Raw genomic sequence first — 55,169 nt, 5'->3', positions numbered from 1 at the left:
CGCCGGGGGGGGGTGGACGTCGGCGGGCGCGCCCACCCCCCCCCCCCCGCCCCCCCCCCCCCCCCCCCCCGGCCGGGCGCCCCCCCCCCCCCCGCGGGGGGCCCCCCCCCACGGCCGGGGCGGGCGGGTGCGCCGACGCGCCGGCCGTCCGTGCCCCCTCCCGCCGTCCCCCGTCGCGCTGCGCGCGGGCCCGCCCCCCGGACAGGGGCCGCCCCGTTCGCGCCCCGCTTCCTCCGCGCCGTTCGACCGGCGCCGCCGTGGCCGGAACCGGCCACGGCGCCCCGCCGCCCCCGTTCCGACGAACCCGCGGCCACCGCGGCGGATCGTAGAGGGCCCGGCAGAACCGGAACGCGGCCACCCGGCGCGTTCCCGACGACCCGGGGCCCCTCCGACGGGCACGGGCACCCCACCCGACGACACACCGGGGAGCAGTACGACACCCTCCGCGCCGCAGGGCGCGGGGCCCGCCCGGCGGACACCGGGGCCCGGCCCGTCCGCGGGCCCTTCCAGGCCCCGCGGGGCCCCCGCCCGCCGTCACGACGAGACCGCCGACCGGACCGGCACCCCCCGGCCGGCGGCGGAGCGGTCCACCTCATCGACTCCCACGACACCCCCAAGGAACTCCGATGACCCCCAGCCGCACCACCACCGCCGCCCTCGCGACCGCCGCTCTCGCGCTCGGACTGACCGCCTGCTCCGTCAGCGTGGACCCCGACGAGATGGGGCTGGAGTACAACGCCGGCCTCTTCTCCTCCACCGGCTTCGACCAGTGCGTCGAATCCGGGAACCGGGAGTACTACGGCCCGGGCGACCAGGTGTACGTGTACCCCGGCGGCCAGCGCACGTTCACCTTCTCCGGCGGCGACGAGGCGGAGATGTCCTCGGAGACGGTCGTCACCGCCGACAACCTGGAGATGACCTCCACCGGTGTCGTCACGTTCCAGCTCAACCCCGACTGCGAGGTGTTCCAGCAGATGCACGAGCTGGTCGGGACCAAGTACGAGGCCCACGAGGACGAGGGCTGGAACGAGATGATCCGCGACTACGTGGGGCAGCCGCTGCGCCGTGCCCTGGACGACGCCAGCGCGGAATTCGAGTGGCAGGCCCTGTACTCCGACGACGACGCGAAGCGGGAGTGGGAGGCCCGCGTCGGGGAGCTGCTGGTCGAGTACGTGACCGAGATGGGCGGCGGGGCGTTCTTCATCAGCCCCACCTACACCACGGAGGACGGCGACGACCTGGGCGCCCCGCAGCTCACGCTCCAGCGGCCCGTGCCGCCGGAGACCGTCCGGGAGGCCATGACCGAGGCACACCAGGTCGCGGAGCAGATCCGGACCGCGGAGGCCCGGGAGGAGCTGGCGGACGCCGAGGCCGAGGCGATGCAGGCACTCGTGGACCTGCTCGGCCCGGAGGGCGCGGTCCTGTACGAGGCCATCAAGAACGGTGACGTGGACGTGGTGGCGCTGTCCCCGGGCGCGGGGGTGTCGGTGACCGGGAGCGGGGACTGACGCGTGGGCGCGGGCCGGGGGAGCACCCCGCCCCGCGCCGTGTCGTCCCGTCGCCCCGTGCCGTTCCGTGCGCGTGCGCCCCGTCCGCGTCGGTCCGGTCGGCCGCGGGCGCCGACCACCGTCCGCGTGCGCGCCGGGATCCCGTCGAGGGCCTCCGGATCACCGGCGGACCCTGCCCCGCCCGTGCGCGCCGAGTTCGACGGCCTCGTCCGCCCGCGCCTGCAGACGCCGTGCCCCGCCCGTGTGCGCGCCGGGGCGGCCCGCCGGCCGCAGGCGCCCTGGCGGTCCGATTCATCCGACGTCTACGCTGGCGCCATGAACGCCACCACGGGCGAAGGCGCCCCCACCATCACCGTCCCCGCCGCCTTCAACGGGCCGGACGGGTCGGGCAACGGCGGCTACACCGCGGGCCTGCTCGCCGCACGGCTCACCGGCGTCGGCGGGTCCGCCGTCCAGGTCACCCTGCGCACCCCGCCGCCCCTGGACCACCCCCTGGCGGTGGAGGGCGACCCCGCCGCCGGCCTCCGCCTCACCGACCCGGCGGTCGGCGAGGGGCAGCCGGGCCACCTGGTCGCCGAGGCCGCGGTCGCCGACCTCCCCGGCGGGCCCGGAACCCCCGCTGTGCCGGGAGGCCCGGTCGGCATCGCCGAGGCCGCGGAGGCCGAGAGCCGCTACGCCGGGCTCGCCGGGCACCCCTTCCCGCGCTGCTACAGCTGCGGCCCGGAGCGCGCCGAGGGCGACGGCCTGCGCCTGTTCGCCGGTTCCGTGCGCCCCGGCACCGGCCCCGGCGGCGCCGGGAACACCGTCGCCTGCACCTGGACCCCGCACCCCGGGCTGGACGACGGGTCCGGCGCCGCTGACCCGGTCCAGGTGTGGGCCGCGCTGGACTGTCCCGGCGGCTGGTCCAGCGACGTGGTCGGCCGTCCCGCCGTGCTCGGCCGGTTCACCGTGCGGATCGACGAGGCCCCGCGGATCGGGAGCACCTACGTGGTGACGGGCCACCTGGCATCGGTCGACGGGCGCAAGATCCACACCACCAGCGCGCTCCTCGACGGGACCGGAAGGACGCTGGCCCGCGCCGCCGCCACCTGGATCGCGCTCCGGGCCTGACCCGGGGATCGGCCGATTCGCCCTCCCACCTCGCAGAACCGCTACCGTGAACCCTTGTGGCCCTCGAACACCCGCGCCCGACCGCGCCGACCGACAGCACCGACGCCCCCGGAGCCCCCGCTCCCGGAATCCCCCCGGCACGCGGGGGGCGCGGGGGCCGGGGACGCGACCCCGAGCGGCGGCGGGCGATCCTGGACGCCGCCGACCGGGTGATCCAGCGCGACGGGCCGGACGCGTCGATGCTGGCCATCGCCGCCGAGGCCGGGATCAGCAAGCCGATCCTCTACCGCCACTTCGGTGACAAGGGCGGGCTGTACCGCGCCCTCGCCCGGCGCCACGTGGACCCGCTCATCGAGCGCATCCGCGAGGAGCTGCACCAGCACACCCGGTTCGAGGTGAGGGCGCGGGCCACCGTCGGCGCGTACCTGTCGATGATCTCCCAGAACCTCAACCTCTACCGGTTCCTCATGGACCGGGCCACGTCCGAGGACTCCCGCATGCGCGGTGACCTGGGCATGATGGTGCGCCGGCTCGGCGAGGAGCTCGCCGAGCAGCTCCTCGCGGAAGCGCGGGTCGGCAGCCGCCTGCGGTCCCAGATCGTGGCGCACGCCGTGGTCGGCATGGTGCAGGCCGCGGGGGAGTGGTGGCTGGAGCACCCCGAGGTCAGCGAGCGGGAGATCATCGACGACCTCACGGACGCGGTCGTCGGTGCGATCCGGGGCGGCCGCGGCTGAGCGCCCCGGCCCGGGGGAAGGCCCTCGTGCGAGGAACTTTCGGGCAATTCACCAGAACCCCTTGACCTGGAGCGCACTCCAGGTCCCATGCTTCTCGACATGAGGGACTACTACACGCCGGGCGAGGTCGCCGAGAGGTTCGCGCTGACCCTGGACACGCTGCGCTACTACGAGAAGGCGGGACTGCTCCGCCGCGTGGAGCGCTCACCCAGCGGACACCGCCGCTACAGGACCGACGACGTGGAACTCCTCCACCTGGTCCGCTGCCTGCGCGACACCGACATGCCCATCGCCCGCCTGCGCGACTTCGCCGAGCTGGTCCGCGCCGGGGACCACACGGTCCCCGACCGCGTCGAGGTGCTCCAGGGCCACCAGCGCCGGCTGGACGAGCGCATCGCCGAGCTTCGCGACCGCCAGGCCGTCATCCAGCACAAGATCGACTACTACCTCGGCGTGCTCGCCGAGCGCACCCACGAGCCGGTCGAGGAGACCATCTGATGCGCCACACCACCATCGGGGACCGCAGTGTCAGCGCCCTCTGCCTGGGCGCGATGAAGTTCGGCAGCCAGACCGACGAGGCCACCTCCGCCGCCCTGCTCGACCGCTTCGTCGAGGCCGGGGGCACCTTCGTGGACACCGCCGACTGCTACCAGTTCTGGGTGGAGGGGTTCGAGGGGCACGAGAGCGAGACCTTCCTGGGCCGGTGGCGGCGGGAGCGGGGGATCACCGACGAGGTCGTGATCGCGACCAAGCTCGGCGCCCAGCCCACTGTGCCCGGCACGGGTGCGGAGACGAGGGAGGGGCTGTCGGCGGGGGCCGTCGCCAAGGCCGCCGAACGCAGTCGCGAGCGCCTGGGGGTGGACCGGCTCGACGTGCTCTACGCCCACCACGAGGACCGGTCGGTCCCGATGGAGGAGACCCTGGGCGCGTTCGCCGAGCTGGTCGCCGAGGGCGCGGTCGCCGAACTGGGCCTGTCCAACCACCGGACCTGGCGGCTGGAGCGCGCCCGCGCCGTCACCGAGGCCAACGGCTGGCCGCGCCCCCGTGTGCTCCAGTACCGGTACAGCTACCTCCAGCCCCGGTTCGACCGGCCCCTCGGCTCGACGGGGCACATGCACGCCACGCCCGAACTCCTCGACTTCGTGCGGGAGGAGGCCGCCGAGGGCCGGGAGCACACGCTGGTCGCCTACACCTCCTTGCTGTGGGGCGCCTACACGAGGCCGGAGAAGGCCGCCGGGCTCGACCCGGTCTACGACCACCCCGGGACCCCGGCGCGCCTGGCGGTCCTGGACGAGGTCGCGCGGGAGACCGGCGCCACCCGCAACCAGGTGGTCCTCGCGTGGCTGATGGACAGCGACCCCCGTGTCGTGCCGCTGGTGGGGGTGAGCGGCCTGGACCAGCTGAACGAGGCGATCGAGGCCACCGACCTGACGCTCAGCGCGGAGCAGTGGCGGCGCCTGGCGGACGCCGGGTAGCGGCCACGGGCGGCCCGGCCCGCCGACCCGGCGCAGGGCGGGGCGGGGCTCCGCACGGCGCGGCAGCGCCTCTCCCGTGCCGGCGCGCGGCGGCACGACGGGCGGGAGAGACGGTGTCCCGCGGGGCGGGCGTTCCGCGGGGGGCGGGGTGGCGTGGCCGAGGCCGGTCAGCAAGACCGGGGCAAAGTACGCATACACGCACATAAAACTGTGTGTACGGTTTTTCTCAAGCCATGACCGGATACCTTCCCTAGTGGCGGCGGGGCGGCCGCGCCGCCTCGGTCCGCGAACCCGTGGGAGGGGCGACTTGCCCGAGAGCATGTACCACCAGATCCACTTCGCCTGGGCCGAACCCACCCTCCTCGGCAGAGTCGGACCCGGTCCCGCCTCCTCCTCCCTGCCCGAGTCGGAGCAGCCCGTACTGCGCTCCTGGCGGGACCGGCTCGCCCCCGCGCTCACCGCCGACTACCGGTCCGCCCTGCCCGACACCGACCCCGCCGACTACCCCGAGACCCTGTGGGCGCACACCTACCCCGACGGGCAGGCGGCCCTGGTCTACCGGTGGCCCGGGGACGTCCGCTCCGCGCACGCCTGGGCCATCGTCGGCCCGGGGTACGGACTGACCCTGCCGCGCATCCTGGCGCTGCACGAGAACCCCAACACCCGCCCGGCACAGCGCCGCCCGCCCGCCCCCGGCTGGGCCGCCATGGACACGCTGCCCGCCCCCGAGCCCTGGGAGCGCACCGCCGCGCCCGGCGCCGTGCGCACCCGTGACCGGCACGCCGCCGAGACCGCCGTCGGCGGCGAACCCCTCCTGGTCGGCGCGGTCGCCGCCGCCCTGGCGCGGCCCGACCTGCCCGTCCACATCGCCCTGGCGCCGGAGCGCGCCGACCTGTGGCAGGCGGTGCAGCTGCGCTTCCTGTGGGGGATGCACCGGGCGCTGCACGACGTGCTCACGCCGCCCCGGGCGATCCCGGCGGCCGGGTGGAGCTGGTCGTTCTCCACCTACGACCCCGTGCTCGGCGCCGCCGACGGTCGGCACCTGGCCTTCGGCCCGCCCGCCGCCCCGGCGGCGACACCGTTCCTCAACCCGCCGCCCCCGGACCACCGCAGGACCGCCGAGGCACTGGTCGCCGTGCTCCGCGAGGAGGGCGGCGACGCGCTCGCGGCCCACCTGGCCGAACGGGGGATCCCCGAGGCCCCCACCTTCGCCGACCGCCGTGACCTGCTGTCCGACTGGCTCAACCCGGCCCCCCGGCCGTCCCGGGCCGTGCCCGGAGAGGCCCCGCCGGCCGCCCCCGCCCCCCTCCCGCCCTCCGACGAGGGGGCGGGCGGCTCCGTTGCCCCGGAACCCGCGGAGGGGTTCGAGGCGCACGGAGCCCCGGAACCCGCTCCGCCGCGCGGGTTCGGTGGGCGGGCCCCGGTCTTCCCCGCCGAGACCCACGCCCCCGGATACGGCGTTCCCGACGACGACCTCGGACTGGAGGACGTCCCCGAGGCCGAGGCGCTGCCGGACGGCGAACCGGAACCCGGGAGCGGGGACGGCCTCCCGAAGGCGCCGGACGCCGACGCGGACGGGGGGTCCGACGGCGACCGCGGTTCCGTCCGCGACCGGTACCTCGGCGGCGACCGCGCCCCGCACGGTGGAGGAGACTCCGCCGGTGACCGCGCCCCCGTCGGCGGCCGGCGTTTCGGCGGCGCGTCCGAGCAGGACGACACCCCCCTCCCGGACCTCCCCGAGGCCGAGGCCCCGGGGGAGGAGGAGACCGGGCCCCGCCCGCCCTCGGAGCCGTGGGCGCCCGCCGAGCGCACCGGAGCGGCACGCCCCGCCCCCGGCGCCAGGCTGGGACAGGGCTCGCTCCGGGCGTTCGCCGAGGAGATCGCCCGGGCCGCGGACACGGAGCGAGAGGCCGGACGCGCCCGGTCCGCCGCGGGTCCCGGACACGACACGGACGGGAACCCCCCGACGGGCCGGAGCAACGAAGCGCTCTGGCCCTCGTCCGACCCCGAGCCGGCGCCCCTGCCCGAGACACCGGAGCCCGGGCCCGACGGCGCGGCCGACGCTCCCCCCAGGACCCGCATGCCCCGCCTCGCCCCCGCGCACGGGGAACCGTCGGACGCCGCCGCCCTCCGGCAGGGGGAGGCGGACGGGGACGAACCGCAGGGAGGACACCGGCGGACGACGGGGATCTTCGACGCCCCGGAACCCTACGCGCAACCCGGACCGGCCCCCGCCCGCGACCCCCTGGCGCCGCCCGCCTACTACGAGGCCGGCGAGATCGTCACCGACGACCCGACCCCGGTCGCCGGGCGGCCGCGCATGTTCGGCCGCACCCTCCGCAGGGCCGTCGACCGGGACGCGAGGGCCGCCCAGCGCCGCGCCGCCGAACACAGGGAGGCCGAGGAGGCCGCCCCGGCCCCCGGGGCGGGGGAGGCTGCGGAGGCGCCCGAGGCCCCGGGGCCCCCGGAGTTCCGGGGGTCGCACGAGCGGACGGCCCCCGTCCCCCCGGCCGACCGCCGCGCCCTCCCCGCGGACGGTCCCCCCGAGGACTTCGCCCCTCCGGCCCCGCCCGAGCCCGTCGCCGCCCCCGAACTGAGGGCCCCCGCCGACGCCCCGCCCCTCGGCGTGGTCGCCGCGGCCGACGGGGAGAACGGGGACCGGGGCGGGGACGAACCCCTCGACTACGCGGCCGAGACCGAGCCCGGGTCCGACGACCCCTTCGACGAGGGGCCGGCCGACGACAACTGGCCCACCCAGTACGCGGACCTGCCCCTGGCCCGCCTGGAGCGCTGGCACTCCCGCCGCGGCCCGGAGGGGGCCCGTGTGGACGTGGTCGACGCCCGCGCCGCCGTCCGCGCCGAACGCGCCGAGCTCCAGCGGGTGCGCGAGGAGCGCGACCACTACCACGCGGAGGTCCAGGACCTGCGGCGCGACGTCGCCCGACTGGACCGCCCCTGGCTGGACCCCGAGGACGAGGAGGGGTACGACGCGCCCCCCGCCCCCCGCCCCCGCCGTCGGCTCCCGCGCGTCCTGGCGCCGATCCTCCTGGTGGCGTTCCTCGCCGTCGGCCTGGAGGCGGGCGCCCGCCTCGACCTGGGCGCCCTGGACCTGCTCGCCCTCCTCGGCGGCGGGATCGCCTCGCTGTTCGGGTGATCCCGCCCGACCCCGGTCCCGGAGGCGACGACACCCCGGCCCGGCCGCCCCTCCCCTGCGGGGGGACGGCCACTCCGGAGCCGGAACAGCGAACCCCACGGCCACTTCGGGCGTCGAACCCCGTCGTCAACGCGAGATCGTCGCGTCGAATGATGAGGAGCGGTTCGTGTTCGGAATCCTGCGCCCCTGTCGGCACACCCTGCCCGACGGGCTCGCCGAGGAGTGGATGTCCCACATGTGCGGGCTGTGCCTGGCCCTGCGCGATGACCACGGCCAGGCCTCCCGGGTCGCCACCAACTACGACGGGCTGGTCGTCTCGGCCCTGACGGCCGCGCAGTCCGAGAGGGAGGCCGACACCCGCGCCGCCGGCCGCTGTCCGCTGCGCGGCATGCGCGGCGCCCGGGCGGCCAACGGCTCGGGGGCGTACCTGGCGGCCGCGGTCTCCCTCATGCTGGCCTCCGCCAAGATCACCGACCACATCGAGGACGGCGACGGCCTCTACGGCCGGCGCGGCGTCCGCTCGCTCGCGGGCCGGGTGGCCGCGCGCTGGCGGCAGGGGGCCACGGAGGCGGGAGACAGGCTCGGATTCGACGGCGCCGGGCTCGTCGCGGTGATCGACCGGCAGCGGGAGGTCGAACTCGCCGCGGGGGAGGGGACCGACATCCTCACGGTCACCGCCCCCACCGAGGAGGCCACCGGTGAGGCGTTCGCGCACACCGCCCTCCTCGCCGACCGCCCCGCCAACGCCGCTCCGCTGCGTGAGGCGGGGCGCCTCTTCGGCCGTATCGCCCACCTGCTGGACGCGGTCGAGGACCGTGAGGAGGACCTGGCGCGCGGCGCCTGGAACCCGCTCACCGCGACGGGCACCGGCCCCGACCGGGCCCGGGAACTGTGCGACGGAGCCGTCCTGGGCGTGCGCCTGGCACTGGAGGAGGCCGAGTTCACCGACGACCGCCTGGTCCGCGCCCTGCTGGTCCGCGAACTCGGCCGCTCGGTCGACAGGGTCTTCTCCCAGGCGGGATACCCCGCGCCGGGGCCTCACGGGCCCCACCAACCCCACGGACCCCACCACCCTCAAGGCCCGCACCAGCATCAGGCCCCGGGGCCCCACCCTCCCCGCTACTCCCACGGTCCCCACGACGCCTACGGCGTGGAAACCCCGCACCAGGGAGGAGGCCACCACCACGGGGATCACGGTCCCGGCGAGGGCGGCCACGGCTCCGGGGGCGGCAAGTCCGGTGGCGGAGGGTGCTGCGGCGCCTGCTCGTGCGACACTCCCGCGGCCTCCCACCCGCCGAAGGCGCGCGGATTCTTCAGCGGGTGCGCGGTGGCGCTGTTCATGTGCGGCACGTGCCAGTTCTGCTGCCGGGACCCGCACCCCGGGCCCTGGAGCGGGAAACCCCGCAACTCCTGGTGCGACTACTGCGAGTGCTGCCAGTGCTGTAACTGCTGCCAGTGCTGCGCCTGTTGCGACGGAATCTGAGACGGGCGGCCCCGCACCCCCGACTTCCGGCGGCGTGCGCGACCGCGCCCGCCGGAGGCCGGGGCCCCACCCGGCGCCCGCGCCGCCACCGGGCCCCGGCGTCCCCGCCCCCGGGCAGGGGCCGTGACCGGAGTCGGCCAACCCGGCCGTCCGCCGCCGACGGAGAAGGAGAATCCCCGAGTACCCCCAGAGGAGAAGAGGACGATCCCCCATGCCCCGACACGGTTTCGGCGGGCTGCTCACCGACCTGGAGTGGGACCGCCTGACGTTATCGATCCCCCGAATGCCCTTCGTCCCGGGGCAGACCCTGCTGCGGCAGGGGGAGACTGGATCAGGAGTGCACCTCATACTCAGCGGGAGGGCACGCGTGGAGACGACGCGCACGGACGGCACTTCGGTCCCCCTGGCCTTCCGCTCCTACGGCGACGTGCTGGGCGAGTCGGTGCTGGCGGGGGAGGGCCGTGCCCGCAACGCCACGGTGACGGCCATGTGCGAGGGCAGCACCGTGTACCTGACCGCGCCCCGTTTCCAGAGCAGGCTCACCGAGCTCAACCTGGTCGCCGCCCTGTGGCGCAGCGTGTTCGAGCGCCAGGACGAGAGCGACCAGATCCGGGTCCAGCAGGCCGTCCTGCCCGCCGAACGCAGGCTGCCCGCCGCGCTGGTGCACCTGGCCTCGATGCTGGGGGAGCCGATCCCCGGCCTGCTCACAGACCGGCCCGGCGTGCAGAAGGAGGGCCGGCTGCTGCACATTCCCCTCCCGCAACAGGAGATCGCGGCCTTCGCGGGCCTCTCCCGCACCTCGGTGCACAACGCCTACACCCAGCTGAAGGAGCGGGGCCTCATCCGCACGGGAAGGCAGTACGTGGCCATCCTCGACCTGGTCGGGCTGGAGGCCCTGGCGCGCGGAGACGACCGCGGCTGACGTGGCCTGCGTCACTCACCCTCCGCTCTGTTCAGAAGTGAACAGAGCGGCACCCGTCCTCCCGGAATGCTGTCGGCAGGCAACAGAAGGCCCGCCGCGCATCCGACGAGGAGATCCCCATGGAACTGATCCCACCCCGCTACGGAACGGTCGCGCCCCTTCCCCCCTACCGCGCCGTCCTGGCCGTGGACATGGAGAAGTTCAGCGCCACCAGCTCCCTCAACCAGCAGACCATCGGCAATCTCATCCCCCACGTGCTGGAGCTGGCCCTCAACCGCTCCGGCCTGAGCCACGTGTGGGAGGAGCGCCGTTTCCCGCGGCACGGAGGAGACGGCTACGTGTTCGGCACCGATCCCGAGCACCTGCCCTTCCTCATCAGCCCCTTTCTGGAGAACTTGCAGCAGGTACTGCAGGAGGTCCAACCGGATCTGGCTGTCCGTGACCGGGCACTCCGGATGAGGCTTCGGGTGAGCATTGACGTCGGCCCCCTGCCCGACCACGGTGACGGCAACCCGATGAACGCCATGGGCGAGGCCATGATCAGTACCCACCGCCTCCTGGACTCCGAACCGGTGCGGGAGGAGCTGCGCCGGACCGACGCCGACACCACCCTGGTGGCCGTCATCGTGTCCCGGCGCGTCTACGAGGACGTCGTCCTGGGCGGTTTCACCCCCGTCAAGGCCCCCCGGTGGCAACCGGTGCAGGCGAACGTCGCCGACAAGGGCTTCCAGGCCGAGGGGTACCTGTTCGTCCCCACGCCGTCCCGGGCCCGGGAAGCCGAGGTCGCGCAGGCGGAGCCGGGACAGGAAGTCGAGGCGTCGGCGCCCGTGAACGGCGCTCCTGGGGTCGGTGAGACCCACATCGGCTACTCGGTCAACACCAACCACGGCCAGGTGGTTCAAGCCGAGACCCTGAACGGCGGGGCGGTTTTCGGGGGCGGTGCCTCACATGGCGGATGACGCACCGCCTCCCGAAGATGCGCGGGGAGACGGAGGAAGCGGTGAGACCGGACGCCCTCCGGACCCGCCGAAGCCGCAGACGGACCATGACAAGGACGTGCCTCGGCAGTCACGCTGGGGAAACCGGGTCGACGAGAACCGGGGCCAGGCAGTCAACGCCGGTCGGATAGACGGCGGGGTCCACTACCACGAGTACATCGGGGAGGGGACCACCCGACGGCTCCGCCAGGCGGCCAGGCTCTCCCCGGAGCGGGTGGGAGAGGTGCGCGCCACCTTCTGTCCACCCGACGAGGACAAGCATGCGGCGTTCCAGAGCGACCTGCGGTCCCATGGCGTGGGGGTCATCACCGGTAAGCCCGGAACTGGCCGAGCCTTCAGTGCGGTGCACGCATTGGACGGGGTCCGTCCCGGGACACCGATCGAGGAGCTCACCATCGACCCGGGGGAGAAGGACGCCGGGATCTCCCTGATCAGCGTGAACTCCAACCATTCCCGTTTCCTCGACCTCACCTCCCTCGCCAGGCCGACGACAGCTCAGTCGGTCTCTCTGCGAGGCCTGGTGGAGGATGCCCGTGACGCCCGGGCGCTGCTGGTCCTCATCGCGGGGCCGGGCCAGCGGCAGGAGTTCCTGACCGAGTACCAGGCCTGGCTGCACATCGACGCGCCCGCCGGCGCTGTCGACGTCTTCCGCCGGGCCATGGGGCAGCGCTGCGGGCCTGAAACCGCCGACCGGTGGTTGCGGCACTCCGAGGTCCTGGACGTTCTGGAGGGTGCCGAACCCTCGAGAGCGATCAGGCTCGCGCAGGAGGCGGACCGGAGCCGTCGCCACGGGCGGATGCCGGGGGAGGACGAGGCCGTCTGGATCAAAGAGGTCCTCGACAGCTTCGCCGACGCCACCGAGGAGATGGCGCGGTGGTTCAACCGCCATGACGCCGAGACGGAGTTCAGCCGAGTGCTGATGGCGACGGTCGCCCTGCTCGAGGGCGGACACCGCGAGGTGATCACGCGGCACGCTGATCGGTTGGCCAGGGAGTGGCACATCCCGCCGCTGTGGCGCACACCCATCTCCGGTGAAGGGCTGACCGCGCACCTCTGGGAACTCGGTGCACACGTGATCGAGGATCGGGTCCACTTCAAGCGTCGTGGAGGCGCGGACGATGCGCTCGACTACCTGTGGCGCGAGCATCCGGGCGCACGCGAACACATCCAGGAATGGGCGAGCGCAGCCGTGGCCGATCTGGACAGCCCGCAGCGGGCCGTGGCCGCGCAGCGGTGGCTGCGCCTTGCACGGCGCCATCGCGACGCCGCGCCCGTACGGGCGCTGATCGAGCGGTGGGGCCGTTCCGGAACCGGCATGTGGGAGGCGGTGCCAGCGATCGCGGAGGCCGCCGTTACGCCGGAGCTGGGGACACAGGTGCGTTCCGCGCTGTACCGAGTCGCCCAGGGGGCGGGGGTGACCCTGCGGGACCGGACGGTTCTCGAGGCATGCCGGGTCTACGGTCGGGTCCAACCGTCGACGGCTCTGACCCGGATACGCCATATCGCGGAGAAGGTACCGACCCACTGGGACCAGGCGGTGATCCGGGCTCTGGAGGACATCGCCGGGGAAACCCCCAACGACTCCGTAGTCCTGGAGGAACTGGTCTCCTGGACGGAACGGCCCGAAAGGGGCCGGCGGAGCTTCGTGGCGGGACTCGCGCTGTGCCGGATCCTGGACGCCCGGGAAGACGACACGACACCGCGGGTGATGGCCGAGGTGAATCGGCACGAGATCGACAGCGGCCTCGTGGCCGTCGCGTGGCGCGCGGCCTCACGCTCGGGCAGCAAGGTGGGAAAACCCCTGTGGTCCTGGCTCAGCGCTCTCGAAGCGGGTGGGGGAGGGCACCCCGGGGCCTTCGACGTCCTGCGCCGCGCGGGCAGCGGTCACGAAGTCCTCTCCCCCGCGCTGATCCGCTCCATCGGACGGTGGAAGCACGCCCACGCGCGCAGGACCCCCGTCCTTGACGACCTGGCCCACTGCCTGAACACACATGAGGAGAAGCGATGAGCGCATGGCGACGCAAGGGCGACGGCGGGGAGGTGCCCTCCTGGAGCATCGCCTTCAGGTCCCAGGACACGACGCACGCCTTCCAGGCCCGGGTACCGACCAACACCGAGGGCATGTGGTTCGAGGGGGCATTCGAGGTGACTGTTTCCTGGAACGGCGCGGGAGCGGCGGCGCGGGCACGTGCGCTGGCGAGGATCCAGCGCGAGGTCATCCACATGGCCTCGAAGGAGAGTGCCGAGTTCTCCCTGGGGGACCGCGGTTCGGCCGAGGCCGAGATCGCCTGTGGTCTGGCGGAGGCGCGGAACTTCCGTGAGGAGGCGGTACGCGAGGTCGCGGTGCTGGTGAGCCTGACCGCCGACCAAGAGGACCTGGCGTTGGACCGCGAACGTGAACGGGTCGGTCCTCGCAAGGAGATCCAGAGGGCGTTGCACCGGGCGAGCATGGAGAGGGTCAGCGAACTCCGCAAGGACGTGCTCAGCGATCCCCAAGTCGCACGCGTGTGGTGGTACGAGCAGAACCCGGACCTGCTGCACGACATCGAGAACGCGGGGGCGGCCCTCGACACCATGGCCACGTCCCGTGAGGAGGTGGCCGGGGCCGGGGAGGGCCGGGAGGCCCAGGGAGACCCTGTTCTGGACGCTTTTCTGAAGGGACTGGAGGAGTGGGAGGTCCCCGCGGTTCTGGAGCGCCTGACCACGTTGCTGGAGGGCTTCGAACGCCCCGACCTGGTGAACCTCCTACGTGAGAAGTGGCCGAGCGCATGATCTCGAACGACCGGTTCGCCCACGGATGAGGCGGGCCGGCACGGCGGGGCGGGCAAGAGAGCGGTTCGACCGGCCGGGGCTCGGGCAGGGGCCCGGGGGACGGGATCGAGGCCACGGGCGGACCGGTCACCGCACGTCCGGGCCGCTCCTAACCTGGGAGCATGACCGACAGTGCTTCCCTGCCCCCGTCCCCGCTCCCCCCGGAACTGGTGGGGGCCCTCTTCGAGATGGACCTGCCCCGGCGCCACCTGGACGACCTGGCGGCGGCCCCGGACGAGGCGGGGGAGATCCTCCTGAACGCCGCGCAGGAACTGGGCTCCACGAGCCCGCGTGCGGCACGGGACCTGTTGGAGGCACTGCGGGAGTTCGCCCCGAACCCCGACCACCGCCAGTACGCGACCCACATGCTGGCGGCGTTTCTCCGCGCCGAGGGCCGCGTGGAGGAGGCCGACCGCCTGATCGAGGGGCTCATGCGCCCCGGGGTGCTCGGCCGCGCCACGGCCGTCGTGCTCGCCGACGAGTTCGCCCGCGAGGGGGACCTCGACAAGGCGCTGTACTGCTACAACGTCGCCTGTCGCGCCATCCTCGCCCAGCCCGCGCAGATCATCTCCCAGCTGGACCCGTACGGGCTCCTGCCGCTGGTCGGCCGGGCCGTGGCCCGCGAGAGGCTCGGACTCGCCCCGGACGACCACGACCGTGCGGCCCTGGCGGCGGACGGGGCGCCGTCGTCGCTGGAGACCGCCCTGGAACGGACCGACGACGCCGCCCCAGGCCGGGGCCCGGTCGTCCATGCGGCCTTCGCCCGGGACTCCCTCCCCGAGGCCCGGGACCTCGGCCTCCTGCCCGACGGCGCGGACGCCCACCACCACGGCGTCGAGCGGTCCCTGCGAGCGGAGTCGGCGGAGCACCCCGGCGCCCTCCTGGCCACGGTCCTCACCACCCCGGGGGAACTGGGCGCCTTCGCCGGCGCCCGGGGACTCGACGCGGCGGACGGCGACGCCCTCCGGCTCTGGGCGGGGACGCTGTCCCCGGAGTCCGGCCGTCCGACCCCCTGGCCCCCCGAGCGCAACCACCCCTGCTGGTGCGGTTCGGGGCGCAAGTACAAGAAGTGCTGCGGATCCCCGTCCGTGCGCTGATCCCCGCGGCCCCGGGCACGCCGCCCCCTGGCGACGGCCGGGGGCGGCGGGAGATCCGCCGCCCCCGGCCGACCGGCCCCGGGACCTGCTCGGCGTCGCCGACGCGGTGACCGGGGCCGTTCTCACCCCTCCAGGCGTTTGAGGACCTCGGGCAGGTCGCAGGTGTGCGCGACCGTCAGCCGCCGGGTGGCGCGCGTGACCGCCACGTAGAGGTCGTTGGCGCCGCGCGGCTGCTCCAGCAGCGCGTCCGGCTCCACGACCACCACCGAGTCGAACTCCAGCCCCTTGGACTCGGTCGCGGTCAGCACCACCACCGACTCCTCCAGGGCGTCCCTGACCGGGCCGGGGCGGGCGGCGTCCGGAAGCGCCTCCGCGACCTCGGCGAGGTGGCGGTCGGACGTGATGACCGCGACACGGCCCGCGCCGGCCTCCGCCGCCTCCTCGGCCACGATCCCCGGCAGCCCCTCGGCCAGGGACACCAGCCGCACGGCGCGCGGCGGCTCACCGTCCTCGCGCACCGATTCGGGGACCTCCTCGCCGGGCGCCGCCTCGCGCAGCACGTCGGCGGCCACCGCCATGATCGGCGCCGGGGTCCGGTAGTTCACGAGCAGCCGCTCCACGTGCACCTTGCCGGGGGCGTAGGGCTCCAGGACATCCGTCCACGAGCGGGCGCCCGCCGCGCTGCCGGTCTGCGCCACGTCGCCGACCACGGTCAACGACCTGGTCGGCACCCGCCGCATCACCGTGCGCCACGCCATCGGCGACAGCTCCTGGGCCTCGTCCACGATCACGTGCCCGTACGCCCACTCCCGGTCCTCGCCCGCCCGCTCGGCGGTGGTGCGGCGCGGGCCGCTGTCGCGGTGCCGGTCGGCCAGGGCCTCCGCGTTCATCATCTCGTCCTCGGCCAGGCCGGTGAACTCCAGCACGCCCTGGGCGAACCGCACCTCCTCGGCGCGCTCCTCCTCGGCTCGGCGCTCCCGGATCCGCTCGTCGGTGTCGTCGCGCCCCAGCACGTCGGCCGCCTCGTCCAGCAGCGGCACGTCCTCGACCGTCCACGGCGACCCGGGGGAGCGCAGCAGCGCCGCCCGGGAGGCCCCGTCCAGGCCGACCCGCGCACCGACGCGCTCCAGCGCCGCCGCGTCGGTGAGCAGTTCGCGGACCAGGCGCTGCGGGGACAGGTCCGGCCACAGCGCGTCCAGTGCTTGCCGCACCGGCGCCTCGTGCCAGAGCCGCTCTCCCACGAACGGCAGGTCGTCGTCCTGGACGGGGCGGGACAGCAGCACGGACTCGGCCCGCGCCAGCTCGTTCAGCAGGGTCCGCACGACGTACTTGCGCGCCGTGTTGTGGGCCAGCGGAAGTCCGCGCGCGGTGTCCAGCACCCGCCGGCAGGTCTCCTCCGGGACGGTGAGCGCTCCCGCGTCGGCCTCCACCACCAGCTCTCCCGACCCGAACGCCTCGAGCGGGGTGCGCTGGCGGTCGAGCACGGCCGCCGCGACGAGGCCGGCCATGAGCGGGGAGCCCTTGACCGCGGCGGTCCCGTAGGCGTCGTGCGCGGTCGCCTCCACCCCCGGGAACAGCTCCCCGAGGGTGCGCATCACCACGTCGGTCTCGCCGAGGGAGGGCAGCACGTCGCTCACGTAGCGCAGGAACGCCGTGTTGGGTCCCACCACCAGCGCCCCGCGGCGCTCCAGCACGTTGCGGTGGGTGTAGAGCAGGTAGGCGGCGCGGTGCAGGGCGGCGACGGTCTTGCCGGTGCCGGGTCCGCCCTGGACGACGAGGATCCCGGCGAGCCGGGCGCGGATGACCCGGTCCTGCTCGGACTGGATGGTGGCGACGATGTCGGCCATCCGCCCGGTGCGCTCGCGGTGCAGCGACTCCAGCAGGGCGGCCTCCCCGACGAGCTGGCGCCGGTCGCCCTCGGAGAGTCCGGCTGAGTCGAACACCTCGTCGTCGAGCCCGGTCACCCTGCGCCGACGCACCCGCAGGTGGCGGCGGCGCGTGAGTCCCTGCGGGTCGCCGGGGGTGGCGGCGTAGAACGGCCGGGCGGCCGGGGCGCGCCAGTCCACGAGGATGGTCTCGTGCTCGGTGTCGCGCAGGCCGATCCGGCCCACGTAGCGGGCCTCGGGGCCGTCGTCGTGGGAGATGTCGATCCGGCCGAAGCACAGCCCCTCCTCGACCGCGCTGAGCTGGGCGCGGCGCCGGGCGTGCTCGTAGGCGCGCGTCTCGCGCTCCACGAGCGCTGCGTAGCCGGTCTGCGCGTCGAGCTGGACCTCGGCGAGCTGCTCGGCGGTGCGGGCGCGCAGGACGTCGAGCCGCTCGTACATCGTGCCGACCCGGGCCTGCTCCGCGGCCAGGGCGGACTGCTCCGGTGACGCCTCCCCGGCGTCGTCTTGACAGAACTGCATGTGCTTGATATCCTACCTGTTGCAGGTAACTATGTTTTTGCTCGGAAAAGGCACAGTGGGTTCCGAAGCCTAGCACAGTCCTCCGCTCCTCGACCGACCGGCTCGTCCAGCGTCCCGCCCTCCTCCTGCGGGACACGGGCGCCGACTTCCCCGTCGGACTCCCCGAGCCCCCTCGCACCCGCTACACTCGGGCCCATGCGAATCACCTCGCCCCGAGCCCAGTGGTGGCGCCGCCTCTAGGCGGTGCTCCGATCTCGCATACCCCAGCGACCGCCCCGGACCGGCGGTCGTTCGTGTTTTCACGGCCCCGGCCGGTGCGGCCAACCCGTCCGCACACTGCGCAAAAGGACCGGCCGTGAACGCCAGCGCCACACAGACCACCACGTACAGCACCCCGGGCGGCGTGACCGTCCACCGCAGCGCCACCCCCTGCGACCCGGAGGTCCTCACCGACCTCGTCCGGTCGGTCGAGTACCGGCGCGGGGGCGTCCTCTCCTCCGGGATGGAGTACCCGGGCCGTTATGACCGCTGGCACCTGGGCTACGTGGACCCGTGCCTGGAGATCACCACCCGCGGACGCCGCGTCACCGCCACCGCCCTCAACGACCGCGGACGCGTGCTCCTGCCGGTCCTGGCCCGGGCGCTGGACACCGTCGGCGCCACCGACGGGCGCGACCGCGACCAGGTCTGCGTCGTCGTCCCCGAACCCGACCCCGACGCTTTCTTCACCGAGGAGGAGCGCAGCCGGCGCCCCAGCGTCTTCACCGCCCTGCGGGCCGTCATCGCCTCCCTGCGCAGCCCCGAGGACGCCAACCTGGGCCTGTACGGGGCGTTCGGCTACGACCTCTCCTTCCAGTTCGAGCCGATCGAACAGCACATCGAGCGCGACCCGGACGACCGGGACCTGGTCCTGCACCTGCCCGACGCCGTCATCGTGCGCGACCGCAAGCGCGAGACCTGCGTGCGCTACACCTACGAGTTCACCGTCCCCGGCGAGGGGGACCGCCCCGGGGCCACCACCGAGGGCCTGCCGCGCGAGACCGAGCCGACGCCGCCCGTGGTCGCCTCGGAGGTTCCCGAGGGTCCCGAACCGGGTTCCTACGCCAGGGTCGTCGCCCGGGCCAAGGAGAAGTTCCGCCGGGGCGATCTGTTCGAGGTCGTCCCGGGCCACCGCACCTACGCCCGCTGCTCCTCGCCCGCGCGCTTCTACGAGCTGCTGCGCGAGCGCAACCCCGCGCCCTACGAGTTCTTCTTCAACCTGGGGGAGGGCGAGTACCTGGTCGGGGCCTCCCCGGAGATGTTCGTGCGGGTCACCGGTGAGCCGGGGGCCGGCCAGCGCGTGGAGACCTGCCCGATCTCCGGCACCATCCGGCGCGGGGAGGACGCCCTCGGGGACGCCGAGAACATCCAGGAGCTGCTGTCCTCCGTCAAGGAGAAGTCCGAGCTGACCATGTGCACCGACGTGGACCGCAACGACAAGTCGCGCGTGTGCGAGCCCGGCAGCGTCCGGGTGATCGGCCGCCGTCAGATCGAGATGTACTCCCGCCTCATCCACACCGTGGACCACATCGAGGGCACTCTCCGCCGCGACTTCGACGCACTGGACGCCTTCCTGACCCACATGTGGGCGGTCACCGTCACCGGCGCCCCCAAGACCTGGGCCATGCGGTTCATCGAGCAGAACGAGTCCAGCCCCCGCCGCTGGTACGGAGGCGCCGTCGGCGTCGTCAACTTCGACGGTTCCATGAACACCGGCCTCACCCTGCGCACCGCCCACATCCGTGACGGCGTGGCCGCCGTGCGGGTGGGCGCCACCCTCCTCTACGACTCCGACCCCGAGGCGGAGGAGCGCGAGACCTTCCTCAAGGCGCGCGCACTGCTGGAGACCCTCGCCCTGGGAGAGGAGGCCGCACGCCAGGAGGCCCTCGCCGCCGAGGGGGCGCCCGCGGACCCGGAGCCGGTCGCGGCCCCCGCGGCGGACCTGCCCGGCGAGGGGATGCGGGTCCTGCTCGTCGACCACGAGGACTCCTTCGTCAACACCCTCGCCGACTACGTGCGCAGGCACGGGGCCGAGGTCACGACCGTCCGCTACGGGTTCGACCCCTCGCTCCTGGACCGGCTCGCCCCCGACCTGGTGGTGATCTCGCCCGGCCCCGGCCTTCCGGAGGACTTCGGGATGTCCGCCCTGCTGGACGCCCTCGCCGCCCGGAACCTGCCGGTGTTCGGGGTGTGCCTGGGCCTCCAAGGCATGGTCGAGCACGCCGGCGGCGAGCTGCGCACCCTGGCCGACCCGGTGCACGGCAAGCCGGGCCGCGTCCGGGTGTCCGGCGGGCGGCTCCTCAGCGGGCTGAGCGAGGAGGAGGCCTTCCCCGCGGCCCGCTACCACTCCACCTACACCCTTCCCGACCTCGTGAAGGGCTTCGAGGTCACCGCCGTCCTGGACGGCGGCGCGGACGAGGAGGAGGTCGTGATGGCGATCGAGGACCCGGCGACGCGCCGGTACGCCGTCCAGTTCCACCCCGAGTCGATCCTGACCGCGAGCGTCGGGGAGGGGATCGTGGCGCGGGCACTGCGCCTGGCCCGGGACTGACGCCTCCGGAGAGGACGGCGGATCGGGGCCCGCACGTGGCCTGTGCCACGTGCGGGCCGCCTCACCTGCACCGATGCCACCAAAGCAAAACAAATCACCGCACACTGTTTGATGATTTCGTTATAGGACAGTGGTTGTGTATGGGTATTTTGCTAACGATCCTCGGAGTCATCCTCATCGTCGCCGGTGTTCTCGGAGTGCTGCGGGGGCAGCTCCTCTGGGGCATCATCTCCATCGTCGTCGGGCTGGTTCTGGCCCCCGGTACCTTCTACGGCCTCTAGCCGGTGAAGGCAGGCCCGCCGCCGAGCGGGGAACCTCCACCACGCCGACAACACCGATACCGGTCCGAGGGCCGGGTGTCCTCCCGGGCGCATCGCCAGGGAGGACACCCGGCCCTCTCCCGTCCCCGGACGTGTACCCTCGGGTGAGGCTAATCGGCCCCGCCCCCACACACGCCCCCGTGCCCCCGGAACCCCTGGTCACGGCGTTCAAGCGTGCCCGGAGGCGGGGCCCACCGAACGGGAGGCAGTGCTGTGAAGAGGGTCGAGCCGCAGGTTCGTCTGGTCGCGCGTCCGCAGGTCGACTACGACGCGATCACCGACTACCTCAAGGAGGTCGGCGGTGAGGCGTGGATCGAGCGGTTCGACCGCGGCGAGCTCGACGCGCACCTCAACGATCCGCAGAACCTCGCCGAGTTCGCCGGGCGCCTGTGCTACCGCTCCTGGGAGCCGGGCCTCAACCCGAACGTCACGCGCGTGCGCACCGACCAGGACCAGTACCTCGGCAACATCCTGGCCAGCCTGCACGGCTCGGTCCTGGAGCACGTCAGCTTCAGCTTCGTCCTGCACAACGTGTCCCGGGTGCTCACCCACGAGCTGATCCGGCACCGTCCCGGCGTCGCCGTCTCGCAGGAGTCGCTGCGCTTCGTGCGCCTGAGCGACCTGCCCTTCTGGTTCCCGGACTGGGCGGAGGAGGACCCGGAGCTGATGGAGCGGGCCACGGCCATGCTCCAGCAGATGGAGGAGTTCCAGCTCTGGATGGCCGACCACTTCGGCCTGGACGACGACGGCGTCAAGTTCGCGGAGAAGAAGCACAAGACGTCCTTCATGCGCCGCTTCGCCCCCGAGGGCGTCGCCACCGGCCTGGTGTGGACCGCGAACGTGCGCACCCTGCGCCACACGCTGGAGGCGCGCACCGCCCCGGGCGCCGAGGAGGAGATCCGCCTGCTCTTCCACCTGATCGGCGAGACCCTCAAGAAGGAGGCCCCCGCGCTCTTCGGCGACTACGAGGTCGAGGACGGCGCGTGGGTGCCGCGGTGGCGCAAGGTCTGACCCCTTTCCGCGCGCGACCGGTGGGTCCGGTCCCGCGTCGGCACACGGCCCGCCGGCCCCGGCCCGACCCGGGGCCGGCGGGCCATTCGCACGGGGGTGCGACACCGCGTCCCCGCGCCGCGCCGGGGGACCGCGTCCGCTAGGTTCGTGGGCACGGAGCACCCGAGTGGAAGGACCGTGGCATGGGCGGCGAGGAACCGCGTACCGACCGGGGGGCCAGAACGGTGCGGGCGTCCGCCGCCGCGGTCTACCGCGCCATGACCGATCCGGGCTCCCTCGAGGCGTGGCTGCCGCCGGAGGGGATGACCGGCCGGATGGAACGCTTCGAGCCGTGGGCCGGCGGAGGCTTCCGCATGGTGCTGACCTATCTCGACCCGGCCGCCGGACACGGCAAGTCCTCCGATGCCAGCGACGTCACCGAGGTCGGCTTCGCCGAGCTGGTCCCGGGGGAGCGGATCGTGCAGCGCGTCGCCTTCGAGTCCGAGGACCCCGCGTTCGCCGGGACGATGACGATGACCTGGCGGCTGGCCGAGACGGGGGAGGGCACCGAGGTGACGGTCGAGGCGGTCGATGTGCCCCGGGGCATCTCGCAGGCCGACCACGAGGACGGCCTGGCCTCGTCCCTGGCCAACCTCGCGGCCCACGTCGAGGCCTGACCGCCCGTCGGCGCGTACGCCTCAGCCGTCGGCGGCCAGTCGGCCCAGCTGCTCCTGCACCTTTTCGGCCCGGGGGTCGCCGTGGTCGCGCAGGTAGTCCAGGGCGGCCTCCAGCGCCTCCCGGGCGCCCTCCCCGTCACCGAGGGCGACGCGGGCCTGCGCCAGCCCGATCAGCGCCATCGCCCGGCTGTCCCGGTCGTCGCGTTCCTCGAAGACCTGGATCGACGACAAGTACTCCGCCACCGCGTCCCCGGCCCGCGCCGAACCGGTGAGGATCCGCCCCAGCGTGCAGCGTGCCCACGCCGTGCTCCACACGTCGCCGATGTCCTCGAACATCCGCATCGCGGCCCGGCAGTGTCCCAGTGCGGTGTCGAGCCCGCCGAGGTCCGCGCGGAAGTCGGCCAGGCTGAGCAGCCCCATGGCCTCTCCTCGCCGCTCCCCTGCCTCGCGAAAGACTTCGATGGCCCGTTCGACGGTCTCCACGGCCTGGCCGTCGCGCTCCCCGCGCTGCCAGGCCACCACACCGAGCTGACGCAGAGCGAACCCCTCCACCCACGGGTCGCCGGCCTCGCGGTTGGAGGCCAGGGCAGCCCGGTAGTGGCGCACGGCCGCGTCGAGGTCGCCGAGCAGCCATTGGGCGTCGCCCATCCCCAGGTGGTTGCGGGCCGTCCCGAAGGCGTCGCCCGCGTTCTCGGCCGCCCGCAGGCCGACGGTGTGGAGGTCACGCCACTCGTGCCAGTACCGGCGCAGTTCGAACAGCCCGTAAACGGTCGCGGGCAGTCGCCAGGCGGTGTCGTGGTGGCCGTGTTCCAGAGCGGTGCCCACAACGGCGACCAGGTTCGTTCGCTCGGTCTCGAACCACTCCAGGGCGTCGCGCACCGAGCCGAGTGCGGGAAGTTCGTGGCCCTGCCCCGCTCCCGGCACGGCGGGGAATTCGGGGTGCTCCGCGAGCTGTGCCCGGGCGGCGGCGTGCGTGTACCACTGCGCGATCCTCCCCACCGCCTCGCCCACGGCCCCGGCCTCCTCCTCGGCACGGACCCGCTCGATGGCGTAGAGCCGCACCAGGTCGTGCAGCCGGTATCGGTTCTCCCGCAGACGTTCGACCAGGTTCGCGCGGGTCAGATGGTCCAGGCGCCGGCGGGCCTCGGGCAGAGGGGCGTCGGCGAGTGCGGCAGCGGCCTCGCCGGAGAACTCCGTCCCCGGATGCAGCCCCAGCCGCCGGAAGAAGCGGGAGGTGTCGTCGTCCAAGGCCTGGTACGAGGCCGCCATCACTGCACGCAGATCACTCAACTCGTCCTCCTCCGCGAGGGCGTCCAGACGGGAATCCTCGGTGGCGAGTTCGCTCACGAGGGCGCTCAGCGTCGCGTCCGGCCGGGCGATGAGGCGCTCGGCGGCCACGCGGAGAGCCAGGGGGAGGCGTGCGCAGTGCTCGGCCAGTTCGTGTGCCGCACGCGGTTCCGAGTCCACCCGTACCCCGACCGTGTTGCGTAGCAGGTTCACCGAATCGGCTACGGGAAGGACGCCCAACGCGAGACGCCGGGCCCCTTCGCGCGCGACGAGCCCGGCCAGCGCGCTGCGGCTGGTCACCACGACCATGCAACCGGGTGACGCCGGAAGGAGGGGGCGTACCTGCGCCGGGTCGAGCACGTCGTCGATGACGACCAGAAGCCGCTTGCCGTCGAGTTCGGACCGATAGAGGGCCGCGCGTCCGTCCAGGTCCATGGGGATGCGGTCCGGTGGGACGCCGAGAGCACGCAGGATGGTGTCGAGGATCTGGCCGGCTTCGGCGCGTGGGCCGGGGCCGTGCCCGTGGACACCGGCGTAGAGATCGCCGTCGGGGAACCGCCCCCGCGCCCGGTGCGCCCAGTGGACGGCCAGAGCGGTCTTGCCCACACCCGGTGGGCCGACGAGCACCGCGACCGGGACCCCGGCTCCGGCCTCGGCCGCCAGCGTGTCCAGGTGTTGGAGATGGGCGGTACGGTCCACGAACGCTGTGGCGGCCAGTGGTAGTTGTCGCGGGACCCGAACGGGTCCGGCGGGCCCGGAGACGATATGGATGCCGCCGTGCACGAGACCCGCTTGCACCGCCACATCGGGACTGCCGTGCACGGTGTTCGCGGTCCGGTGGTCGTCGATGTCGGTCACAGGGGGCGCATGTCGGCGTCGAAGCGCCTCTGGTACTCGGTGAAGGGGATCGCCCGGTGCAGTGCCCGGTCACGCACCGCGTTGGCCCGGACGATCTCCTGCGGGTCGCAGACCAGTTCGGGGGTGAGCATGCTGCCGTCCGGGGCGTAGTTCATGCGCACCAGCCGTTCGGAGTCGAAGAGCCAGTAGTCCTGCCGGGGGATGCCCTCGGGCCAGGTGTCCTCGGTGACGGGGAGGATGTTGACCTCCTCGCCCGCTTGCACGCTGGAGCGGTAACCCCACACCGATTCGAACCGAAGGTAGTCGGTCAGCGGTTCGACGACCACGTGGACCCGGTTGAACCGTCGGCTTCCGCCGACGAGGCGCGCCCAGGCATCGTGCGACTCGGACGTGATCACCTCGCCATCCTCGAGAAAGCGCCGGAAAGCCTCCTTCTCGTAGCCCACGTCGTAGACCTGGAGGGTCTCCAGCCGGAACGCCGTGTACCGGCATTCGTCGAAGAAGCGGTCGAACTCGTCCCCGCCCACAGGCCGAGAGCGGACACCTGTCGAGGTCACGCGTCCCTCCGCCGGAAGCGCTCGACGGCGGCGAGGACGATCTCGGGGGAGATGCGGACCGCGGTCTCGCCCGGCAGGGGATCGACCAGCTTCGCGAAGTCGGCGTCGTCGAGGCCGGCGCCCTGGATGACGAAGTCACCCGTGTCGCTCAGGTAGACGGAAGGGCAGCCCTTGTTCACCGACTTGTCGTCCTTGGCGAGCAGTTCCAGTTCCATGGCTCTCCGTTCAGGCCCCGGCGGAACGTTCCCAGGCCTTCGAAGCTAACACGGAACCCTTGCGCCGTAGGGCTTTCGGCCACATCCGGTCTCAGCCCTCCACGTATCTTCGCCGTATCTGTTCTACTTCGTCCCCGTCGTTCTCACGCGACGCGCGGACGAGCCGCTTGACGTCGGCGGCGGCGAGCGCGTCGCGCAGGGCACGCGTCTGGGCCGTGTCACGCGGATCGGCGCGTCCCCCGGCGTCGTCCATCTCTTCCCTCCTGCATGTGTCCTACCCGAACGGGCCGAACGTACGGGGTGGGACGGCCGTCCCCGGCGCGTTCGCGTCCGACCGCGGTCGCCCGGCGCCCGGAGCGGCCGCGGGGGACGAGGCCCGTCCCGTGCCGTGGTCGGCGGGCCCTCCTCCAGTGAAGCGCATCCGCCTCCTCCTCAGGGGCCCATCCGGACGGCCCGTGCCACGGGGGAGTCCCGCACCCGGCCCCACCTGCGGGGCGGCGCTGTCGGAGGCGTAGCATTCGCCGCGCGTCCGGGACCCGCCGGTCCCCGGCGCATGCACCGGCACCCGTGTGGAGAGGCCCACCATGGACGAACAGCCCCGTACGACGGTCTTCCGCGACCTGCGCCCCCTGGGCGGCGACCCCGTCGACCTGGTCGTGGTCGACGGAACCGTGGCCGCGGAACCCGTGGGGGAGGCGGCCGTCGTCGACTGCGGAGGGCGGATCGCCCTGCCGACCCTGGTCGACGCCCACATCCACCCCGACAAGACGACCTGGGGCGAGCCATGGCACTCCCGGAGCCCGGCACGGGGCATCGCCGAGTTCGGGGCCCAGGACGCCGAGCTCTTCCGGGCCTCGCCCACGCCGGTCGGCGTCCGCGCGGAGCGGCTCATGGCCCACGCCGTCACCCGGGGCACGCGCGCCGTGCGCGCGCACGCCGACGTCGCGCCCGTCTACGGGCTGGAAGGGCTGGAAGGGGTCCGGCGGGCGGCGCGCAACCTGGGGCACGCCCTGGACGTCCAGACCGTCGCCTTCCCCCAGCACGGCGTCCGGCGCTCGCCCGGGACCGATGGCCTTCTGGAGGAGGCCGTCAGGACGGGGCTCGCCGACCTGGTCGGCGGCATCGACCCGGAGGGCTTCGACGGGGACCCCGACGGCCAGCTCGACCTGGTCTTCGGCATCGCGGACCGCCACGGCGTCGGCGTCGACATCCACCTGCACGACCACGGCGACCTGGGCGTGCGCACCATGGACGCCGTCATCGAGCGCACCCGCGCCCTCGACATGGGCGGCTCCGTCACCGTCAGCCACGCCTTCTGCGTGGCCCTGGCGGGTGAGGACTTCGACCGGCTGGCCGCACGGATCGGCGCCGCCGGGATCTCCCTGACCACGGTCGCCCCCGACACGGCCCGGGTCCTGCCCGTCGCGCGCCTGCGCGAGCACGGTGTCCTCGTGGGCGTCGGCTCGGACGGGGTCCGCGACTCCTGGAGTCCCTTCGGGGACGCGGACATGCTCCACCGCGCCCACATGACGGCCAGGGCGCTGCGCTCGCGTCTGGACGAGGAGCTGTCCGACGCCTACCTCACCGCCGCGCACTCCGGCGCGGAGGTGGTGGGGCTGCCCGCCGCCGATCTGGCCGTGGGCTCTCCCGCCGACTTCCTGCTGGTGGACGGTGAGTGCCTGCCGCAGGTCGTGGTGGACCTCCCCCCGCGCCGGACGGTCGTCCGTGCGGGGCGCGTGGTCGCCCGGGACGGGCGCCTGGTCTGACCCGGGCACGGCCGGGTCCGCCGGTCCCCGTCCGTCAGTAGAGGTCGTCCAGGGTCCGGAGGAGGGCGCGGAACTCACGCGCGCGTCGGGAGGTCATGCGGTGGGCCACGGCCGCCGGCTCGGAGCGGGCCTCCTACGGGTCGCCGCAGCACTCCCACACCCCGCAGCTGTCGTCGCGCTCCTCCCACAGCCGGTGGTGCGGCGTGTGCACGAACCGCCGCCAGATCTCCCACAGGGTGCGCGTCCGTCCCGGGGACATCTCCGGGCGCCGGTGTTCGAGCCGAGATATCTCGGCCGACGCCGGCCCCGGGAGACCGTCGATCGCCGTGTGCCGTCGCCGTCCCCGGGGCAGGGCCCCGGAGCGGACGTCTCCCGGCCGCCTACGCGGCACGGTCCTTCCGGTCGTCGTGCATGGGACGGATTGTGCCAGAAGCCCTGTCGCCGTGGCCATACCCGTGTTCCGAGCGTAGTTGCACGGCTACCCGGAATGCGCTTTCCGTGTTAGGTTCCGGATTCCTGGGAGCGCTCCCTGTCCCCGCTCACCCCTCCCGGGACGCCGCCGTCCCGGAGTTCGCACAGGAGAAGCACCGATGACACCCACCCCCACCGCCGGAGGGCGCGGCCGGACCCGCACCCCCGGACCGCGGCGACGCGCCCGCCGCCTCCTGCTCAACACGGCGCTCGCCGCCGGCCTGGCCCTGGGCACGGTCGCCGCGGCCGCCCAGGCGCCTGCCGCACCCGGGCCCCACGACGTCCGGAACGCGGGCGGCGACCGGAGCACCGCGGCCGCCGCGTGCGGCGACAGCGGCTTCGACGCCGAGGCCTACCTGCTCGGCTCCACCTGGGTCGCGCGCAACGGCGGCACCGTCCTCTACGAGGGCGGCGACATGCTCACCGCCATGCGCACGGCCGTCGCCAGCCTCACCCCCGGCCGCTCCTCCCAGGAGCGCGTGGTGGTGTGGCAGTCGGGCACCGTCCCGGGCAACGCCTCGCTCGACCTGCCGAGCCACACCTCCCTGGAGGTCTGCGGCACCCTCCACGTCTCCGGCGCGGTCGCCGCGGACCACGCCCCGGTACGGGTGCGCAACGCCCAGAACGTCTCCGTGCCCCACCTGTCGGTCACCGGCGCCCCCTACTTCGGGGTCTTCGTGCGGGGCTCCCAGCAGGTGCACCTCGGCCAGATCGACCTGCGCCTCTCCTCGGGCCTGGGCATACGCGTCGACAGCCGGGGCAGCGACGCCGCGCGCACCACCCGCGACATCACCATCGACGACGTCTACGTCTCCGGCACGAACAACCACGGCGTGGAGACCTACAGCGTCGACGGGCTCACCATCGGCACCGTCACCGCCCGCGACACCGGGTACTCCGGTCTGCTCCTCAACAACACGGTCAACGCCGACGTCGGCCTGGTGGACGCGGTGGACGCCGGAACGGGCACCGGCTACGCCGCCTTCCGCATGGCCAACCGCAACGGGCGGATCGGGAACGGGTACCCGGACAACATCCGGGTGGGCGAGGTGCGCGCCAGGGGAGGCGGTCGAGGCATCTTCTGCGTCTCCGAGAGCGGGGGCGCGGTGATCGAGCGCGTCGACATCGCGCAGACCGGGAGCAACGCGGTCCTGGTCGAGAACTGCCACAACGTCACCGTCGCCGAGGACGGCGGGACGATCGCCGGCCCCGGCGACATCCGGATCGCCGCCCGGACCGAGTTCGCCAACACCTCGGACATCACGTTCGAGAACCTGAGGCTGGTGAACACCGCGCTCAACGAGAACCCGTGCGCGACGGGCACGGTCGTCCGCAACGTCACCTGGGACAACAGTCGGGACAACACCTGCTGATCCCGGTGGGCGAGGACGCCGGGACCCGCCGGAGCGCTCCGGCGGGCCCCGGCCGCGCCAGGGGCCGTCTATCCTTCTACGCACTCGACGCCCGGCCCCCGTCGGGCGCGGAACGGAGGAAGCCGAGCCCGTGAAGACCATCGCGACCGTCACCCCCGACGACGTGCTCCGGCGCTTCCGCGCCACCCACCCCGTGAGCGACGAGGTCTCCCGGCGCACCAACGAGTACGCGGAGGGGATCCTCGACCTCGCCTCCCGCCAGCTGGGCGGCACGTGGCACAGGGTCGCCCTGGACCGCCAGGACGTCCTGGCGACGGTCCTGCCCTGGCACACGGGGGAGGGCGGCGAGTTGGTGCTGGTCGACCCCGAGGGGACGACCGTGGCCGACGCCGCGGCCACCCTCTCGTCGTGGGAGGGCCGCTACACCGAGAGCAACCCGGTCTGCTGGGGGAAGCTGGCCTGGCACGCCGCGGCCGATCCCAGCCCCGTCTTCCTGAGCTCCTCGGCCGTGGACCACCCCTACTACGCGAGGCTCGAACGCACGGACGCCCTGACCCACCTGGACGGCCTGCACCGCATGCTCGCCTGGGCGCTCTCGGGACGTCTGCCGGACGAACCCCGTCTGGAGGCCTACGTGGCCGGTCCCCTGTAGGTCCCCGGGCCCGGACCATGCGGCGTGGACGCGTCCCCGTACGCCCTCCCCGGCCCGTGCGTCCCTCCGGCCCGCGCCCCGCTCCCGGAGCCCCGGGGCGGGCCCGGCCGCCGCCCCCCTCCCCCGTCGCCCCGTGACGGGCACGGGTCAGGGGCAGACCGAGGCCAGGGAACGGGCCAGGGCCGCGGCGCCGACCCGGTCGAGCCCCCGCCCGTCCGCGACCTCCCGGGTGCTCCGGGCGAGGTCCGCCCCGCAGTCCGGGGAGCGCAGGGCGGGGCCGGCGTCGGCCAGCGCACGCACCAGCTCGGGGGTGAGCCGGTCCAGCTCGGCCCGGACCCGGGAGAGGTCGGGCTCCGACCCCGGCCCGCCGCCGGGGTCCGCGTGCCATCGGGCGTGCAGGCTCCGCTGCACCGTCTTGTTGGCCTCGATCTGGTCGCGGACCACCGCCGCGACGGCCTCCGGCTCCACCCCGAGCGCCAGCGCGTGGCGCCCGGCCGCGGCCAGGACCTCCCTCTCGCGTTCGGGGGAGTCGACCGGGTCGCCGCTGTGCCACTTGGCCGCCGCCACGGGCAGGGCCGTCGCGAGCCGGTCGGCGGACAGTTCCACGAGCTCGCCCGGTCCCGCGGCTCGGGCGGGGCCGGCGGCGGGGCAGAGGAGCGACAGGACGGCCAGCGGGACGGCCACGGCTGCGCGCACGGCGGATTCCCTCGGACGGTGCGGGCGGGGACCCCCGGAGTGTATCCTTTCGTGTTCGTTCATGCGCCGTGGGTGACGGTCCGCGCTCGAAAGTCCATGGGGGACAACGGCGCCCCTTGCGCGCGTCAAGGGCGGGAGGCCGGGAAAAACTTCTGCTCAATTCTCGGCCTCGGCCCGTTAGCGGCTCCCCTCCACGGCTCTTCCCGCAGGCCACGAGGGGTAGGGGTGAGGTCGTACGAGGCCGGGGCACCCGGTGTTCCGGCGGGGGACCGCAGAGAAGGGGAGGGACCATGGCACGCGACCGCGCACCCGGAGATCTCATCGGGCACCACGTCCTGGACGAGGAGGGCCACAACGTCGGCAAGATCAAGCAGGTCTACCTGGATGACGAGACGAACGAGCCGAGCTGGGTGTCGGTCGAGACCGGCCTGTTCGGCCGGAACGAGACGCTCGTGCCCCTCCAGGGCTCCCGGCCCAAGGAGGAGGACATCCAGGTGCCCTTCGACAAGTCCACGGTGAAGGACGCCCCGAACATCGACGCGGACAGGCACATCTCCCCGGAGGAGGAGCGGCTGGTCCGCGACTACTACGCACGCCACGGCAGTGTGGACGCCACCGCCGGCGAGCGCGCGGGCGGCGCCCCCTCGGACGCCATGGGGGACCGGGCCGGCGCCGCCGGGACCGCCGGAGTGGCCGGGACCGCCGGAGTGGCCGGCGACGCGGACGGGCCCGAGGCGGACGACATCTCCATGGTCCGCTCCGAGGAGCGTGTGGACATCGGTGTGGAGCGCCGCGAGGCCGGCCACGCCAGGCTCCACAAGTACGTGGAGACCGAGCAGTACGACGAGGCGGTCCCGCTGCACCACGACGAGCTCCAGATGGAGCGCCGTCCGGTGACCGACGAGACCAGGGCCGACGACGCCGGGGACATGCACGAGGAGGAGCAGACCTTCACGCTCTACGAGGAGCGGCCGGTCGTCTCCAAGGAGCGCGTGCCCGTCGAGGAGGTCCACGTCCGCAAGCGCGACGTCACCCGTGAGGAGCACGTCCAGGGCGAGCGCCGCAGGGAGAGGATCGAACTGGAGGACGAGGACGGGGAGCCCTCCGGCTCCTGACCGGGGCCGGGGCCGAGCGGTTCCGACCGAGGGCGGGGTGTCGTCCCCGGGCGCGGCCCGGGGACCGCCTACAGTCGCTCGTGTCGGTCACCGGCACGGAGGGGGAGTTCCATGACTGACCCGGGTGACGCGGGCGGGGAGAACACGCAGGGGGAGGACACCGGGGGGGAGGCCGTGCGCGAGCCGGCCGAACCGCGCGGGCGCGAGGCGGACCCCGGGCGCGGCCACACCATCGTGGTGGGCGCCGGCATGGCCGGACTCGCCGCCGCGGACCGTCTGGCGCGGGAGGGGGAGCGCGTCACCGTCCTGGAGGGCCGCGACCGCACCGGCGGGCGCATCCACTCCGTGCGCGGCTGGGGCGGTTCCACGACACTGGACGTGGGGGCCTCCTGGATGCGGGGCGAGGAGAACAACCCCCTCGCCGACCTGGTCAACGAGATCGGTCTGCGCACCGCCGTGTTCAACAGGTCCACCGAGACCGCCTACGACCCCAAGGGGCGGAGGCTGCTCTTCGACCGCCACCGCCGCAACATGGAGGACGTCCACCTCCTCCAGGAGCACATGTACTGGGGGACCGTGGGCGCCAACCCCCGGGAGTCGATGGAGGAGGGCATCAAGCAGGCCCTCTACGACGCCAACCTGGTACGCGCCCGCGCCCGCGACGCCGACGAGATCGTGCACCGCATCGCCGAGAGCGACCACGGCGCGGACGCGGAGGAGATCGCCTTCTCCGCGGTCGCCGCCCGTCACGAGTTCAGCGGTGACGACGTGGTCTTCCCCGACGGGATGGCGCAGATCACCGACCACCTGGCGCGCGGTCTGGACGTGCGCCTGGAGCACGCCGTGCTGTCGGTGGGCCACGGCGGCGACGGCGCGCGGGTGCGGGTCGACACCCCCGAGGGGGAGGAGACCCTGACGGCCGACCGTGTCCTGGTCACCGTGCCGCTGGGCGTCCTCAAGGCGGGGCAGGTCGAGTTCGACCCCCCGCTGTCCGAGGAGAAGCGGGACGCCGTCGAGCGCCTGGGCAACGGCAGCCTGGAGAAGCTGTTCCTGCGCTTCGACGAGGTGTTCTGGGGCGACGCGGAGGTCATCGTCCACCTGGGCGCGGAGGAGGGCACCTGGTTCCACTGGTACGCGGGCCAGCGGGTCCTCGGGGCGCCGGTCCTGGTCAGCCGCAACGGCGGCAACGCGGCCAGGTTCCTGGAGGGCAAGGAGGACGGCGAGGTGGTCGAGCACGCGATGGCCACCCTGCGCGGCATGTTCCGCAAGGCGCCGGACCCGGTGGACCACCTCGTGACCCACTGGGGGGACGACCCGTTCGCGCGGGGCGCCTTCTCCTACACGGCCGTCGGCTCGGGCGACGCGGACCGGGTGGCGCTCGGGAACCCGGTGGGGGACAGCCTGTTCTTCGCGGGGGAGGCGACCGAGATCGAGCACACCGCCACGGTGCACGGCGCCCTGCTGTCGGGCCGCCGCGCGGCCGACCGGGTCCTCACGCTCTAGCGGTTCCCGCGGTGTGCGGGGGAGCGGCCGCGCCGGACGACGCCCGGCGCGGCCGGGAACGCCGGGGGAGGCCCCTTCGTTGGAACCGGTGGAACGGAGCGCGCCGCGGCCGGGTACGCGTCCGTGCTTTCCGAAACAGACACTGCGCTGGTGAAAGGCCCAAAACGTACACGGTACGATTGGCGGGCGATCGTCCCTCGGGCCACGTCGGGGCCCTCGGCCCCCGTCATGGCGGGAAACGACCCACCCGCCCGTTATCGTGGGCGCCATGGGGCGATCCGCGGAAGATGGCAGACTCGAGGCGGGGGGCGATGTGGCCAGCCCGGCGGTCAGTGACCGCATCTGGACGGTTCCCAACCTGCTGAGCATGCTCCGGCTGTTGGGCGTGCCGCTGTTCCTCTGGCTCGTCCTGGTCCCCCAGGCCGACTGGTGGGCGCTGCTGGTGCTCGGCTTCGCCGGGCTCAGCGACTGGCTCGACGGCAAGATCGCCCGCGCCTGGAACCAGACCTCGCGACTGGGCACGGTCCTCGACCCGCTCGCCGACCGGCTCTACATCTTCGCCGCGCTGCTCGGCCTGGTGATCCGGGACATCGTCCCGTGGTGGCTGATGGCCATCCTCGTCCTGCGCGACGTCCTCATCCTCGGCGCGCTGCCGCTCCTGCGCCACTTCGGCTACGGGCCCCTCCCGGTGAACTTCGCCGGGAAGGCCGCCACGCTGTGCCTCCTCTACTCGTTCCCCCTGCTGTTCATCGCGGGCTACGAGTCCACCGTGGCGGATGTGGCGAGAATTATAGGTTGGGCCTTCGCGCTCTGGGGAACTGCTCTCTACTGGTGGGCCGGACTGCTCTACGCCGTACAGGGCCTGCGCCTGATGGCCCAGACCCGCCGCGACGAAAGCGCTGATCGCCACGGGGACCGACCGGTCGCCGGGGACAGTGACCACGTCCGCGGCCACGACACGGATCGACCCGATCCAGCCACATCGGCGACCGCTGACGGCGATCCTGGAGCGGTATCCGAAGGCTCGGACCGGCCGAGCCGCCCGGATCAGGGACGGACCGGACCCTGATCCACCGACGGACCGGCTCACCGCGAGTCCTGTCGGATCGAAAGGGAGTGTCGTCTCCGTCATGAGAACATGTCCCACCGCGCGCCACGGCGCGCGCTCCGAGAACCCGTCCCCCGCCGCGTCCTCCCACGGCACCGTCCTACGGAGGAACCGACGATGAGCACCCACGAGGAAACCCCGGAGAGCGCTTTTCAGGCGCCTCCGATGAAGGCCGTCGTCATGGCCGGCGGCGAGGGGACCCGCCTCCGGCCCATGACCGCCAACCAGCCCAAACCCCTGCTTCCGGTGGTCAACAAGCCCATCATGGAGCACGTGCTCCGCCTGCTGCGCAAGCACGGTTTCACCGAGACCGTGGTCACCGTCCAGTTCCTGGCCACCCTCATCCGCAACTACTTCGGGGACGGCGAGGAGCTCGGGATGAAGCTCCACTACGTCGCCGAGGAGGTCCCCCTCGGCACCGCGGGCAGCGTCAAGAACGCGGAGGAGCACCTGCGCGGGGAGCCGTTCATCGTCATCTCCGGCGACGCGCTCACCGACATCGACCTCACCGACATGGTGCGCTTCCACAAGGAGAGCGGCGCCAAGGTGACCATCGCGCTCAAGCGGGTCCCCAACCCGCTGGAGTTCGGCATCATCATCGTCGACGAGCAGGGCCGGATCCAGCGCTTCCTGGAGAAGCCCACCTGGGGCCAGGTCTTCTCCGACACCGTCAACACCGGCATCTACATCATGGAGCCGGACGTCCTGGACCGGGTCGCCGAGGGGGAGGTGGTCGACTGGTCGGGCGACGTCTTCCCCGAGCTCCTGGAGGAGGGAGAGCCCCTCTACGGCTACATCGCCGACGGCTACTGGGAGGACGTGGGCACACACGAGAGCTACCTGAGCGCCCAGGCCGACGTGCTGTCCGGCAAGGTGGACGTCGACATCGACGGCTTCGAGGTCTCCCCCGGGGTATGGGTCGGCGAGGGGGCGGAGGTCGACCCCCGCGCGATCCTCAAGGGTCCGCTCTACATCGGCGACTACGCCAAGGTCGAGGCGGGCGCGGAGCTGCGCGAGTTCACCGTGGTCGGCAGCAACACCGTGGTGCGCTCCGAGGCCTTCTGCCACCGCACGGTCCTGCACGACAACGTCTTCATCGGCCGGGGCGCCAACCTGCGCGGCTGCGTCGTCGGCAAGAACACCGACGTCATGGCCGCAGCCCGGATCGAGGAGGGGGCGATCGTCGGCGAGGACTGCGTCATCGAGTCCGAGGCCTACGTCAACGCCGACGTCAAGGTCTACCCCTTCAAGACCATCGAGGCCGGCGCGGTCGTCAGCACCAACGTCATCTGGGAGTCGCGCGGGCAGCGCTCGCTGTTCGGCCCCCGCGGCGTGTCCGGGCTGATCAACGTCGAGATCACCCCCGAGCTGGCGGTGCGCCTGGCCAACGCCTACGCCACCACCCTGAAGAAGGGCGCGCTCGTCACCACGTCCCGTGACGTGTCCCGGGCCGCCCGGACGCTCAAGCGCGCGGTGATCAGCGCGCTCACGGCCGCCGCCATCGACGTGCGCGACCTGGAGGTGGTGCCGCTGCCCGTGGCGCGCTTCCACACCTCCCAGAGCGGGGTCAGCGGAGGCATCACGCTGCGCACCACCCCGGGCGACCCGGAGTCGGTGGACATCCTCTTCCTGGACGGGGGCGGGGCCGACCTGTCGCCGGCGGCCCAGCGCAAGCTCGACCGGGTCTTCTCCCGCGCCGAGTACCGCAGGGCCTTCCCCGGGGAGATCGGGGAGCTGACCTTCCCCTCGCGCGGCGTCGAGAACTACTCGCACGACCTGCTGCGCTCGGTCGACACCTCGGGGGTCGCCGAGGCCGGGCTCAAGGTGGTCGTCGACTGCGCGGGCGGCAGCGGCGCGCTCATCCTCCCCTCCCTGCTGGGGCGGATCGGCGTGGACGTCCTCACGGTCAACAACCGGCTCGACGAGGCCTCGCCCACCGACACCGTCGCCAAGCAGAACCGCGACCTGGAGCGCCTGGGCGAGCTCGTCTCGGGCTCGGGAGCCGATTTCGGGGTGCGCTTCGATCCCGTGGCCGAACGGCTGGCCATCGTGGACGGCAACGGCGAGCTGGTCGACAACGACCGCGCCCTGCTGGTCGTCCTGGAGCTGGTCTGCGCCGAGCGCGGGGGAGGCCGTGTGGCGCTTCCCGTCACCACGACCCGGGTCGCCGAGACGGTGGCGGCCGCGCACGGGGTCGAGGTGCACTGGACCGCCACCGCCACGGGCGAACTCACCAAGGCGGTCCAGAGCGGGGGCGAGGACGTCGTCCTGGCCGGGGACGGCCGGGGCGGTTTCGTCGTCCCCGAGTTCAGCCCGACCAGTGACGGCATCGCCGCGTTCGTCCGGCTGCTGGGACTGGTGGCCAGGGACCGCCGCTCGCTGAGCCAGATCGACCGGGCGATCCCCCAGGCGCACCTCCTGCGCCGTTCGGTGCCCACCCCCTGGGCGGTCAAGGGGAGCGTCATGCGCGCCGTCGTGGAGGCGGCTGGGGACCGCCGGCTGGACACCACGGACGGCGTCCGCGTCCTGGAGGCCGACGGCAGCTGGGCGCTCGTCCTCCCCGACACGGCCGAGGCCGTGACCCATCTTTGGGCCGAAGGTCCCGACTCCGACACCGCTCACCGCCTGCTGGACGAGTGGGCGGCCGTGGTCGAACGGGCCGAGGGCTGACCTGTGCGGCGCGCGGGCGAGGGCGGTCCCCCGCCCCCGCCCGCGCGTCGCGTCCGGGGCGGCCGCGGCCCTCCGAGCCGCCCCGAACGCGCTTTTGAGGGATAAAGTGGACATACCACCAGGTCGAGGCCGTCCGATGACGGCAAGGCGAATCCGTGGGGGTTCAACGAGAACCAAACCCCTCGGACGAGCATCAGCATCAGGACAGGTGTTTCACTGTCCCGAGGCCGGCCACCGGTGGAGGCGGCGCCCCGGGCGCCGGGTCCACCGATCCCCGCGCCGCACGAGCGGCCGGGGGCCTACGGCAGGCCGAGGAGGAGCGAAACCCTTCCTGGACAGGGATATGGTTTAAAGTCGAGTGTTCCCTGGAGCGCCGCGTCGCCCACCGGGCCGGGTATCCCGGCAACGGCGGACACCCTGACCGGGGGTGACGAGGAGTACGACACGGGGGATGAGACCTAGCGACCGACCGTGTGGGGCGCACCGCTGCCGCGACAGCGAACCGCCTCACCACGTGCCGGGCGACGTGCGGACCAGGTGTCCGCGCGGGACCCGGGACGTGTCACCGATCAGCCGAATCAAGCACCGCCCCGTGCGGTAGGAGGCCGAGCCGACCTATGTCGAGCGTTTACTGCACGCAGTGCGGTCACGCCGTTGCGGATGATGCCCGTTTCTGCTCCCACTGTGGAACCCCCGTCCGCAGGGCCGAACAGCAGGGCCCCCGACCCGGTTCGGGTGGGGACGCCGCCGGAGACGTCACGTCCACCATCTCCATCTCGGGGATACAGGCCCTGGAGGAGGAGGAGTCCGGCGACGAGCTGGGCGGTGACGACCCCGCCAACGCCGACGCCCTGCCTCCGGGCACGGCGCTGCTCGTGGTCAGGCGTGGCCCCAACGCAGGAAGCCGCTTCCTGCTGGACAGCGACGTGACCACCGCCGGACGGCACCCCAACAGTGACATCTTCCTTGACGACGTCACCGTGTCCCGACGCCACGTGGAGTTCTTCCGCCGCGGCGACGGGTTCGGCGTCCGCGACGTGGGCAGCCTCAACGGCACCTACGTCAACCGTGAGCCGGTCGACGAGGCCCAACTCGGTGGCGGGGACGAGATCCAGATCGGCAAGTTCCGCATGGTTCTGCTGACCAAGCCTCGCCGTTGAGGGGCCGCTGACCACGGACGACGGCGGCGGGCGGGCCGATGAGGTTTGCGGCCCCCCGCCGCCGGAGAGCTTTGTAACGAAGGGTGCCGATTTCGCCTTCGGGTCCTGAATCCGACGGCGGTCAGGTGACGAGCGCCCATCCGGTATGACGACGCGTGGGACGGAGCCGCTGTGAAGCACATGGAGGTTGTCGGCGTCCGGGTCGAGATGCCCTCGAACCAGCCGATAGTCCTGCTCAAGGAATCCGAGGGGGACCGCTACCTGCCGATCTGGATCGGCGGCGTGGAGGCGACCGCGATCGCGCTGGCGCAACAGGGCGTCGCGCCGGCCAGGCCGCTCACCCACGACCTGTTCAGGGACGTCCTGGACGCCCTGGACACCGGCCTCACCACGGTGAACATCACCGGTCTCAGCGACGGCATCTTCTACGCCGAGCTGGTCTTCAGCAACGGCGTGGAGGTCAGCGCCCGCCCCTCCGACTCCATCGCCCTCGCCTTACGCACGGGCGCGCCGATCTACGCCCACGAGGACGTGATCGCCGAGGCCGGGATGCCCATCCCGGACGAGCAGGAGGACCAGGTCGAGGCGTTCCGGGAGTTCCTGGACAACATCTCGCCCGAGGACTTCGGCAGGAAGGCCGAATAGACCGCTGCGGGGGTCCGTGCGGCGAGGGCCCCACCAGCGTGGGAGTAGAAGGGACACAGCTGCGACCTGCGGCTTCGTCCGACGTGCCGGTGATAGATTGGGCTGGGGGAGTGACCGTGGCGGTCAGGGCCGAAACCCGTGGAGGCGCACAGGGCGCCGCCGGGCGGGCCCCGGGGCACCGACGGCGCGCGCACTTGGCGACGCGCCGGGCCCTGTCGTTGACGCTGCCGGTCGGTAGTCCTACCGTCAGTGCAGTGGAACCCGCGGCGCACCCATCCCCTGAGTGGATATCCCCTGTCGAGGCCGCCGTGGGACGAGAAGCCGGAGGTCGGCGTGGCGGTAGCGAGCGGCAAGCGGAATCCCCATGACAGGCGGTCCGCGCTGCGGCTAGCGGGGCAGCAGGGCCTACTGTGCGAAGAGGACGTGGTGGCGCGGCCTATGGACGTCGGGTATCGGGGCCCAGCGGCGTGTACCGCCGCCGGGATCACCTACCGTCAGCTCGACTACTGGGCGAGAACCGGCCTGGTGGAGCCGAGCGTGCGCACCGGTGCCCAGAACGCCCCCCTGTACAGCCTGCCCGACATCCTGCTGCTCAAGGTGGCCAAGCGGCTGCTGGACACGGGCATATCGCTGCAGCAGATCCGGACCGCGGTGGACCACCTGCGCGGACGCCCCGCCCCCGACCTGGCCCGCATCACCCTCATGAGCGACGGCGTCAGCGTCTACGAGTGCACCTCCCCCGACGAGGTCGTGGACCTCATGCAGCGCGGCCAGGGCATGTTCGGCCTGGCACTGGCCCACGTGTGGCGTGAGCTGGAGGAGGCGCTGGGCGTGGTCCCCGACGAGGAGCGGACCGAGCTCCCCTCCGCCCCCCCGCCGGTGGACGAACTCGCCCGGCGGCGCAGGGAGCGCCGGACGGGCTGACCCCGGGGCCCCGCGGGCCTCCGCCGGCGTCGCCGCCGGGCGGGCGCCCGAAGGCCGCTCCCGTGCCGTTCCCGGCCCGGCGGTCGCGGGCCTGCGGCGCGCCGCGGCGGCCGAGGGGGAGCGGTTCCCGACCGGTCCGCCGCCGGGATCCCCGGCGCGGGGACACGGCTTGCGCGGCCGCCCTGCCGCCGACGGCGGCCACACCGGCGACCACACCGGCACGGCGCCGGCGCACGCGGACCCCGGACGGGCGGCGGACCCCTGCGAGCACCGGTGCGCGGAGGCGGACGAAACGCGTGGGCGGGCTCTGCGCCTGCGGTGATGATCGAGTACGGTCGTACTCACAACAGGGATAAAGGGTGGAATTCGCCCTGTCCCCACATGCGTACACAGCGTCAGCAGGCTGTCAATACCGCGCGGGAGAGACCCCGACAGGGGCGCCGACGGGGCAATACTCCCCAGTAACCTCTCAGGCACCACGGACCGCACGGAGGAGGCCGCTCTGAAGCCGGAGCACGACCGTGCCCGGTGACAGAGGGGGAGACCGTGAGGAACACCGCCGAGCCGACTCGGCCCTGTCACCAGGAGGTCTCCGTGCCCGACCAGCCCGTGAACACACCCGGCGCACCCGCGCGGGTGTTCGCCGACCGCCACATCGGCCCGACACCGGCCGAGACCCAGGAGATGCTCAAGGCGGTCGGCTACGGCTCCACCGCCGAGCTCATGGCGGCGGCCGTACCGGAGTCCATCCTCACCGGCCCCGGCAGCAGCGCCCCGCTCGCCCTTCCCGACGCGATCGGGGAGGCCGAGGCCTTGGCCGAACTCCGCGACCTCGCCGCGCGCAACGACGTGCGCACCTCCCTGCTCGGCCAGGGCTACTACGGGACCTTCACCCCGCCGGTCATCCTGCGCAACATCATGGAGAACCCGGCCTGGTACACGGCCTACACGCCCTACCAGCCCGAGATCTCCCAGGGCCGACTGGAGGCCCTGCTCAACTTCCAGACCATGGTCTGCGACCTGACCGGCCTGCCGGTCTCGGGCGCCTCCCTGCTGGACGAGTCCACCGCGGCGGCCGAGGCCATGACCCTGGCCCGCCGGGCCTCCAGGAGCAAGGCCGACGTCTTCGTCGTCGACGCCGACGTCTTCCCGCAGACCCTCCAGGTCCTCCGCACCCGCGCCGAACCCCTGGGCATCGAGGTCGTCGTCGCCGACCTGACGCAGGGCCTTCCCCAGGGCGACGCCTTCGGCGTCCTCGTCCAGTACCCCGGCGCCGGCGGGGCCGTGCGCGACCCGGGCGGCGTCATCGCCGCGGCCCACGAGCGCGGGGCCCTCGCGGTCGTGGCCGCCGACATCCTCGCCCTGACCCTGCTGCGCAGCCCGGGCGACCTCGGCGCCGACATCGCGGTCGGCTCCACCCAGCGCTTCGGCGTCCCGCTCGGCTTCGGGGGCCCGCACGCCGGCTACATGGCCGTCGGGGAGAAGCTGCGCCGCCAGCTGCCCGGCCGCCTGGTCGGGGTCTCGGTGGACAACGCGGGCAAGCCCGCCTACCGGCTCGCCCTCCAGACCCGGGAACAGCACATCCGCCGCGAGAAGGCCACCAGCAACATCTGCACCGCGCAGGTGCTCCTGGCCGTCATGGCGGGGATGTACGCGGTCTACCACGGCCCCGACGGCCTGCGCGCGATCGCCCGCCAGGTGCACACCCGCACCGCCGTGCTGGCCGACGCCCTCGCCGAGCGCGGTTTCGAGATCGTCCACTCCGCCTACTTCGACACCCTGCGCGTGCGCGTGCCCAGCGCGGCCCGCGTCGTGGAGACCGCGCTGGAGGCCGGCTACAACCTCCTCCCCGTCGACCAGTACACGGTCGGCGTGAGCGTGGACGAGACCACCTCCGCGGCCGACCTGGAGGCGGTGCTGGCGGCCTTCGGCGAGGCCGAGCGGGGCTCCGCACGGGGCCTCCCGGCCGTGGACCCGGACGCCGTACGCCTCCCCGCCGAGCTGGCCAGGGAGGTCGACTACCTCGAGCACCCGGTGTTCAACACCCACCGGAGCGAGACCTCCCTGCTGCGCTACATGCGCCGCCTGTCCGACCGCGACCTCGCCCTGGACCGCACGATGATCCCGCTGGGCTCGTGCACCATGAAGCTCAACTCGACCACGGAGATGGAACCCGTCACCTGGCCCGAGTTCGCGGGCCTGCACCCGTTCGCGCCGATCGACCAGGCCGCCGGGAGCATGACCGTGATCCGCGACCTGGAGGCCTGGCTGGCCGAGGTCACCGGCTACGACGCCGTGTCCCTCCAGCCCAACGCCGGGTCCCAGGGCGAGTTCGCCGGGCTCCTCGCCATCCGGGGCTACCACCGCTCGCGGGGCGAGGCCCACCGCGACGTGTGCCTCATCCCCAGTTCCGCGCACGGCACCAACGCCGCGAGCGCCGTGATGGCGGGTATGCGCGTGGCCGTCGTCGCCTGCGACGACAACGGCAACGTCGACCTGGACGACCTGCGCGCCAAGACCGCCGCGCACGCGGACGACCTGGCCGCGATCATGGTCACCTACCCGTCCACGCACGGCGTGTACGAGGACACCATCACCGAGGTCTGCCGCCTGGTCCACGAGGCCGGCGGCCAGGTGTACGTCGACGGCGCCAACCTCAACGCGCTCCTCGGCTGGGCCAAGCCGGGCGAGTTCGGCGCCGACGTCAGCCACCTCAACCTGCACAAGACGTTCTGCATCCCGCACGGGGGCGGGGGCCCGGGCGTGGGGCCGGTCGCGGTCCGCTCGCACCTGGCCGGCTTCCTGCCCAACCACCCGGCCCAGTCCGAGGCGGGCCCGCACACGGGGGTGGGCCCGGTGTCGGCCGCGCCGTTCGGTTCGGCGGGCATCCTGCCCATCTCCTGGGCGTACGTGCGGATGATGGGGGAGGAGGGCCTGCGCTCGGCCACCGAGGTCGCGGTCCTGTCCGCGAACTACCTGGCCAAGCGGCTGGAGCCGTACTTCCCCGTCCTCTACACCGGTGCGGGGGGCCTGGTGGCCCACGAGTGCGTCATCGACATCCGCCCGCTCCAGAAGGCCAGCGGGATCAGCAACGAGGACGTGGCCAAGCGCCTCATGGACTACGGGTTCCACGCCCCGACGATGTCCTTCCCGGTCAACGGCACCCTCATGGTGGAGCCGACCGAGAGCGAGAACCTCGCCGAGCTGGAGCGGTTCGTGGAGGCGATGATCGCGATCCGCGCCGAGATCGACCGGGTGGCCGGCGGGGAGTGGGACGCCGAGGACAACCCCCTGCGCAACGCCCCGCACACCGCCGAGGCGGTCACGGCCGAGGAGTGGGAGCACGGCTACACCCGCGCCGAGGCCGCCTACCCGCTGCCGTCGCTGCGCACGGACAAGTACTGGCCGCCGGTCGGCCGTATCGACCAGGCCTACGGTGACCGCAACCTGGTCTGCTCCTGCCCGCCGCCGGAGGCCTTCGCGATGTAGGCGGGCGGGACGTAGGAGGGGCGCCGGTCCGCGGACCGGCGCCCCTCCGCGTGTCCGGGACGACTGCCAACCAGCAGGGAATCTACAACGTAAAGGTGTCGTATGGGCGAGGGTCCCGGCCACTGAGGGGACGAGCGGTGGACCGACATCCCCACGGGGCCGCAGCCTCCGGGCGGGAGCCGCGTTAGAGTTGCGGCGACCCGGTTCCGCGTCCCACCGCGAGACCCGCCGCCCCCATGGAAAGCGGAAGCAATGACCACGACGTCCGGACATCCCGCACGCTCTGGCCCCGCCGACCCGCCCCCGGCCGCCGACCCCCAGGACGCCGGGGAGGCCGACGCGATCTCCGCCCAGGACGCCGCCGACGTGTGCGACCAGGCCCAGGACCTCGCCGAGAACGGCCACCTCAAGCGCGCCGCCAAGCTCTACCGCAGAGCCGTCGCCGCGGACCCGCACCCGCGGCTGCTGGCCCGCGCCCTGCTGGGCCTGGCCGTGGTCGAGGACCAGCGGGGGGACCTCCCCGCGTCCCGCGAGGCCGCACGCGGGGCGGTGGCCACCGGCGACCCCCGGTACGCCCCGCGCGCCGCCTACCACCTCGGCCTGTCCCTCGAACAGGAGGGCGAGCACGTCGAGGCCGAGGGCGTCTGGCGCAGGCTCGCCGACCTGGGGGACCCCTCCTACGCCGCCGTGGCCCACTACGGGCTGGCGCGTTCGGCGGAGGACCGCGGGGACCCCGGCGCGGCCGAGGAGCACTGGGAGGCGGCCCTGAGCCTCCCGCACGGCCCCGCCCCGATCGGCCGCCTGCACGCGGCCACCGTCGTCGAGGCGGCCCGGGACCTGGCGGGCCGCCTGCTCGGGCGGGGGCTGCCGGGCGCCGCCTCCGCGGCCCTCGAACGCGGGCTCTCGGTCGCGGACGACCCCGGCCTGCGCCTGCTGAGCGCGGCGGCCCACCTCGAACACGCCATTGCCGACGTCGGCGCGATCGTCGACCCGGGCGAGGGGGAGCGGGACGCGCCCGCCCCGGAGGCGGGGACCTCGGCCTCGGCGGTGGAACTCCTCGCCGGCCTGCTCGCCCTGCGCGGGGAGCCCGACGGCGCCGAGCGGGTCTGGCGCACGGGCCTGGGGGACAGGGACCCGGAGACCGCGCACGAGGTGCGCCGTCGGCTGCGCCGGGGGTTCTCCGCACCGGAGGACGAGGGGGCGGCCCCGTGGTGGGACCCCTACCTGGAGGAGGCCGCGGCGACGGCCACCGCCCCGGCGCTGGCGGGGGAGCTGTTCGCCGTCATCACCCGGATGCACGCGCTGCTGGCGCTCCCGGTGGTGGAGGGAGAGTCGCGCGCCGACGCGCTGCGCGCCGCCATGGAGCAGGCCCTGCGCACCCCGAGCGGCCTGGTGTGGGGCGCCGACGTGCACGCCGACTTCCGGAGCCGGCTGCGGGAGGCGATGGGGGGAGAGGACGTCCTGCCCGAGGGCTGGCCCGACCTGTGACACGGAACCGCCCGGGGCTCGTCGCCTTCCGGGCGGGTGTGCGTCGGCCGGGGACCGCGCCTGCGTCGGCCCGGGGCCGGCGGCGGGCGGTGTCGCCCGCTTCCGGTGCGTGGGCGGGGCGGGTCCCTGGCCGTGGTCCCCGGTGGGCGGGGTCAGGCGGCCACGCGGGGCCGGTGCGGGGCGACGACCGCCCCGTCGGGCAGCAGTTCGCCGGTGTCGTCGAAAAGGACGACCCCGTTGCAGAGCAGGCTCCAGCCCTGTTCGGGGTGGCTGGAGACGACCCGTGCGGCTTCGCGGTCGGTGTCCTCGAAGGACGGACAGGCGGGTTGGTGGCTGCACATGGGACAGGCCTTTCGTTCCGGAAGAGCTCGTCGTTGAGCTGACGCCAACTTTAGTGGCTCACATCACATGCTTGCTCTGGTTTAGGCCCACCGTGGTGGCCCCGGTGTCGTCGTCCGCTCTCACACGGTGAGATACCCGCAGGCAGGCAATGGTTCCGGTGTGTCCGGCTCCGGCCAGAACGGTTTCAGTATCCGCCGCGCGTTCGGCGTGCCGCGGGGCGGCTGCGCATCCCCGCCCCGGCGAGCCCGCCGCGCTGGAAGGCCCGCACCAGTTCCCCGCCGAGGTTGACCCCGGCGCCCAGCGCCAGGCCCACCATGACCGCCTCCACCACGCTGAGCAGGCCGGACACCGCCGTGCCCTGGGTGATCTCGATCAGCCCCCGGTACAGGATGCTGCCGGGGAGCAGCGGCGCGATCGACGGGACCAGGTACGGCAGGACCGGGCGTCTGGTGCGCCTGGCGAGCCAGTGCCCCACGACGCCCACCGCGACGGCTCCGGCCATCGTGCCCACGACCGGCGGCACGTCCAGGAGCGAGCGCAGACCCGCGTAGATCACCCAGATCATGACGCCCAGGGCCCCGATCGTCGGGAGCATCCGGGGCGGGACCGCCAGCGAGATCGCGAACGCCATCGCGATCCCCGCCGCGCCGATCAGGACGGGGACCTCCAACGAGGTGCCCGCCGAGGGCAGGCTGTCGAGGTCGACCGGCACGCCCAGGCGGATCGCCGTGTAGGCCACGGCGCCCACCCCCGACACGATCGCGCCCAGGATGAAGAAGGTCTCCAGGAGGCGCGCCGCGGACGACACGTAGCTGCCGCTGATGCCGTCCTGGAGGCTGGACACCAGGGGCCGCCCGGGGAGCAGGGCCATGATGTTGCCGGTGATGATGGCCGCGGCCTGCAGCCCCAGGTTCAGCGTGGTGCTCACCCAGAGCAGGGCCACGCCGATGGTCGCCGCGACCACCGCCGCCGCGGCCATCTGGTAGAACTCGGCGACACCGCGCCGGGCCAGGAACACCGCGGTCCGGTCGCCCAGCACGGTGGCGAGGAACGCGGCGGCGGCCACGACCAGGCCGCCGCCCATCATCACACTGGCGCTGGAGGCGATCAGGCCGAACCCGAACACGATCACCCAGTTCGGGTACGGCATGCGGGCACGCCGGATCTGGGAGAGCCGCGCGGTGGCGTCCTCCAGTTCCAGCAGCCCCAGCGCGGCCTGCTGCACCAGGGTGTGCAGCTCGTTGACGCGGAAGTAGTCCAGGGAGCGCCGGCGCACGACCCGTTCGCCGGTGACGGGCGGCTGGTCGCCGCCCGGGTGGGTGGACAGGGTGATCGTGGTGAAGGTGACCGACACCTCGGACCGGGGCAGCTCGAAGGCGACCGAGAGGCTGAGCATCGACTCGCTCACGGCCTCCGTGCCCTCGCCGCTGGCCAGCATGAGCTCGCCCACGCGCAGGACCAGGTCCATGGCCCTCGCGTCGGGCAGGTTCACGGCCTCGTTGTCGTCGAGGCCGTCCGGGGTCAGTTCCCGTTCGTGTTCCGCCCGCCAGTCCCGCATCCTGCTGAGCAGGCGGTCCTCGCTCGGGGGAACCGGTCGCTCCCGCTTGCTTGGCATCCCTGTTCTCCGTTCCCTCCCCGCCTGTACCCCGTGGTGGTCGGCGCGTCGATCACAACCCCAGAGGGGACGCAGCCCGGACGTGTCGGGTTCGCCTGGAACAGGGGCGGGCGCCGGTGAGTTCGATCACCGGATCATCCTGTCAAGGCGGAATGGACTCCGACAGCGACGCGCCGGGGCCCGCGGGGCGGGTGGCCCGGTGCCGCGGTGCGCCCGGACGGCGCCGCGCCTCAGCCCTCCCCGTCGGGCCGCCCGGGCCTGACGATTCCGTGTTCGTAGGCGTGGACCACGGCCTGTACGCGGTCCCGCAGTCCCAGTTTGGTGAGGATGCTTCCCACGTGCGACTTGACGGTCGTCTCGCCCAGGACGAGGTGGGCGGCGATCTCGGCGTTGGACCAGCCGCGCGCCACCAGCCGCAGGACCTCGTGCTCGCGGGCGGTCAGGGTCGTGGCCGGGGCCTCGTCCTCGGTCGCGGGGGGCAGCAGCGGCGTGAAGCGGTCCAGGAGGCGGCGCAGGACCGGGGGGGCCACGACCGCGGCGCCGCTCGCGACCACCTCCACGGCGGTCACGAGCTCGGCGGGCGGGGAGTCCTTGAGGAGGAACCCGGTCGCGCCCGCGCGCAGGATCTCCACCACGTACTCGTCCAGGTCGAAGGTGGTCAGTGCCAGGACCCGCACGCTGTGCCCCAGGGGCTGGGCCCAGGACGTGATCAGGCGGGTGGCCTCGACCCCGTCCATGCCCGCCATGCGGATGTCCATGAGGACGACGTCGGGCAGCAGGGTCCGGGCGGCCCGCACCGCCTCGCGGCCGTCGGAGGCCTCCCCGACGACCGACAGGTGTGGGGCGGACTCCAGGATCATGCGGAATCCGGCGCGGACGAGGGGCTGGTCGTCGACCAGCAGCACAGAGACGGGCACAGGGCCGATTGTGCCTCATCGGGGGGCTTGTCCGGTCCCCGCCGTCCGGGGCGCGGGCGGGGGCGCGGCCGGCGGGGACGGGCCGCGGCCGGTCAGGCGGTGGGCAGCGGCGGCGGGGTGCCGCCGAACTCGGGGCACAGGGCCCGGTGCTCGCACCAGCCGCACAGCTTGCTCTTGCGGGGCGCCCACACGCCGGTCCGCCCGGCCTCCTCGATCCGGGCCCAGATGCCGGAGATCTCCTCCTCGGCGGCCCGGAGCTCGTCCTCGGTCGGGTCGTACCAGCGCACGGCCCCGTCGCCGCCGAGGTAGACGAGCTGGAGGCGGGTGGGGACGACGCCGAGGTCGCGCCAGATCATCACGGCGTAGAAGAAGATCTGGAAGCGGGCCTTGTCCTCGAACCGCGGGTGCGGGGACTTGCCGGTCTTGTAGTCCACGATCCGGATCTGTCCGGTCGGGGTGACGTCGAGGCGGTCGACGTAGCCGCGCAGTTTGAGCCCGGTGGGCAGGGCCACGTCCAGGCGCATCTCGCGGTCGCGGGGCTCCAGGGCCGTCGGGTTCTCCAGGTCGAAGTACCGGCGCACCAGGTCGCGGGCGGACTCCAGCCAGGTGTCGCGCTCCCCCTCGTCGGCGAAGAGCTCCTCGACCTCGGGCTTCTTCTCGCGCATCGCGGTCCACTGCGGGTCGACGAGGGCGACGGCGTTGTGCGGGGTGCGCGACTCCGCGGGGAGCTCGTAGAGGCGTTCGAGGCAGGCGTGGACCAGGGTGCCGCGCAGCGCCGCCGCGCTGGGAGCCTCGGGGAGCCGGTCGATGGTGCGGAACCGGAACAGCAGGGGGCACTGGAGGAAGTCGGAGGCACGCGAGGGCGAGAGGGCGGACGGAAGGGGCGCGGTGGTCATGGGACGAGCCTATGAGAAGGCCGCGACAGGCCGGGCGCGGTGGCCCCGTACCCTGGGGACGTGACCACCGGTAGTGAGCCCTCCGCGCCCAGAACCCGCGACCGCGCCAAGAGCAAGGGGCTGCTCCTGGGCCGCCCCTTCGGCATCCCCGTGTACGTGACGCCGTCGTGGTTGATCGTGGCGGTGCTGATCACCCTCGTCTACGGGGGGATCGTCGAGGGACGGCTCGCGCTGGGGCCCGCCTCGTACCTGTTGGCGTTCGTCTTCGCGGTCCTGCTGTACGCCTCGGTCCTGGTGCACGAGCTCGCGCACTCGGTGGTGGCGCGCATGTACGGGCTGCCGGTGCGGCGGATCGTGCTGTACGTGCTGGGCGGGGTCTCCGAGATCGAGCGGGAGGCGCCCACGCCGGGGCGGGAGTTCTGGATCGCGTTCTCGGGTCCGCTGTTCTCCCTGCTCCTGGCCGCGGGCGCCTTCGGCCTGTACCAGTTCGCCGACCCGTTCAGCGTGGTGGGCGAGCTGCTGTTCCAGCTGTGGATCGCCAACTTCCTGGTGGGCGTGTTCAACCTGCTGCCCGGGCTGCCCCTGGACGGCGGCCGGCTGCTGCGCGCCGGGGTGTGGAAGGCGACCGGCAGGCAGGTCGCGGGGAGCGTGGCGGCGGCCTGGGGCGGCCGGGGTCTCGCCCTGGTCGTGGTGGCGGTCCCGTTCGTCCTGGCGTGGTCGTCCGGCGGGCCCTTGAGCCCGTGGGCGGTGGTTTGGGGCCTGCTCCTGGGCGGGTTCATGTGGATGGGCGCCACCGACGCCCTGCGGGCGGCCCGGGTGCGCGAGCGGGTGCCCGGACTGAGCGCGCGCGACCTGGCCCGTCCGGCGGTGCTGGTGCTGTCCGACACCCCGCTGGCCGAGGCGCAGGGGAAGGCGCGAGGGGCGGGGGTCGTGGAGATCGTCGTGACCGACGCCGACGGCACCCCGACGTCGATCGTGCACCCGGCCTCGGCCGCGGCGATCGCGGAGGGGCGCCGGGGCCGGGTGCCGGTGTCGAGCGTGGCGCGGGCGGTGACGGGCTCCTCCCTGGTTCCGGTGGACCTGAGGGGCGAGGAGCTGCTCGACGCGCTGACCGGGCACCAGCTGCCGGAGTACCTGGTGGTGGACGAGGCGGGCGGCGGGGTGGTCGGCGTGCTGCGCGCCGCCGACGTCAACGCGGCGATGTCCGGCCGGGCCTGACGCGCCGGACGGGGGGGGGGGGGGGGGGGGGCCCCCCCCCCCCCGCCGCTGTGCGCTCCCCGGGGGCCCGGCCCCCGGCGGCTCCGATGCGGATCACGGGTACTCCCCGTCCTCGCCCGCCTAGCCCGGGGCCGCGATACCGGTCACGAGCGAGGTGAGCCGGCGGTCCAGGTCGTCGACGCATCCGGCCCGAGGCCCCCGGTACCCGCGCCTGAACCTCCGCACCCGTCCGATCACCCGCTCGGAGTCGAAGCGCATCCCCGTGGCGAGCGCCTCCCGCGCCAGGCGGAACGCCTCGTCCACGTCGCCCGCCTCCGCGTGTGCCGAGGCCAGCTCCACCTGGAGGACCGCCGCCTGCTTGTCGTTGGCGGCCTTCTGGGCGAGGGCTTCCGAGAAGGCCGCGCGGGCCTCGTTCGGGCTCCGCAGGCGCACCCCGACCAGGGCCCGGTAGCCGGCGACCTTGGCCTGGTCGAAGGCGAACACCCACGGCCAGGGCGGGTCGGTGTTGGTCGTGCGGGCGGCCTCCTTCTCCGCCCTGCCGATGGCGCGGGAGGCGGCGGGGCCGTCGCCGGTGCCCGCGTGGGCGAGGGCGCCCACGCAGGCGAGCCAGGCGCGGGCAGTGGGGTGCGCGGAGGGGCCCAGGACGTGCTCGGCCTCCCGCACCAGCCCCAGGCCCAGTTCGGGGTCCTCCGCCGTGTCGATCTCGAAGGCGGCGAGTGACCCCAGCATGTACACGTCGAGCAGGCGCATCCCGGCCTGGCGGGCGCGGACGACCGCCGTGCGGTAGTGGGTCCGGGCCGAGCCCATGTCGCCCAGGTCGGCGTGGAGCCAGGCGGCGAACCCGGCGGCCTCGCTGGCCGCCGCGCTGAGCGCCGGGTGGAAGGGCGTCCCGCGCGAGTTCGCGAGCATCTGCTCGGCCAGCTGCACATGCGTCACGGCGCTGGGCAGCAGGTGGCGGGCGGGGGCGGAGGCGTCCATGCGGCGCTGGCCGCCGGTGATGGAGCGCAGCGCGGACGCGGTGGTCTCGTCGACCTGGTGGGGCGTCTGCGGCGGCGGGGGAGCGGCGGGGGCGGCGGTGAGAAGGGCCCCGGCGGCGACCGCCTTCCCGAACTCGCGTCGTCTCGTCGTGTCCACCTCCTTCTGGGCGGGTCCGCCCGGTGGCGGGGAGCCTCCGAAGCGGAGCAGGTGCAGCGGGACGTCCAGGCGCCGGGCGAGGTCCTGGACCTGGCCGACCGTCAGGGCCTGCTGTCCGTTGACCACTCGGGAGACCCAGCTCTGGGAGTAGGCGACCGCGCGGGCGAGGTCCCCCTGGGACCATCCGCGCGCGGTGCGCACGCCTTCGAGAACTGTGGCCATGTCGCAGGTCGCCAGCGCGTTCGCCATGCGGGGCCGCGACCACAGGTCCGGTGGCAGAACACCGTCGGGTTGGGGCATGAGCTTAGATTAGGGATTCCGGCCGCCCTGGGTGGCTATGTGTGAAAAAGAAGGTGCGATGCGTGATCCGCATAGGGACGCCCCGTACCGGGGCCGATGCGGGAGAGTGCAAGAGTCGTTGGTCCCGGTAGGCATCCGGGAGGGAAGGGAGGCACCCCGTGACCGTGGAGACCCCGCCGACGGGAAGCCCGAGTCTGCGGTGGGAGCCCGCCGCGGCTGATGCGGCCGACCGCGGGGACCCCGCCGGTCTGGCCCTGCGGGGCCTGGCCGCCGAACTGCGCTCACGCGGGGTGGAGGTCCGCGAGGACGGGGCCTCCGGGGCGGTCGACGCCGGGCCCAGCGCCCGGCCCCAGCGCGCCCTGCTCAGACCGCACCGGGGCGACCTCTGGTGGTGGATGCGCTGGCCGGCCCAGGTGGACGTGCATCCCGCCCTGTCGGGGGTCCCCATCTCCCCCGTCACCCGGACCTCCGACGCCGCCAGGCGGATCGTGGGCGCCCTGTCCATGACCGTCGGCGACGCCTGAACCGGCGCGGTCCCCCTCCGCGCCCCCACGGGTGTGGGCCCTGCCCACGCCCGGGAGGCGGGCGGGGCCGGGCTTCCCCGAAACCCGGTCCCCCTCCGCGCGGGGCCCGGCCCCGCCCGCCTGCCCGTCCTGCCCCCCGTGCGCGGGCCGTCCGCCGCCCGGCCCCCTCCGTCCCGGTGCCCGGCGGGCGGCCCGCGCCTTACCTCCGGCGCGCCCGGTCCGTCCGCGCCGTCCCGGCCCCCAGGCGTACGGCGCGGCCGTCCGCCGCGCGGAACGCCCCCGGGGTGGTCCCGTAGCAGCGGGAGAACCACCGCGTCAGGTGGCCCTGGTCGGCGAAGCCCGCCCCGGCGGCGGCCTCGGCCAGGGGGACCCCCGCCCCGATCAGGGCACGGGCCCTGCGCAGCCGCAGCTGCCGCTGGTAGTCGCTGGGGGCCATCCCGCGCACCGCCCGGAACGCCCGGTAGACGGCGAAACGGCTGCGCCCCACGGCGGAGGCCAGCTCATCGGCCCCTACGTTCTCGGCCGCCCTCTCCCGCAGGACGTCGGCGGCACGCGAGGCCACCGCCGCCGCGTCCCGTTCCGGGACCGCCGCCACCCGGGGGGCGGCCGTGGCCCCGTGCCGCGCCATCGCCACGACCGCGCGTTGCAGGGCCTCGTCCGCGGCCGGCCTCGGCGCCCCTTCCGACAGAGCCGTGTGCAGCCCCCGCAGTGCTCCGGCCAGACCGGGGGCGCGCACCACCGGGTCGGGGAACAACGGCAGCGCGGCACACCCCCCGGCCGCGTCGGCGAGCACCTCGCGCACCAGTTCCGGGCCGATGTGGACGATGCGACGACGACAACCGGGCGGCCGTGCTCGGGGTGGCCGCCGAGGACCTGGCCCTGGCGGGGGTGGCGGTCCACGGGCCCAGGGACGACGTCGACAAGGTGCTCAAGGGGCTGCGCCCGCACCCCTGAGGGGCCCGGTGCGGGAGCCGCCCGGCCCCCACGGGGGAGGCAGCGGGCCGCCGTCCGGCGGGGGCCGGACGGCGGCCGGGCTCAGACCGTCCCGGGCTCGGCCGCCGCCAGCGCGGCGCCGACGATCCCGGCGGTGTTGCGCAGGGACGCGGGGACGATGGGGGTGCGGATGTCCACCAGGGGGAGGAACTTCTCCGACTTGCGGCTCACCCCGCCGCCGACCACGATCAGGTCCGGCCAGAGCAGGTCCTCGACCACCCGGTAGTAGCGGTGCAGGCGCTGGGTCGCCCACTCCTGGTAGGAGAGGTCCTCGCGCTCCTTGGCGCCGGAGGAGGCCCGCGTCTCCGCGTCGTGCCCGTCGATCTCCAGGTGCCCGAACTCGGTGTTGGGCACGAGTTTGCCGTCCACCACCAGGGCGGAGCCGATGCCGGTGCCCAGGGTGGTCATCAGCACCACGCCCGGCACCCCCTTGGCGGCGCCGTAGCGGCTCTCCGCGACCGCCGCTGCGTCGGCGTCGTTGAGGACACGCACGGGTCGGCCGGTCGCCTCGGTGAACAGGGTCCGCGCGTCGGTGCCCACCCAGCTCTTGGGCAGGTTGGCGGAGGTGCGCACGACCCCGCCCTGCACCACTCCGGGGAAGGTGATGCCCAGCGGCGCCTGCGAGACCTCGGGGAAGTGCGCGGCGATCTTGCCGACGATCTCCGCGATCGCCGCGGGGTCGGCGTGGCGGGGCGTGAGGACCTTCATCCGCTCACGGAGGAACTCCCCGGCGACCAGGTCGACAGGGGCGCCCTTGATGCCGCTGCCCCCGATGTCGATCCCCAGTGCCGTATTCGGCTGTGACATGGGTCGTCGCCTCCCGTGTTCCTCGTGTGGTGGATGGGCGCCGTCGCGGTCCCGCGGTGTCGATACTGCCCCGGAGGACGGGTGTTCGCACGTTCGGCCCCGCCGGGAGCCGCCCGTTTCCGGACTTGTGCCCGGACCACTACGACCGTCCGTAGTCGGTTCGGGCCGACTCCGGCCGTTCGCCACGGTATCGGGGGGCCGATACCCTGGGCGACTGCCCTGACTCAACCAATTGCGACGTGGGAAGACGAGAGCGACGTTGACCGGTATCCATGGCCGCCGCGGCCCCTTCACCGACGGCGACACCGTGCAGTTGACCGACCCCAAGGGTCGCATGCACACGATCACCCTGCGCGAAGGCAGCGCCTTCCACTCCCACAAGGGCAAGGTCGAACACGACGACCTCATCGGACAGCCCGAGGGCAGCGTGGTCCGCTCCAACACCGGCACGGCCTACGTGGCGCTGCGCCCGCTGCTGATCGACTACACGCTGTCGATGAAGCGCGGGGCGACCATCGTCTACCCCAAGGACGCCGCCCAGGTCCTGGTCGAGGCGGACATCTTCCCGGGGGCGCGGGTGGTCGAGGCGGGCGCCGGATCGGGCGCCATGTCCAACTGGCTGCTGCGCGCCGTCGGCGAGAACGGCATGGTGCACTCCTACGAGCGCCGCGCCGACTTCGCCGAGATCGCCCGCAAGAACGTCGAGAAGTTCTACGGCGGCCCGCACCCGGCGTGGAAGCTCACCGTCGGCGACCTGGTGGAGGAGCTCGACGAGACCGACGTGGACCGGGTCTTCCTCGACATGCTCGCCCCCTGGGAGTGCCTGGACGCGGTCGCCGGGGCGCTGATCCCCGGCGGGCTGCTCTGCTGCTACGTGGCCACCACCACGCAGCTGTCGCGCGTGGTCGAGGGGCTGCGCGAGGACGACCGCTTCTACGAGCCGCGCTCGTGGGAGACCATGCTCCGCACCTGGCACGTGGAGGGGCTGGCGGTGCGCCCGGACCACCGCATGATCGGGCACACCGGGTTCCTGGTGGTGGCCCGCCGCCTGGCCGACGGGGCCGAGGCCCCCGAGCGCCGCCGCCGGCCGGCCAAGGGCGCCTACGGCAAGGACTTCACCGCGGCCCGCGAGCAGGACGGCCGCGGCCCGGCGCAGACGGATCCCGGGACGGCGCCCGCCGTGGGCGGGAACGCCACCGCCGGGGCCCCGCAGGCCCCGGAGACCCCCGACGCGGGCCCGGAGCAGCCGGGCGCCGCCGGGGAGTAGCGGCAGCGCCCGCCGCGCCCCTGCGTCCCACCGCGCCGCGCGAGGCCCGTCCGGAACTCCCGGGCGGGCCTCGCGCGTGTCCGGACCCGTGTCACGGAGGGTCCGGCCGCAGGGGGCGCGGCCGCGGCCCCGCGCGCGTGCCCGGCCCCGATCGGGGCCCGGGAGGCTGCCTTCCTTGCCCCGTCCCGGCACGGAGGTTACTTTCTGATTACGTCGGGTCATCCGCTATCACTGTGACCTGGGGTAACGCAAGAGATCAAAATGAGGCCTACGACACTCCCCGCAGCAGACAGGTTAGGAAATGGGCAGGGGTAGGTAGGCTCCGAGTAGTCATACTTCTCCTAGGGAGGTGGCGGACGTGGCCGAGCGCGACGACGAGCGTCAGAGCGACCGGGACCGTGAAGTCGCTGAACTCACGGCTCAGGTCTCCTACATGGAAAAGGAACTCAGCGTGGTTCGGCGCAAGCTCGCCGACTCGCCCCGACATGTACGCCTGCTGGAGGAGCGGTTGCGGGAGGCCCAGGCCAACCTCGCCGCTGCCAACGGCCAGAACGAACGGATCGTCTCCACGCTGAAGGAGGCGCGCGAGCAGATCGTGGCGCTGAAGGAGGAGGTCGACCGGCTGGCGCAGCCGCCGTCCGGATTCGGCGTCTACCTCGGTTCACGTGACGACGAGACCGTCGAGATCTTCACCAACGGCCGCAAGATGCGCGTCAACGTCAGTCCCTCGGTGGACCTCGAGAGCCTGCGCCCCGGCCAGGAGGTCATGCTCAACGAGGCCTTCAACGTCGTCGAGGTCGAGTCCTTCGAGACCGTCGGCGAGGTCGTCATGCTCAAGGAGATCCTCGAGGACGGCGAACGCGCCCTGGTGATCTCCCACCACGACGAGGAGCGGATCGTCCGCC

At 73.6% G+C, this 55,169-nt stretch carries 47 protein-coding genes and 1 riboswitch (1 of these 48 cut by a window edge); of the genes, 33 read left to right on the top strand and 14 right to left on the bottom strand.

From position 1 onward, the window contains the following. The first annotated feature begins 626 nt into the window (after positions 1-626). The 12 genes from ACIRPH_RS12035 (at position 627) to ACIRPH_RS11980 (ending at position 15,292) form a co-directional block, all read left to right on the top strand. Positions 627-1,508, top strand: a complete 882-nt coding sequence (locus ACIRPH_RS12035; protein ID WP_402912894.1) for an SPFH domain-containing protein — start codon at positions 627-629, stop codon at positions 1,506-1,508. 315 nt (positions 1,509-1,823) lie between these two features. Further along, positions 1,824-2,618, top strand: coding sequence for a hypothetical protein (locus tag ACIRPH_RS12030; RefSeq protein ID WP_402912892.1), 795 nt, complete (start codon positions 1,824-1,826; stop codon positions 2,616-2,618). Positions 2,619-2,674: 56 nt separating this feature from the next. Next, entirely contained in the window at positions 2,675-3,352 is a 678-nt protein-coding gene (locus ACIRPH_RS12025; protein ID WP_402912889.1) for a TetR/AcrR family transcriptional regulator, read from the top strand. 99 nt (positions 3,353-3,451) lie between these two features. Beyond that, entirely contained in the window at positions 3,452-3,850 is a 399-nt protein-coding gene (locus tag ACIRPH_RS12020; protein ID WP_402913320.1) for a MerR family transcriptional regulator, read from the top strand. Next, positions 3,850-4,827: an aldo/keto reductase gene (locus ACIRPH_RS12015; protein ID WP_402912887.1), complete on the top strand. Its 978-nt coding sequence runs from the start codon at positions 3,850-3,852 to the stop codon at positions 4,825-4,827. The genes ACIRPH_RS12020 and ACIRPH_RS12015 overlap by 1 nt, the downstream gene beginning before the upstream one ends. A 307-nt stretch (positions 4,828-5,134) precedes the next feature. Further along, positions 5,135-7,981, top strand: coding sequence for a hypothetical protein (locus ACIRPH_RS12010; RefSeq protein WP_402912885.1), 2,847 nt, complete (start codon positions 5,135-5,137; stop codon positions 7,979-7,981). A gap of 166 nt (positions 7,982-8,147) precedes the next feature. Beyond that, positions 8,148-9,464 carry a DUF5685 family protein gene (locus tag ACIRPH_RS12005; protein ID WP_402912882.1) on the top strand — a complete coding sequence of 439 codons (1,317 nt, stop codon included), beginning with the start codon at positions 8,148-8,150 and terminating at the stop codon, positions 9,462-9,464. Between the two features lie 211 nt (positions 9,465-9,675). Beyond that, positions 9,676-10,386 carry a Crp/Fnr family transcriptional regulator gene (locus ACIRPH_RS12000; protein ID WP_402912880.1) on the top strand — a complete coding sequence of 237 codons (711 nt, stop codon included), beginning with the start codon at positions 9,676-9,678 and terminating at the stop codon, positions 10,384-10,386. A 119-nt stretch (positions 10,387-10,505) separates the two neighbouring features. Next, positions 10,506-11,345 (top strand): hypothetical protein, encoded by an 840-nt coding sequence (locus tag ACIRPH_RS11995; RefSeq protein ID WP_402912878.1) that lies wholly within the window; start codon positions 10,506-10,508, stop codon positions 11,343-11,345. Between the two features lie 97 nt (positions 11,346-11,442). Further along, positions 11,443-13,392 carry a hypothetical protein gene (locus tag ACIRPH_RS11990; RefSeq protein WP_402912876.1) on the top strand — a complete coding sequence of 650 codons (1,950 nt, stop codon included), beginning with the start codon at positions 11,443-11,445 and terminating at the stop codon, positions 13,390-13,392. Continuing rightward, complete coding sequence (locus ACIRPH_RS11985) at positions 13,389-14,156, top strand: hypothetical protein (protein ID WP_402912873.1); 768 nt, start codon at positions 13,389-13,391, stop codon at positions 14,154-14,156. Before ACIRPH_RS11990 ends, ACIRPH_RS11985 begins: the two co-directional genes overlap by 4 nt. Before the next feature lie 161 nt (positions 14,157-14,317). After that, positions 14,318-15,292: an SEC-C domain-containing protein gene (locus tag ACIRPH_RS11980; protein ID WP_402912870.1), complete on the top strand. Its 975-nt coding sequence runs from the start codon at positions 14,318-14,320 to the stop codon at positions 15,290-15,292. Positions 15,293-15,414: 122 nt separating this feature from the next. On the opposite strand, the gene ACIRPH_RS11975 is transcribed toward ACIRPH_RS11980, so the two are convergent. Then, positions 15,415-17,697, bottom strand: coding sequence for a HelD family protein (locus tag ACIRPH_RS11975; RefSeq protein ID WP_402912867.1), 2,283 nt, complete (start codon positions 17,695-17,697; stop codon positions 15,415-15,417). A gap of 355 nt (positions 17,698-18,052) precedes the next feature. On the opposite strand from ACIRPH_RS11975, the gene ACIRPH_RS11970 reads away from it, so the two are divergent. From ACIRPH_RS11970 to ACIRPH_RS11955, 4 genes are all read left to right on the top strand, one after another. Then, positions 18,053-20,287 (top strand): anthranilate synthase component I, encoded by a 2,235-nt coding sequence (locus tag ACIRPH_RS11970; RefSeq protein WP_402912865.1) that lies wholly within the window; start codon positions 18,053-18,055, stop codon positions 20,285-20,287. A gap of 140 nt (positions 20,288-20,427) precedes the next feature. After that, the gene (locus ACIRPH_RS11965; RefSeq protein ID WP_402912862.1) at positions 20,428-20,568 is read left to right on the top strand and encodes a GPGG-motif small membrane protein; all 141 of its coding nucleotides are present in this window, start codon (positions 20,428-20,430) and stop codon (positions 20,566-20,568) included. Between the two features lie 252 nt (positions 20,569-20,820). Next, positions 20,821-21,618 carry an FAD-dependent thymidylate synthase gene (thyX, locus tag ACIRPH_RS11960; protein ID WP_344180732.1) on the top strand — a complete coding sequence of 266 codons (798 nt, stop codon included), beginning with the start codon at positions 20,821-20,823 and terminating at the stop codon, positions 21,616-21,618. 182 nt (positions 21,619-21,800) lie between these two features. Next, a complete protein-coding gene (locus ACIRPH_RS11955; protein ID WP_402912858.1) occupies positions 21,801-22,274 on the top strand; it encodes an SRPBCC domain-containing protein in 474 nt (157 codons plus the stop codon). A 21-nt stretch (positions 22,275-22,295) separates the two neighbouring features. Here ACIRPH_RS11955 and ACIRPH_RS11950 read toward each other — a convergent pair whose 3' ends face one another. From ACIRPH_RS11950 to ACIRPH_RS11935, 4 genes are all read right to left on the bottom strand, one after another. Then, complete coding sequence (locus ACIRPH_RS11950; RefSeq protein ID WP_402912856.1) at positions 22,296-24,419, bottom strand: ATP-binding protein; 2,124 nt, start codon at positions 24,417-24,419, stop codon at positions 22,296-22,298. Continuing rightward, the gene (locus ACIRPH_RS11945; protein ID WP_402912853.1) at positions 24,416-24,976 is read right to left on the bottom strand and encodes a DUF6879 family protein; all 561 of its coding nucleotides are present in this window, start codon (positions 24,974-24,976) and stop codon (positions 24,416-24,418) included. The genes ACIRPH_RS11950 and ACIRPH_RS11945 overlap by 4 nt, the downstream gene beginning before the upstream one ends. Continuing rightward, complete coding sequence (locus ACIRPH_RS11940) at positions 24,973-25,191, bottom strand: hypothetical protein (RefSeq protein WP_402912850.1); 219 nt, start codon at positions 25,189-25,191, stop codon at positions 24,973-24,975. Before ACIRPH_RS11940 ends, ACIRPH_RS11945 begins: the two co-directional genes overlap by 4 nt. A 91-nt stretch (positions 25,192-25,282) precedes the next feature. Further along, positions 25,283-25,444, bottom strand: a complete 162-nt coding sequence (locus ACIRPH_RS11935; RefSeq protein ID WP_402912847.1) for a hypothetical protein — start codon at positions 25,442-25,444, stop codon at positions 25,283-25,285. 331 nt (positions 25,445-25,775) lie between these two features. On the opposite strand from ACIRPH_RS11935, the gene ACIRPH_RS11930 reads away from it, so the two are divergent. After that, positions 25,776-26,957 (top strand): amidohydrolase, encoded by a 1,182-nt coding sequence (locus ACIRPH_RS11930; protein ID WP_402912845.1) that lies wholly within the window; start codon positions 25,776-25,778, stop codon positions 26,955-26,957. Between the two features lie 133 nt (positions 26,958-27,090). Here ACIRPH_RS11930 and ACIRPH_RS11925 read toward each other — a convergent pair whose 3' ends face one another. Next, positions 27,091-27,216: a hypothetical protein gene (locus tag ACIRPH_RS11925; protein WP_402912842.1), complete on the bottom strand. Its 126-nt coding sequence runs from the start codon at positions 27,214-27,216 to the stop codon at positions 27,091-27,093. A gap of 331 nt (positions 27,217-27,547) precedes the next feature. Here ACIRPH_RS11925 and ACIRPH_RS11920 point away from each other — a divergent pair, with 331 nt between their 5' ends. Both ACIRPH_RS11920 and ACIRPH_RS11915 read left to right on the top strand, forming a co-directional pair. Beyond that, positions 27,548-28,801 carry a right-handed parallel beta-helix repeat-containing protein gene (locus ACIRPH_RS11920; protein WP_402912839.1) on the top strand — a complete coding sequence of 418 codons (1,254 nt, stop codon included), beginning with the start codon at positions 27,548-27,550 and terminating at the stop codon, positions 28,799-28,801. A gap of 130 nt (positions 28,802-28,931) precedes the next feature. After that, positions 28,932-29,453 (top strand): DUF6309 family protein, encoded by a 522-nt coding sequence (locus ACIRPH_RS11915; protein WP_402912836.1) that lies wholly within the window; start codon positions 28,932-28,934, stop codon positions 29,451-29,453. Positions 29,454-29,600: 147 nt separating this feature from the next. Here the strand turns inward: ACIRPH_RS11915 and ACIRPH_RS11910 are convergent, their stop codons facing one another. Then, entirely contained in the window at positions 29,601-30,149 is a 549-nt protein-coding gene (locus ACIRPH_RS11910) for a chorismate mutase (RefSeq protein ID WP_402912833.1), read from the bottom strand. A 290-nt stretch (positions 30,150-30,439) separates the two neighbouring features. Between ACIRPH_RS11910 and ACIRPH_RS11905 the strand changes: the two genes are divergently transcribed. The 9 genes from ACIRPH_RS11905 to ACIRPH_RS11865 all read left to right on the top strand — a co-directional run bounded on the left by ACIRPH_RS11905 (position 30,440) and on the right by ACIRPH_RS11865 (position 44,251). Continuing rightward, positions 30,440-31,264 (top strand): PRC and DUF2382 domain-containing protein, encoded by an 825-nt coding sequence (locus ACIRPH_RS11905; RefSeq protein ID WP_402912830.1) that lies wholly within the window; start codon positions 30,440-30,442, stop codon positions 31,262-31,264. A gap of 111 nt (positions 31,265-31,375) precedes the next feature. Continuing rightward, positions 31,376-32,767: a flavin monoamine oxidase family protein gene (locus ACIRPH_RS11900; protein ID WP_402912828.1), complete on the top strand. Its 1,392-nt coding sequence runs from the start codon at positions 31,376-31,378 to the stop codon at positions 32,765-32,767. Between the two features lie 313 nt (positions 32,768-33,080). Next, positions 33,081-33,836: a CDP-alcohol phosphatidyltransferase family protein gene (locus ACIRPH_RS11895; RefSeq protein ID WP_402913317.1), complete on the top strand. Its 756-nt coding sequence runs from the start codon at positions 33,081-33,083 to the stop codon at positions 33,834-33,836. Between the two features lie 204 nt (positions 33,837-34,040). Then, positions 34,041-36,545, top strand: coding sequence for a sugar phosphate nucleotidyltransferase (locus tag ACIRPH_RS11890; RefSeq protein WP_402913314.1), 2,505 nt, complete (start codon positions 34,041-34,043; stop codon positions 36,543-36,545). 617 nt (positions 36,546-37,162) lie between these two features. Further along, on the top strand, positions 37,163-37,705 hold the full coding sequence (locus tag ACIRPH_RS11885) for an FHA domain-containing protein (RefSeq protein ID WP_267945351.1): 543 nt from the start codon (positions 37,163-37,165) through the stop codon (positions 37,703-37,705). A gap of 171 nt (positions 37,706-37,876) precedes the next feature. Continuing rightward, entirely contained in the window at positions 37,877-38,350 is a 474-nt protein-coding gene (locus tag ACIRPH_RS11880; RefSeq protein WP_267945350.1) for a bifunctional nuclease family protein, read from the top strand. A 438-nt stretch (positions 38,351-38,788) separates the two neighbouring features. After that, a complete protein-coding gene (locus tag ACIRPH_RS11875; protein ID WP_402912824.1) occupies positions 38,789-39,274 on the top strand; it encodes a MerR family transcriptional regulator in 486 nt (161 codons plus the stop codon). A gap of 407 nt (positions 39,275-39,681) precedes the next feature. Further along, a riboswitch (glycine riboswitch) is annotated at positions 39,682-39,770 on the top strand. A gap of 98 nt (positions 39,771-39,868) precedes the next feature. Further along, positions 39,869-42,763 (top strand): aminomethyl-transferring glycine dehydrogenase, encoded by a 2,895-nt coding sequence (gene gcvP, locus ACIRPH_RS11870; RefSeq protein WP_402912822.1) that lies wholly within the window; start codon positions 39,869-39,871, stop codon positions 42,761-42,763. 252 nt (positions 42,764-43,015) lie between these two features. Beyond that, positions 43,016-44,251: a tetratricopeptide repeat protein gene (locus ACIRPH_RS11865; protein ID WP_402912819.1), complete on the top strand. Its 1,236-nt coding sequence runs from the start codon at positions 43,016-43,018 to the stop codon at positions 44,249-44,251. A gap of 152 nt (positions 44,252-44,403) precedes the next feature. Here ACIRPH_RS11865 and ACIRPH_RS11860 read toward each other — a convergent pair whose 3' ends face one another. The 4 genes from ACIRPH_RS11860 to ACIRPH_RS11845 form a co-directional block, all read right to left on the bottom strand. Then, entirely contained in the window at positions 44,404-44,592 is a 189-nt protein-coding gene (locus ACIRPH_RS11860) for a DUF5999 family protein (protein WP_267945346.1), read from the bottom strand. A 185-nt stretch (positions 44,593-44,777) separates the two neighbouring features. After that, positions 44,778-46,208, bottom strand: coding sequence for a threonine/serine exporter ThrE family protein (locus ACIRPH_RS11855; protein ID WP_402912816.1), 1,431 nt, complete (start codon positions 46,206-46,208; stop codon positions 44,778-44,780). A gap of 230 nt (positions 46,209-46,438) precedes the next feature. Next, positions 46,439-47,125, bottom strand: a complete 687-nt coding sequence (locus tag ACIRPH_RS11850) for a response regulator (RefSeq protein ID WP_402912814.1) — start codon at positions 47,123-47,125, stop codon at positions 46,439-46,441. 92 nt (positions 47,126-47,217) lie between these two features. After that, entirely contained in the window at positions 47,218-48,021 is an 804-nt protein-coding gene (locus ACIRPH_RS11845) for a RecB family exonuclease (protein WP_402912811.1), read from the bottom strand. A gap of 120 nt (positions 48,022-48,141) precedes the next feature. Here ACIRPH_RS11845 and ACIRPH_RS11840 point away from each other — a divergent pair, with 120 nt between their 5' ends. After that, complete coding sequence (locus ACIRPH_RS11840) at positions 48,142-49,239, top strand: site-2 protease family protein (RefSeq protein WP_402913311.1); 1,098 nt, start codon at positions 48,142-48,144, stop codon at positions 49,237-49,239. A gap of 120 nt (positions 49,240-49,359) precedes the next feature. Here the strand turns inward: ACIRPH_RS11840 and ACIRPH_RS11835 are convergent, their stop codons facing one another. After that, positions 49,360-50,622, bottom strand: a complete 1,263-nt coding sequence (locus ACIRPH_RS11835) for a multiprotein-bridging factor 1 family protein (protein ID WP_402913308.1) — start codon at positions 50,620-50,622, stop codon at positions 49,360-49,362. A 209-nt stretch (positions 50,623-50,831) separates the two neighbouring features. Here ACIRPH_RS11835 and ACIRPH_RS11830 point away from each other — a divergent pair, with 209 nt between their 5' ends. Continuing rightward, a complete protein-coding gene (locus ACIRPH_RS11830; RefSeq protein ID WP_402912809.1) occupies positions 50,832-51,197 on the top strand; it encodes a hypothetical protein in 366 nt (121 codons plus the stop codon). A 199-nt stretch (positions 51,198-51,396) separates the two neighbouring features. Here the strand turns inward: ACIRPH_RS11830 and ACIRPH_RS11825 are convergent, their stop codons facing one another. Continuing rightward, on the bottom strand, positions 51,397-51,999 hold the full coding sequence (locus ACIRPH_RS11825; protein WP_402912806.1) for a helix-turn-helix domain-containing protein: 603 nt from the start codon (positions 51,997-51,999) through the stop codon (positions 51,397-51,399). A 47-nt stretch (positions 52,000-52,046) separates the two neighbouring features. Between ACIRPH_RS11825 and ACIRPH_RS11820 the strand changes: the two genes are divergently transcribed. Continuing rightward, positions 52,047-52,151 carry a DUF2000 family protein gene (locus ACIRPH_RS11820; RefSeq protein ID WP_402912804.1) on the top strand — a complete coding sequence of 35 codons (105 nt, stop codon included), beginning with the start codon at positions 52,047-52,049 and terminating at the stop codon, positions 52,149-52,151. 81 nt (positions 52,152-52,232) lie between these two features. Here ACIRPH_RS11820 and ppgK read toward each other — a convergent pair whose 3' ends face one another. After that, entirely contained in the window at positions 52,233-52,997 is a 765-nt protein-coding gene (ppgK, locus tag ACIRPH_RS11815; protein ID WP_402912802.1) for a polyphosphate--glucose phosphotransferase, read from the bottom strand. Between the two features lie 259 nt (positions 52,998-53,256). On the opposite strand from ppgK, the gene ACIRPH_RS11810 reads away from it, so the two are divergent. Beyond that, the gene (locus tag ACIRPH_RS11810) at positions 53,257-54,264 is read left to right on the top strand and encodes a tRNA (adenine-N1)-methyltransferase (RefSeq protein WP_402912799.1); all 1,008 of its coding nucleotides are present in this window, start codon (positions 53,257-53,259) and stop codon (positions 54,262-54,264) included. A 349-nt stretch (positions 54,265-54,613) separates the two neighbouring features. Further along, positions 54,614-55,169, top strand: partial view of a proteasome ATPase gene (arc, locus tag ACIRPH_RS11805; protein ID WP_402912797.1) — the 5' end (the start) only. 1,214 nt of this gene lie beyond the right edge of the window; the window shows 556 of its 1,770 coding nt (coding positions 1-556); it begins with the start codon at positions 54,614-54,616; the stop codon falls past the right edge of the window.

Origin of the sequence: Nocardiopsis sp. NPDC101807 (genome assembly GCF_044766605.1) — a bacterium.
GTDB lineage: Bacteria > Actinomycetota > Actinomycetes > Streptosporangiales > Streptosporangiaceae > Nocardiopsis > Nocardiopsis tropica.
Note: the sequence above shows the minus strand (reverse complement) of the source record. Positions and strands in the feature narration are given on the sequence as shown.

Coding starts and splice junctions, on each gene's coding strand:
- ACIRPH_RS12030 (WP_402912892.1), top strand. CDS start 1,824: ATGAACGCCACCACGGGCGAAGGCGCCCCCACCATCACCGTCCCCGCC.
- ACIRPH_RS11920 (WP_402912839.1), top strand. CDS start 27,548: ATGACACCCACCCCCACCGCCGGAGGGCGCGGCCGGACCCGCACCCCC.
- ACIRPH_RS12020 (WP_402913320.1), top strand. CDS start 3,452: ATGAGGGACTACTACACGCCGGGCGAGGTCGCCGAGAGGTTCGCGCTG.
- ACIRPH_RS11975 (WP_402912867.1), bottom strand. CDS start 17,697: ATGCAGTTCTGTCAAGACGACGCCGGGGAGGCGTCACCGGAGCAGTCC.
- ACIRPH_RS11875 (WP_402912824.1), top strand. CDS start 38,789: ATGGACGTCGGGTATCGGGGCCCAGCGGCGTGTACCGCCGCCGGGATC.
- ppgK (WP_402912802.1), bottom strand. CDS start 52,997: ATGTCACAGCCGAATACGGCACTGGGGATCGACATCGGGGGCAGCGGC.
- ACIRPH_RS11865 (WP_402912819.1), top strand. CDS start 43,016: ATGACCACGACGTCCGGACATCCCGCACGCTCTGGCCCCGCCGACCCG.
- ACIRPH_RS11935 (WP_402912847.1), bottom strand. CDS start 25,444: ATGGACGACGCCGGGGGACGCGCCGATCCGCGTGACACGGCCCAGACG.
- ACIRPH_RS11855 (WP_402912816.1), bottom strand. CDS start 46,208: ATGCCAAGCAAGCGGGAGCGACCGGTTCCCCCGAGCGAGGACCGCCTG.
- ACIRPH_RS11900 (WP_402912828.1), top strand. CDS start 31,376: ATGACTGACCCGGGTGACGCGGGCGGGGAGAACACGCAGGGGGAGGAC.
- ACIRPH_RS12000 (WP_402912880.1), top strand. CDS start 9,676: ATGCCCCGACACGGTTTCGGCGGGCTGCTCACCGACCTGGAGTGGGAC.
- ACIRPH_RS11965 (WP_402912862.1), top strand. CDS start 20,428: ATGGGTATTTTGCTAACGATCCTCGGAGTCATCCTCATCGTCGCCGGT.
- ACIRPH_RS11890 (WP_402913314.1), top strand. CDS start 34,041: ATGAAGGCCGTCGTCATGGCCGGCGGCGAGGGGACCCGCCTCCGGCCC.
- ACIRPH_RS12035 (WP_402912894.1), top strand. CDS start 627: ATGACCCCCAGCCGCACCACCACCGCCGCCCTCGCGACCGCCGCTCTC.
- ACIRPH_RS11980 (WP_402912870.1), top strand. CDS start 14,318: ATGACCGACAGTGCTTCCCTGCCCCCGTCCCCGCTCCCCCCGGAACTG.
- ACIRPH_RS11925 (WP_402912842.1), bottom strand. CDS start 27,216: ATGTCCCCGGGACGGACGCGCACCCTGTGGGAGATCTGGCGGCGGTTC.
- ACIRPH_RS11930 (WP_402912845.1), top strand. CDS start 25,776: ATGGACGAACAGCCCCGTACGACGGTCTTCCGCGACCTGCGCCCCCTG.
- ACIRPH_RS11985 (WP_402912873.1), top strand. CDS start 13,389: ATGAGCGCATGGCGACGCAAGGGCGACGGCGGGGAGGTGCCCTCCTGG.
- ACIRPH_RS11905 (WP_402912830.1), top strand. CDS start 30,440: ATGGCACGCGACCGCGCACCCGGAGATCTCATCGGGCACCACGTCCTG.
- ACIRPH_RS11885 (WP_267945351.1), top strand. CDS start 37,163: ATGTCGAGCGTTTACTGCACGCAGTGCGGTCACGCCGTTGCGGATGAT.
- ACIRPH_RS11955 (WP_402912858.1), top strand. CDS start 21,801: ATGGGCGGCGAGGAACCGCGTACCGACCGGGGGGCCAGAACGGTGCGG.
- ACIRPH_RS11940 (WP_402912850.1), bottom strand. CDS start 25,191: ATGGAACTGGAACTGCTCGCCAAGGACGACAAGTCGGTGAACAAGGGC.
- ACIRPH_RS12015 (WP_402912887.1), top strand. CDS start 3,850: ATGCGCCACACCACCATCGGGGACCGCAGTGTCAGCGCCCTCTGCCTG.
- ACIRPH_RS11835 (WP_402913308.1), bottom strand. CDS start 50,622: ATGGCGAACGCGCTGGCGACCTGCGACATGGCCACAGTTCTCGAAGGC.
- ACIRPH_RS11995 (WP_402912878.1), top strand. CDS start 10,506: ATGGAACTGATCCCACCCCGCTACGGAACGGTCGCGCCCCTTCCCCCC.
- ACIRPH_RS11860 (WP_267945346.1), bottom strand. CDS start 44,592: ATGTGCAGCCACCAACCCGCCTGTCCGTCCTTCGAGGACACCGACCGC.
- ACIRPH_RS11845 (WP_402912811.1), bottom strand. CDS start 48,021: ATGACCACCGCGCCCCTTCCGTCCGCCCTCTCGCCCTCGCGTGCCTCC.